This is a genomic window from Streptomyces sp. NPDC056600 (assembly GCF_042792855.1).
Lineage (GTDB): Bacteria > Actinomycetota > Actinomycetes > Streptomycetales > Streptomycetaceae > Streptomyces.
The window spans coordinates 1-57671 of sequence record NZ_JBHTVQ010000047.1 but is presented as its reverse complement, the minus strand read 5'-3'; the positions used below and the strand labels follow the sequence as shown (position 1 = coordinate 57671).

Below are 57671 nucleotides of genomic sequence, written 5' to 3'. Positions count from 1 at the left end.
CGCTCGGGGGCGGGGCGGCCGTGCTGTTCGTGCTCCTCACCGCCGGCGCCCCGGGCGGGCCCGCCCTGTGGGCCGTGCTCGCCGGGGCGCTGGCACTCGCGGTGATGGCGGTGGCCACCGCGGCGGTCGCCGCGCGCCGGGCCGCGCACTCGGTGACCGGCCGCGTCGAGGAGCTCCGCCGGCAGGTCGCCGAACAGGCGGAGGAACGGAGGGCGGCCGCCGGGGAGTCCACGGTCTCCGACCCTCCGGACGGGGCGGGGGCCCAGGCGTCCGCTCCGGCGCCGGGCGGTCCGGCCACCGACGCGTTCGGCAGGCTGGCCGAGGACCTCGAGCGAGCGCACCGCGAGACGTTGGAGGTCCTGTCCCGGCGCGCGGCGACGACGGACGGGACGACGGACGACGAGGCGCCGGCGGACGAGGGCGAGCGGGGCACGGGGGTCGAGCACCGCATCGAGGTGTTCGTGAACGTCGCCCGGCGGCTGCAGTCGCTGGCCCACCGGGAGATCGCGGTCCTGGACGAGCTGGAGCGGGAGATCGAGGACCCCGACCTGCTCAGGGGCCTCTTCCACGTCGACCACCTGGCCACCCGGGTCCGGCGGCACGCCGAGAACCTGGCCGTCCTGGGCGGCGCGGTCTCCCGTCGGCAGTGGAGCGAGCCGGTCGCCCTCGAGGAGGTGCTGCGCTCCGCCGTCGCGGAGGTCGAGCAGTACGCACGGGTGCGGGTCGTTCCGCCGGTGGAGGGCACGCTGCGGGGGCACGCCGTCGCGGACGTGATCCATCTGCTCGCCGAACTGGTCGAGAACGCGACGGTGTTCTCCCCGCCGCACACCCAGGTGGCGATCCGCGCCGACGCCGTCGCGGCCGGGCTGGCGGTGGAGGTGGAGGACCGCGGTCTCGGGATGCCCTCCGAGGAGCAGGAGCGGATGAACGCGCTGCTCGCCGACCCCGGCTCGGTCGATGTCGCGGGACTCCTGGCGGACGGGCGGATCGGGCTGTACGTGGTGTCCCAGCTGGCCCGCCGGCACGGCGTCCGGGTCCGCCTCGGCGGCAACATCTACGGCGGCGTGCAGGCGGTGCTGGTGCTGCCGCAGACGCTGCTGGGACCGCCGTCGGCGGAACTGCCCCCGGCCGCCGAGGACGCCCCGGCGGACCTGTCCACGGCGGGTGACCCGGCCGGCACGGGGGAGTGGCGGCTTCCCGGACACGCGGCGCGGCACGGGGGGCGGCCGGACTCCGCCGCCGACGCGGACGCACCCGGCGCCCCCGCGTGGCACGGGGCCCGGCCTGAGACCGTGAGCACCGGCCCGGTGCCCGTGGTGTCCGGCCGCGGCGAGTGCGGCCCGTTGCCTGTCGTCGAGCCGGAGCCCGGGCCCGGGCCCGCCGAGGCCGTGCTCTTCGCTCCCCGGCCCGCGCCCGCACCTGTTCTCTCGGTCGACCTGCCGCCGCGGGAGGAGACCCCGTGGGGTGGTGACTGTGCCCCGGGCGAGCGCCTCGCCCCGTCCGCTCCGGAGCGCGAGGCCGAGCTGGGTGCGCCCGGTGCGGATGCGGTCCGACCGACGCCCCCGGCGGACCAGCCGTGGGACCGTGAAGCGGAGGGAGCGGTCGGACCTGCGGCGTCCTCGAGCGGTGCGGACGCGCGGCGCCCGGACGCAGGACCGGACGGGCCGGTGACCATGCGGTACCCGTCGGCCGAGCAGTCGTTTCCCGCGGACGCGCCGTGGAGTCGGACCCCCGACCCGCTCGGGTCGGCCGAGCACGCCGCTCCGGTGGCGCCGGACCGCTTCGCCGAGGTGTCCGGGACGCCGCCGCACGGTATTGACCCGTGGCGCTCCGCGGGGGACGCCCCGGCGGACCGCCCCGGTGCCGCACCCATCGGCCCGCCGACGCCGCCCTACGAGGAGGTGGCGGAACACCTGGACCTGAGAGCGGCCTGGCCGGAGCCGGAGCCGTCACCGGAACGCGCGGCTGCCGTCGAGGCCCCCGTCGTGCAAGGGCCGAGCCGGAGCGACGTCGCCGGGCGGCCGGGAGAAGAGGACGCCTGGCCCGTGCCGGTCGAGGCGTCAGCCCCGCAGGCCCGGGGCGAGGACTCCGCGGCGCGGTCGGACCGGCCCGCCTCCGACGCCCTGCCCGAGGCGTGGTGGCAGGCGACGCGCGCACCGGAGGAGGCGACGCAACTGGTGCCGTCGCCGCGGCACGGCGAGCACGCCGCCCCGCGGGCCGGGTCCCGGGGGCCGTTGCCCGTGCGGGAGCGGGACGGACGGGCGACGCCCGCGGGCGCGCTGCCCGGGATGCGGCCCGCCGCGCCGCCCGGTACCCCCACCGCACCCGGAGCCCTGACGGCCCAGGAGCCTTCCGTCGCCGTCCCGCCCCCACTGCCCCGCCGCCGGGCGCAGTCGCACCTCGCCCCGCAACTGCGGTCCCGGCCGACTCCCCGCGCCGACGCGGAGGCCATCGAGGAGGAGGCCGGACACGACCCCCACCTGATGGCCGCCTTCCGGCGCGGGGTCGGTCTGGCCGAGGCGTACGACGCGGAGTTCCCCGGCCCGGACGCCGGCGCGGCCACAGGTCACAGCGCCGGGACCACCGCCACCACTGCCCTTGGCGCCTCCGGAGCGACCGACGGCCGGGACACCCCCACCGGCCTCTGAGCAGCCCTGCCCGCCCCGGATCACCCCAACCCGTTCCCCCAGCCTTCCCGGACCCCCACCCCCACCCCCACCCCCAAGGAGTCGACCCGCCATGGCCCCCGATACGCACACCACCGCTCACACCGCCCCCCGTCCCGACCGCCCCGCCGACCTCGACTGGCTGCTGGCCGGCCTGGTCCGGCGCGTGCCGCACACCAGGAGCGCCGTGCTCCTCTCCTGCGACGGACTGGTCCGCTCCGCGTACGGCCTGGACCAGGAGGGCGCCGACCACATGGCCGCCCTCGCCTCCGGCCTGCACTCCCTCGGCCGCAGCGCCGGACTCACCTTCGACGACGGCGGCGACGTCCGCCAGGTGGTCGTCGAGCTGACCTCCGCCCTGCTGTTCGTCACCACCGCCGGCTCCGGCACCTGCCTCGCGGTGACGGCCGACAGCGCCACCGACGCCGCCGTCCTGGGCTACGAGATGGCCATGCTCGTCAAGAGCGTGCGCCCCTACCTGGCGACGGCCCCCCGGCACGCCGCCGCCCGCCCGCCCGTACCGGAGGCGACCGCGCCCGAGCCCGCGGTGACCCGGCGTTGATCACGGCGGCGGCCGACGACGGGCCCTGGCTCGACGAGCAGGCAGGCCGGCTCGTGCGGCCCTACACGGTGAGCAACGGCCGCACCCGGCCCACCGCCGACCTCGACCTGCTGACCCACGTGAGCGCGACCGGCCACCCGGCGACCGGCCATCCCGGCCCCGAGCACGGCCGTGCCCTGAGAATCGCCCGCACCCCGGTGACCGTCGCCGAACTCGCCGCGCGGCTCGGGCTGCCGGTGGCCGTCGCCAAGGTCGTGGTCTCCGACCTCGTCGAGGCCGGACTGGTCCTCGCCGAGGCACCGTCCTTCCGGCACACCCCCGCGGACCCCGCCGTGCTACGGCACGTCCGCGACGAGCTACGGCGACGCCTCTGAAGGCGCGTCAGGCCGCCGCCGTGCGGACACCCGGGCGGCGTCTGAAGGAATCCTGAGGCCGAGGTTAAGAAAACCTCGATGGACCCGGACGCCTCCCGTGCGGCATGTTCTAGAGGTAACCCAACCTCTTCCCCGTGCCCGGGCTGCTTCGCCATGCCCGGGCACGGGAACGCACGCACAGGAGCCGCATCGGTGAAGGCGCTGGTCAAGGAGAAGGCGGAGCCGGGTCTGTGGCTCACGGACGTCCCGGAGCCCACGATCGGCCCCGGCGACGTGCTGATCAAGGTGCTGCGCACCGGCATCTGCGGCACCGACCTGCACATCCGCGCCTGGGACGGCTGGGCCCAGCAGGCCATCACCACCCCGCTGGTCGTCGGACACGAGTTCGTCGGCGAGGTCGTCGAGACCGGCCGTGACGTCGCCGAGATCAAGCCCGGCGACCGGGTCAGCGGCGAGGGCCACCTGGTCTGCGGCCGCTGCCGCAACTGCCTGGCCGGACGCCGGCACCTGTGCCGCGCCACCGTCGGCCTCGGCGTCGGCCGCGACGGCGCCTTCGCCGAGTACGTCGCCCTGCCCGCGACCAACGTCTGGGTGCACCGCGTCCCCGTCGACCTCGACGTCGCCGCGATCTTCGACCCGTTCGGCAACGCCGTGCACACGGCGCTGTCCTTCCCGCTGGTCAACGAGGACGTCCTGATCACGGGCGCCGGCCCGATCGGCCTGATGGCCGCCGCCGTCGCCAAGCACGCCGGCGCGCGCAACGTCGTCGTCACCGACGTCAGCGACGAACGCCTCGACCTGGCCCGGAAGATCGGCGCCGACCTCGCCCTCAACGTGGCGCGGACGACGATCGCCGACGGCCAGCGCGAACTCGGCCTGCGCGAGGGCTTCGACATCGGCCTGGAGATGTCCGGCCAGGCCGCCGCGATGCGCGAGATGATCGCCAACATGACGCACGGCGGCAGGATCGCCATGCTCGGCCTGCCCTCCGAGGAGTTCCCGGTCGACTGGTCCCGGATCGTCACCTCCATGCTCACCGTCAAGGGCATCTACGGCCGCGAGATGTTCGAGACCTGGTACGCCATGTCCGTGCTCCTGGAGAACGGTCTCGACCTCTCCCCGGTGATCACCGGCCGCTACGACCACCGCGACTTCGAGGCGGCCTTCGCCGACGCCGCGGCCGGCAAGGGCGGCAAGGTCATCCTCGACTGGACCGTCTGACCCGCGGCCCCGGCCGTTCGCCGCCCCGCAACCACCCTCTGGAGCCTGGAGCCCAAGATGTTCGACTCCGTGCGCGACGACATCCGCGCCACCCTCGACGAGATCCGCGCCGCCGGCCTGCACAAGCCCGAGCGCGTCATCGGCACCCCGCAGTCCGCCAAGGTCGACGTCACCGCCGGCGGCCGCCCCGGCGAGGTGCTCAACTTCTGCGCCAACAACTACCTCGGCCTCGCCGACCACCCCGAGATCGTCGCCGCCGCCCACACGGCGCTCGACCGCTGGGGCTACGGCATGGCCTCCGTCCGCTTCATCTGCGGCACCCAGGAGGTGCACAAGGAGCTCGAGGCGCGCCTCTCCGCGTTCCTCGGCCAGGAGGACACCATCCTCTACTCCTCCTGCTTCGACGCCAACGGAGGCGTCTTCGAGACGCTGCTCGGGGCCGAGGACGCGGTGATCTCCGACGCCCTCAACCACGCGTCGATCATCGACGGCATCCGCCTCTCCAAGGCGCAGCGCTTCCGCTACGCCAACCGCGACATGGCCGATCTGGAGGCCCAGCTCAAGGCCGCCTCCGGGGCGCGCCGCAAGCTGATCGTCACCGACGGCGTCTTCTCCATGGACGGCTACCTCGCGCCGCTCGACGAGATCTGCGACCTCGCCGACCGGTACGACGCCATGGTGATGGTCGACGACTCCCACGCCGTGGGCTTCGTCGGGCCGGGCGGGCGGGGCACGCCCGAGCTCTTCGGCGTCATGGACCGCGTCGACGTCCTCACCGGCACCCTGGGCAAGGCGCTGGGCGGCGCCTCCGGCGGCTACGTCGCCGCGCGGGCCGAGATCGTCGCCCTGCTGCGGCAGCGGTCCCGCCCCTACCTGTTCTCCAACACCCTCGCCCCGGTGATCGCGGCCGCCTCGCTGAAGGTCCTGGACCTGCTGGAGTCCGCGGGCGAGCTGCGCACCCGCCTGGCGGAGAACACCGAGCTGTTCCGCCGCCGGATGACCGAGGAGGGCTTCGACGTCCTCGCCGGCGAGCACGCGATCGCGCCGGTGATGTTCGGGGACGCCTCGGTCGCCGGCCGGATGGCGGAGCTGCTGCTGGAGCGCGGCGTCTACGTGATCGGCTTCTCCTACCCGGTCGTCCCGCAGGGGCAGGCCCGCATCCGGGTGCAGCTGTCGGCGGCCCATTCCACCGAGGACGTGGAGACCGCGATCGCCGCGTTCGTCTCGGCCCGCGCCGAACTGGAGGGCTGACCGCCCCGGGGCGGACGTGTGCCCGGTGCCGGGCACGGTGCCGGGACACCCGCCGTGAGCTGAGACAATGGCAGCGTGATCGAAGCGCGGCGGCTGCACATCCTGCGGGCGGTGGCGGACCACCGGACGGTGACCGCGGCCGCGGCCGCGCTCTACCTCACCCCCTCCGCGGTCTCCCAGCAGCTCACCGCGCTCGAGCAGGAGACCGGGCACCGTCTGGTGGAGCGCGGCGCGCGCGGGGTGCGGCTCACCCCGGCGGGGGAGATCCTGCTCGGGCACACCAACGCGGTGCTCGCGCAGCTGGAGCGGGCCGAGGCCGAGTTGGCCGCCTACGGCTCCGGGGAGGCCGGCACCGTCACCGTCGCCGCCTTCGCCACCGGCATCGGCCTGGTCGTCGCGCCCGCGCTGACCGCCCTGGCCCGCAGCCGCCCCGGCATCCGGGTGCGGGTGCGGGACGCCGAGGGCGACGCCAGTCTGCCGATGGTCCTCGACCGGCAGGTGGACGTGGCGGTCGCCGTCGAGTACCGCGGAGCCCCGGCGGCCGGTGACGCCCGCCTCACCCATGTGCCGCTGTACGCCGAGCCGTTCGACGCGGTCGTGCCGACCGCCCACCGTCTCGCCGAGGCGGACCGGGTCCCGCTGGCCGACCTCGCCAAGGACCCCTGGATCGGCCCCTACCCGGGCAACCCGTGCCACGACGTGGTGGTCCTGGCCTGCGAGAGCGCCGGCTTCCAGCCGGACTTCGACCACTCCTCCGACGACTTCAGGGCCGTCGTCGCCCTCGCCTCCGCCGGCGCGGGAGTGGCCCTGGTGCCCCGCTCCGCCCTGCGCGGCACGGACCTGACCGGCGTGGCGGTGCGCCCGGTGGAGGGCGTGGCTCCCACCCGCCGGGTCTTCGCCGCCGTGCGCCGCGGCTCCGAGGCCCACCCGCTGATCAGCCCCGTCCTGGACGCGCTGGGCGAGGCGGCGCGCGGAGACTGGTGAGCGCGGGGCCGCCGACGCGCCGCCCGCCCGCCGTTGTCGGTGCCCGCCGCTACCCTGCGGGCATGCCGGACGCGCACGACGTACGCCGAATCGCCCTGTCCCTGCCGGACACCACCGAGAAGACGGCCTGGAGCATGCCCACCTTCCGGGTCGCGGGGAAGATGTTCGCCACCCTGCCGGAGGACGAGTCCTCCTGCGCGGTGCGCTGCCCCAAGGAGGAGCGGGACGAACTGGTCCTGGCCGAACCCGGGAAGTTCTGGATCGCCGACCACGAGAGCGCCTTCGCCTGGATCCGGGTCCGGCTCGCCGCGCTGGAGGACGAGGGCGAACTCCGCGACATCCTCGCCGACTCCTGGCGCCAGGCCGCCCCCACCGCCCTGCGCGACTCCCACCCGGAACTCGGAGTACCCGCAGGGGAATGAACCCGCCCTGCTCGCCGTCCCGGCCGTCCGCAACCTGCCGTGCGCCGACCGCCCCGCCGTACGCGGCGGCCCGGCCGCCCCGGTGCCGGAGACGGCGCCCCCGGCCCGCCCCGGGAGCTCCGGCGGGCAGCCCCGGGCGCCCCCGCCCAGGGACGCGTGGGGAAACCCGCGCGCGACCACCGTCCGGAGTACGGTATGGTTGCCATGCACGTTCGGCCGGGGGAAACCCCAGGTCAGACGGCAAACGGGACGTGGCGCAGCTTGGTAGCGCACTTGACTGGGGGTCAAGGGGTCGCAGGTTCAAATCCTGTCGTCCCGACTCGAAGGAGTCGTTGATCAGGGGCCGGTACCGGAGCAATCCGGTACCGGCCCCTGATCGTCGTGCGGGCACGGACGACCGTCCTCCCGACCCACGCCCTCACCCCGACTCGCTCCCCTCCTCGGGCGCCCGCCCACCCCGGTCGGGGAGGACGGGCGCGATGCGGCGGGCGGGTGCACGGCCGCCACGGGCGGAGAACGAGGACGACCAGGTCAGCTGACGCAGCCGATGTGGGCCATGGCCTGCTTGAGCAGCACACCGTGGCCGCCGGGCATCTCGTTCTGGACCAGCGGGGAGGCGGCCTCCTGCGGGCTGAACCAGACCAGGTCCAGCGCGTCCTGCCGGGGTCTGCAGTCGCCGGCCACCGGAACGATGTAGGCGAGCGAGACCGCGTGCTGCCGCGGGTCGTGGAACGGCGTGACGCCCAGCGTGGGGAAGTACTCGGCGACGGTGAACGGCTGCAGCGAGGCCGGCACGCGGGGGAGCGCCACCGGGCCGAGGTCCTTCTCCAGATGACGCAGCAAGGCGTCCCGGACCCGTTCGTGGTGGAGGACGCGGCCGGAGACGAGGGAGCGGGTCACCGCCCCGTCCGGGCCGATCCGCAGCAGCAGTCCGACGCCGGTGACCTCACCGTTGTCGTCGACGCGCACGGGCACGGCCTCGACGTACAGGATCGGCATCCGGGCGCGGGCGAGTTCGAGTTCGTCGGTGGTCAGCCAACCGGGCGTGGTTTCGGTCATGTCAGACACGCTGGCGATCATACTTTCCTTGGTCGGTCGGTGGGCATGGCGCAGCCGAGGACCCCCGCACGGGGGACGGACCGTGACCGGCGTCGTCCCGCCTTCCCCCGAGGGCGAGGTGGGAACAAAATTGTTGACAATGCTGTCGCGCGAGCCTTACGTTCGACAGGCACTCAGGGAGGGCAGATGGATCCGAGCGTTCGGCCGGGTACCGGGGAGCAGGCCAAGCAGCATGCGCTGAAGCTGCTGCGGGACGCGATCCTGCAGGGCGAGATGGCGCCGGCGCAGCGGCTGGTGGAGAACGAGCTCGCCGAGCAGTTCGGTGTCACCCGGGCGAGCATCCGGGCGGCCCTCATCGATCTGGCGGCCGAAGGACTGGTCGAGCGGATCCGCAACCGTGGTTCGCGGGTGCGGGTGGTGAGCGTCGAGGAGGCGGTCGCCATCACCGAGTGCCGCATGGTCCTGGAAGGACTGTGCGCGGCCAAGGCTGCCCTGGAGGCCACCGAGGAGCAGCTCGACCGGCTCCGCCGGCTGGGCGCCGCGATGTCCGAGGCGGTCGCGGCGGGCGAGTCGATGACCTACTCGCAGCTCAACCGCGAGCTGCACGCGCTCCTGCGGGAGTACTCCGGCCAGAGCGTCGCCGACGAACTGCTGGAGCGCCTCAACGCCCAGCTGGTGCGGCACCGCTTCCAGCTGGCGCTGCGGCCGGGGCGGCCGCAGCAGTCCCTGCCCGAGCACCTGGCCATCATCGACGCGGTGACGGCCAGGGACCCGAAGGCGGCCGACCAGGCCGTCCGCGCCCATCTGACGAGTGTGATCGCCGCCCTGCGGGAGTGATCGGCACCCGGGGACGGGCGTGCGGAACCTGTCCCCAGGAGGCTGGACCATGACCCGCCGGTACGACGAGGTGCGCTGCATGCTGATGCGCGGCGGCACCTCCAAGGGCGCCTACTTCCTCGCCGAGGATCTCCCCGCCGACCCCGCCCAGCGGGACGTGCTGCTGCTGCGCGTCATGGGCAGCCCGGACCCCCGGCAGATCGACGGACTCGGCGGCGGGCACCCGCTGACCAGCAAGGTCGCCGTGGTCTCGCCCTCCGCCGACCCGCGGGCGGACGTCGACTACCTGTTCCTGCAGGTCGGGGTGGACGCCGCCGAGGTCTCCGACCGCCAGAACTGCGGGAACATCCTGGCGGGCATCGGCCCCTTCGCCGTCGAACGCGGGCTGGTGCCGGCGCTCGACGGCGAGACCCCCGTCCGCATCCGCATGGTCAACAGCGGCGACCTGGCCATGGCCCTCGTGCCCACCCCCGGCGGCCGGGTCGCGTACGACGGGGACGCCGAGATATCCGGCGTGCCCGGCGCCGCCGCCCCCGTGGTCGTCGAGTTCCCGCCCGGCGGCGGCCCCCTGCTGCCCACCGGCCAGGTCCGCGACGTCGTCGCCGGCGTCCAGGTCACCTGCGTGGACAACGGGATGCCCACGGTGCTGATGGCCGCCGCGGACCTCGGGGTGAGCGGCTACGAGAGCCCCGCCGAGCTGGAGGCCGACCAGGAACTCGCCGCCCGGCTGCGCGGAATCCGGCTGGCGGCGGGCCGGTTGATGGGTCTCGGCGACGTCGAACACACCACCGTGCCCAAGATGACCCTGCTCGCGGCGCCCCGCTCGGAGACGGGCGCGGTCACCACTCGCACCTTCATCCCGGTGCGCTGCCACACCTCCATCGGCGTCCTCGGCGCCGCGGGCGTGGCCGCCGGCATCCGCCTGCGCGGATCCGTCGGCGAGGGCCTCGCCCGGCTTCCCGGACACGGCGACCGGGTGCGCATCGAGCACCCCACCGGCTTCTTCGATCTCGAGGCCGCCGTCGAGCAGGGCGCCGGCGACGCCCCGCCGGCCGCGCGCCGCACCGCGGTGATCCGCACCGCACGCAAGATCTTCGACGGCACGGTCTTCCCCCGTCCCGCCGCGACCACCGCACCTCACGCGTAAGGAGACGCACCATGACCCCGCCGCTGGGAGACATCGCCCACCTCGGGCACGTCGAACTGCTCACCCCCGACGTCGACAGCAGCGTCCGGTTCTTCACGGAGATCCTCGGCCTCACCGAGAACGGCCGCTCCGGAGACTCCGTCTACCTGCGCACCTTCGACGACTACGAACACCACAGCCTGGTGCTCACCGCCGCCGACAGGCCGGGCCTTCGCCGCACCTCGCTGCGCGCCTCCAGCGAGGAGGCGCTGCGGCGCCGGGTCGCCGCCAGTGAGGAGGCCGGCCTGGAGGGCCGCTGGGTCGAGGACGAGCCGGGCATCGGCCCGATGTACCTCACCACCGACCGGGACGACCACGAGCTCGCCCTCTACTACGAGACCGAGTGGTACCAGGCGCCGCCGGAGCTGCGGCCCGGTCTCAAGAACCAGCCGCAGGCCAAGCCGCGCCAGGGCGTGGGCGTGCGCCGCCTGGACCACGTCAACTTCCTCGCCCGCGACGTGGCCGCCAACGCCGACCACGTGCAGCACGTGCTCGGCGCGCGTCCGACCGAGCAGATCCAGCTGGACGACGGCACCATCGGCGCCAAGTGGCTGACGTTCACCAACAAGTCCTACGACCTCGTCTACACCTCGGACTGGACCGGCTCCCGGGGGCGGTTGCACCACATCGCCTTCGCCACGGACACCCGCGAGGACATCCTGCGGGCGGCCGACCTCTGTCTCGACAACGACGTCTTCATCGAGACCGGCCCGCACAAGCACGCGATCCAGCAGACGTTCTTCCTCTACGTCTACGAACCCGGCGGCAACCGGATCGAGCTCTGCAACCCGCTCACCCGCCTGGTGCTCGCCCCCGACTGGCCGCTGATCACCTGGACCGAGGCGGAGCGCTCCAAGGGCCAGGCATGGGGCCTGAAGACCATCGAGTCCTTCCACACCCACGGAACTCCGCCGGTGGAGTGAGACCGGGGTTACAGACCGATCGGTCTGTCGCTGACACCGTCGTCATGTCGATTCTCGAGGAAGCGGCAGGGGGAGCGTCTCGACGCGCCCACCTGCCGTTTTCGCGTTCACCGGCCGTTGCTTTTTTGTCACCAAGATTGTCAACAGAACCGTTGACGAACAATGCGACCCCTCCCTACCGTCATGGGCACAGAGCCGCCGTGACGACAGGACAGTGACAACGATGTCTTCAACCTCTTCGCCCGCCCGCGCCCACCGGATGGCCTTCCTGGCCGTCTGTCTGTGCTGGCTGGTCGTCTTCTTCGACGGCCTCGACATGTTCATCTACGGCGCCGTGCTGCCCCACATGCTGGAGCACAAGGCGCTCGGCATCGACGGGGCGCTGGCCGGCGACCTCGGCAGCTACGCCACCTTCGGCATGCTGGTCGGCGCCCTGTGCTCCGGCACGGTGACCGACTGGATCGGCCGCAAGAAGGTCGTCCTCGCGAGCACCGCGCTGTTCTCGCTGGCCTCCGCGCTCTGCGCCGTCGCGCCCTCCGTCGGCGTCTTCGGCCTCGGCCGCTTCCTGGCCGGCGTCGGCCTCGGCGGACTGCTGCCCACCGCGCTCACCCTGGTGTCGGAGTACGCCCCCCGCGGCCGCCGGGCGCTGATGGTCGGCACCCTGATGACCGCCCACCAGGCGGGAGGCATCCTGGCCGGCTTCGTCGGCATGTGGACCGGCGGCGAGAACGGCTGGCGCACCGCGTTCTGGATCTGTGTCCTGCCCCTGGTCGTCGGCGTCCCGCTGGCCGCCAAGTACCTGCCCGAGTCCACCAGCTTCCTGATCGCCAAGGGGCGCGGCGAGGAGGCCCGCCGACTGGCCGCCCGCTACGACGTCGACCTCCCGGTCGCCAAGGCCGGCACGCCGGCCGACGGCAGCCGCTGGGCCGCGCTCGCCAGCCTCTTCAAGGGCGGCCTGTGGACCAGCACGCTGCTGTACTGGCTGGCCTCCTTCGGCGGCCTGGTCCTGGTCTACGGCGTCAGCAACTGGCTCCCCAGCATGATGCGCAGCGCCGGCTACGACCTCGGCCCCGCGCTCGCCTTCATGGTCGTCATCAACGTCGGCGGCATCGTCGGTCACCTGGCGGCCGGCAGGCTCTCCGACCGGTTCAGCGCCCCGCGCATCGTGACCCTGTGGTTCCTGATCACCGCGGTCACCGTCTTCCTGCTCGGCGTCCACATGCCGCTGGCGCTGACCTACGTGGTCGTCTTCCTGGCCGGCGCGTTCCTCTTCAGCGCCCAGTCGATGCTCTACGCCGCCGTCGCCGCCAACTCCGACGACGGCAACCGCGCCACCGCCATGGGCTGGACCACCGGCATGGGCCGCTTCGGCGCCGTCCTCGGCCCGTGGATCGGCGGCCAGCTCGCCGCGGCCCACAACGAGAGCCTGGGCTTCACGGTCTTCGCCGTGGCCGGTTTCGCCTCCATGGTCTTCATGCTGCTGAGCCAGGTCCCGGGCCTGCGTGCCCCGCGCAGGGCCGCGGACGACGCCGGCGACGACGCGAACACGGCCGGGCGGCCGGTCGCCGCCTGACCCGTACCGCCCTGGCGGTCCACGGTCCGCACCGCACCGCGTCCCGCGCCGCCCGTGCCCAGGTCCCCTTCGCGCCGTCGCGAGTCGCGCAGGACGGGACCGGGCACGGGCGGCGCGGCACCGCGGCGGTGCGGTGCGGGGTCCGCCGGACGGCTGCGGCGTCGCGCCGATCTTCCCCGGCGGCCCCGTGAGCGGGCAGGATCACCCCGGGCCACCGGACGTCCCACCGGGGCGTCGGACCGGGCCCCGCAGAAAGGAGAGCCGATGCCCGAGGAAACGATCGCCGTCGTCGGCGCCGGCATCGTCGGCCTCGCCACCGCCCGCGAGATCGCCGCACGGCGCCCCGGCGCCCAGGTCGTCGTCCTGGACAAGGAGCGGGGCGTCGCCGCCCACCAGACCGGCCACAACTCCGGCGTGGTGCACGCCGGGATCTACTACCGGCCCGGCAGCCTCAAGGCGACCCTCTGCGCCCGCGGCGTCGCCCTGCTGCGCGAGTACTGCCAGGACCGGGGCCTGCCCTACGAGGAGTGCGGCAAGCTCGTCGTGGCCGTCACCGCGGAGGAGGTCCCGCGTCTGGAGGCGCTGTACGCGAACGCCCTGGAGAACGGGGTGCCCGGGGTCCGCAAGGTCGCGGGGGAGGGCATCCGGGAGATCGAGCCGCACGCCGCGGGGCTCGCGGCCGTCCACTCCCCGCACACCGCGATCACCGACTACCCGGCCGTCGCGCGCTCCTTCGCCGCGGACGTCGAGGCGGCCGGCGGGGAGATCCGCCGGGGCTTCACCGTCGGACGGATCCGCCGGTCCGCCGACGGCGTCGAGGTCATCTCCCGGGACGGCAAGTCCCTGGTCCACGCGGACCGCCTGGTGATCTGCGCGGGCCTCCACAGCGACCGGGTGGCCCGGCTCGCGGGGGCCACGGCCGACCCGCGCATCGTCCCGTTCCGCGGCGAGTACATGTCGGTCCGGCCCGAGAAGGCCGGCATGGTGCGCGGCCTCGTCTATCCGGTGCCCGACCCCCGCTACCCGTTCCTCGGCGTCCACTTCACCCGGCGCGTCGACGGCACCGTGGAGGTCGGCCCGAACGCCGTCCTCGCCTTCTCCCGGGAGGGCTACCGCCTGAGCGACGTCGACCCGCGCGAGCTGGCCCGCGTCGCCGCCTTCCCCGGCGCGTGGCGGCTGGCCCGCCGGCACTGGCGCACCGGGGCCAGGGAACTGCGCGGCTCGCTCTCCGTGCGGGCCTACATGAAGGCCGCCGAGGCCTACGTCCCCGGCATCGGCCCGGCCGACGTGGTCCGCGCCGGGTCGGGCGTACGGGCGCAGGCCCTCGCCCGCGACGGGTCGCTGCTCGACGACTTCGTCGTCCAGCACCTCGGCCCCGTCACCGCCGTGCGCAACGCGCCCTCGCCCGCGGCCACCTCGTCCATGGCCATCGCCGAGCACATCGCCGACGCCGTACTCACCCGGACCCCCTCCGCCTGACCTCCCGGCCCGCCCGCGAGGAGCGTTTCCGCCTGGCCCGCGTGCCGCCCGCGGCCCGTAGGACCGGCCGACGGAACGTGGGAGCGCCCACGCGGCCGCACCGCGCGGGGCGCGCGACAGCGCGATGCTGCTGGGAGCTGGGAGCTGGGAGCTGGGAGCTGGAGGCGGGCAGTTGGCGCCGGGGTGCCTTGGGTTGCGGCGCTGGGCGGCGGGGGGCCGGTTGGCGGGGTTCCGCGCGATGGAAGCGGGGGTGGCGGGAGCCGCGGTGCCGTGCGACGGGGAGGCCGGCGGACCGGGTCTCGCGCCGGGCGCGGCTCCGGCGTGCTCGGGACCGGGGTCGTGGCAACACAGGCGGCCCGCGCGGCACCCCCGTGCGGCAGCGGCCCGCATCCCGGGTCAGCTGTGCGCCCGTCGGGACGCCCGCACAGCGGACTCCGTCCAGCACCGTGTGCGGGAGATGCCGGTCCGGGTCGCGGGCCGGGCGGGTTCATCTGGCGCGGATCCGGCGTGCTCGGACCTGAGTCGTGACGGCGGGGGCGGACCCGTACGGCACCCCCGTGCGGCAGCGGTCCGCCGTACGGGTCAGCCCGCCGGGACGACCGCGCGGCGGACGTCACCCAGCACCGTGCGGGCCGCGATGGGGCCGCCCGGGGCCTCCCAGGCCGAGCCGTCGACCACGGCCACGCGGTGCTCCTCGTCCGCCTCCGCGAGACGCGCCAGGCCGGGCCGGGAACGCGCCGACGCGAAGGTCTCCACCGCCTCCCCGCGCCCGGCTCCGCGCACGCCGAAGAAGACCCAGTCGCCGTCCGTGCCCTCGCCCGGAGCGCGGCGCAGACCCAACGAGCCCAGCGTGGAACGGACATGGTCGGCGGCCGCCGGCGGCGTGAGCTCGCCGTCCGCCCACCTCACCACGCCCACCGACCGCCGGGTGCCGGCCAGACGGGGCCTCACCGCCCGCGTCGCCTCGGCGAGTTCGGCGCCGTACTGGCCCAGCACCTGCCGTCCGGCCGCCGCCAGGTTCAGGGCGTGCGCCGTGGCCGTGAAGGCACGCTTCCAGTCGTCCTCGCCGGTGGAGGTCACCACCGTCGGCGCCACGGCCTGCAGCGCCTCCAGTTCGTCGACCGCGCGGGTGGACTCGTCGAGCAGGATCAGGTCCGGCTCCAATGCCTCCAGCCGCTTCACCCCGACCCGGCCGTCCCGCGCCACCACCCGGGCGGGCACCGCCCGGTCGGCCAGGTAGGACGGCGGCCGGTCGCCGTCCGCCGAGAACACCGCCGTGCCGTACGGCTCGACACCCAGGGCCAGGGCTGCGTCCAGGGTCGCGCGGCTCAGCGTCACCACCCGCCGCGGGCCCAGCGGCACCTCCACCGTCCGCCCCCGCGCGTCCACGATCCGGCGCGTGCCCACCGGGCCCGCCGTCTCGGCGTCCTCCGCCCCGTCCGCGGGACCGAGGTCCTCGCCGGTGCACCCCGTGAGCAGCAGGGCTCCCGAGACGGCGACGGCCACGGAGACGAGGACGGCCCGGCGAACGGCCCGGCTCCCGGGCCGGGTACGGATCGGCGGCATCGGCATGCAGACGCTCCTTGCGAGGTGTGTGATCGGCACGGTACCGGCAGTGAGGCGTCCGTTTCGAGGCGGGCGCGTCCCGGACGCCGCCCGGGGCGCCGGTCACGGGCCGAACGCGGTGTCCCACGGAGATCGATTCGCCTAGCATCGACCTCCGCATGGACACGATGACACTCTGGAACATCACTCCCTGGGGTTTCGCCGCGCTCGCCGCCGCGGCCTTCCTCGTCGGCTTCTCCAAGACCTCCGTCAGCGGCGCCAACACGGTGAGTCTGGCCGTCTTCGCGGCCGTCCTCCCCGCCCGGGACTCCGTCGGCATCCTGCTCCCGGTGCTGATCGCCGGCGACGTGCTCGCCGTGCTGGCCTACCGGCGGCACGCCCACTGGCCGACCCTGTGGAAACTCTTCCCCGCGGTCGCGGTGGGCGTCGTCCTCGGCACGTTCTTCCTGATGTGGGCCGACGACGGGGCGGTGCGCGTCTCCATCGCCGTCACCCTGCTGGTGATGACCGGCATCACCGTGTGGCGGACCCGCAGCAGCCGCCCCGACGACGCACCCGACGCGGTGGTCACCCGCGCCGGGCGGATCAAGGCCCGCTCCTACGGCGTGCTGGGCGGCTTCACGACCATGGTCGCCAACGCCGGCGGCCCGGTGATGTCCATGTACCTGCTGTCCTCCGGCTTCAGGAAAATGGGCTTCCTGGGCACCTCGTCGTTCTTCTTCCTGATCGTCAACGTCGGCAAGGTGCCGTTCAGCGTCGGGCTCGGCCTCATCGACACCCGGGCGCTGCTGCTGGACGCCGCCCTGGTGCCGTTCGTGCTTCCCGGTTCCCTGCTCGGCAGGTGGGCGGTCACCCGGATCAACCAGCGGCTGTTCGAGCAACTCGTGATCGGGGCGACCGTGTTGGGGGCGGTGCAACTGCTACTGCGCTGACGCCGCCGCTCACCGGGCGCCGGGCCGCCCGCCCCGCAGCCGCGGGGCGCGGGCGCACGGGTCCAGCGGGTCGCGAGCCGTCTCGACGTCGTCCGCCAGCGCCCTCGCCCACGCCACCACCGACGTCAGGTCCATGCCGTGGACCGCGTCCCGCCCGGCGGCGCGACACCAGGCCTCCACATGACCGGCCCCCCGCCGCAGCAGCCGCGCCCCGCCCGTGAGGTTGCCGCGCGCCGCGTGGGTGAGGCCCACCGCCGTCTGGGCCAGCCCGCGCCACAGGTCGCGTTCCTGCTCCGGGCCCGCCTTCCAGGCGTCCTCGAACACCTCGTGCGCGTGGAACGGCCGCCCGGCGTCCAGCAGCGCCTGCGCCTCGGCCACCGTCTCCGCGGGGGTGCGCACGACGCCCTCCGGCTGGCGGTCGACCCCCTCCGCCCCGTACGGCAGCGGCCGGCCGAGGCCGTCCCGCGGCCGCGCGTTGCGCGCCCGTCCCTCGTCGTCCCGGTCCCTCGGTCCCCGCGAAGAGCTGCTCATCGGCCCATTGTCCCGCGCGGCCTCCCCGCCCCCTTCGAGCAGGCCCCCGACGTGCGCTAAAGTACTCCTGAACGTGATCGCGCGGCCCGCCGCGGGAGAGCGATCGGGACGTGGCGCAGCTTGGTAGCGCACTTGACTGGGGGTCAAGGGGTCGCAGGTTCAAATCCTGTCGTCCCGACTGGAGACAGTCGCAGGTCAGGGCCGGTTTCGGAGACATTCGAGACCGGCCCTTGATCATTCCTGGGGACCAGTTGGGGACCGGGTCCCTTGACCGGGGTCAGCGGGTCACGACGATCGGGCTCGGCAGCGAGCGTGGGGCGCGGAGCACGCTGAGGTGTGCGGAGAGCGCCGCCCCGGCGGCGGTGATCTTGTGCACGTCCGGGTGCAGGTAGCGCTGTGTGGTGATCAGCGATCCGTGGCCGGCGATCCTGCGGAGGACGTGCACGGGTACTCCGGCGTCGGCGAATCAGGTGAGTCCGGTGTGCCGGAGGTCGTGGCGGCGCAGGTGCTCGTAGCCGAGCCTGGTGACGACCTTGTCCCAGTGCGTGGCGTCGCGCAGGACGGTGGTGGAGATGCGTCCGCCGCGCGGTCCGGTGAACAGGCGGGCGTCAGGATCGGGGCCGGCGGAGAGGATGCGCTGGGCGACGAGGGGGCGGATCTCCTCGATGATGGGGACCTTGCGGGCCCGCTTGCCCTTCGTGCCCTTGTCCGTGAGCCCTCCGGGTGCGGGCGTGGTCTGGCGTCGTACGGTCCAGATCCACTCGGTGGTGTCGATGTCTCCGACGCGGCAGCCCGAGACCTCGCCGATGCGTGCGGCGGTGCACGCGGCGAAGACGACCACATCTCCCCAGCCCCGGTACTGGTCGTGGGACGCGGCCACGAGTGCGTCGGCCAACGTGACGACGGTCTCCCAGCCCGGGCAGAGCCGGCGCGCGTGGGTCGAGGAGTTCGTCCTCCGTCTGTTTGTAGAGCTTCTGCCGGCCCGTCACCCGGGCCGGGTTGACCCTTGACGATGCCGTCACGGACTGCTCGGCGGCCTTCGTCGGCCGGACGGCGGACGTGCGCCGGTCGACCAGCGTGGCCATCGCGCCCGCGTCACGCGCGGTCCGCCACTCGATGATGTGGGAGTGGTAGAGCCTCTCCCGGCGCAGGATCGCACCCTTCTCCCCGTTCGGGGCGGCGTCGCACTCCGCGACGATCCGCAGCTTGTACTCCGCGGTGAACGACCGCCGCTTCGGACGCGGCGCCGAATCCGGCTCCGCGGTGCCGGGTGTGTTCTTGCTGGTCATACCGGGTAGTGCTCCCTGTCTCGCCCGTCCAGGCCAAACCGGAACCCTGGGTGCCTCAGCCAAGGCTGTCAAGGAGGGAGGACGGCCCGCTCAGTGTGGATGACCTTGCGGCACGCAGCGGAGCCCTGCCACAGCCGCTGAGCCGGCTCATCCGGACGCTCACCATGCGCGGCCTGTTCCGCACGGACGGGGAGCTCGTCGAGGTGGCCCAGGAGGCTGAGGATCTCGACGGGGTTGTCGTCGGCGTTGCCGAACCAGCGGCGGTGCGCGTGCCGAATTCGGTTGCTTCACCGGGTCCCGTGACCAGCTCGGTGTCGCCCAGGACCAGGCGCTCAACCGGCTGTCCGCCCGCGCGCCGAGGGCCTTCGAGGCGCCGGAGGGAGAGCGTCCGAAGACCGCAGGTCCCAGAGCCGGGCCCGCCCCGCACCTGCAACCTCGCCGGCAGCCGGCGGTGGGCCTCCTGGAGGTCGGCCTCCTTGACCGGCTGCGGGACGACCTCCGCGCGCCGGGCGCCGAACCGGTACCCGGGTCCTGCGAGGGGCAGCTCGGCCGGTTCCTTCAACTTCCTTCAACTGCTGCTTCGCCAGCTCGCGTTCGAGCCGTGCCTGCTGCCGCGGCCGGCAGCCGGCAGACCACCACCCGGGTCGGCGGTTTCGGCAGCAGCTGCTGGACGGCCCCGCACTCGGCGAGGACCTCATCGGCTGTCTCGAACGGTATGGATCTGCGTCAACTCACCCAGATGACCGGGCGCGAAGACTCCTTCGGCCACCGCTGTCCCGCCGGGCGGCCGTTCGATACACCCGTCTCCCCTTGCAGCCCACGGAAACGGCCTGACTTCATGGCCTTGCCCGAAAGGGGCGCGGGGTGTCAGCCCTGCGCCCCTTCCGGGGTCCTGGAGGCGCCGGTCAGTCGGCGATGACCGGTACGTGCGGGTCGTCCGAAGCTCCCGTGCCGGCCTCCTCCGTGGAGCTGGGCGCGTCCGGAGCGCCCGCACCCGGGCGACCGATGGTGATGAAGACGAACGCGATCACCGAGGCGGCGGCGAGAATCCCGAAGGCTGCCCAGAACCCGTTGACGTACCCGTGCACGAGGCCCTGCGACTGAAGCAGCTGCCCATCCGACCCGCTGGCCGCGGCGTGCGCCGCGAGGTACGACGTGGTCGCGGTGGCCGCGATCGTGTTCAGCAGTGCCGTGCCGATCGCGCCGCCGAGTTGCTGGGACACGTTCGCCATCGCCGAGGCGACACCCGCGTCCTGCGCCTCCACACCGTGCGTGGCCAGCACGATGGCCGGCGTGAACGCCATACCTATGCCCACGCCGACCAGCGCGCTCCCCGGGAGCAGGAGCCCCGCGTACGAGGACTCGTTGGTCATCTGCGTGAGCAGCAGCATGCCGATCGCGGCGAGCAGGAAGCCGGGACCCAGCAGCAGCCGCGGTGCGACGCGGGGCATCAGCCGGGCGCCGATCTGGGTGGATCCCACGATGATGCCAAGGATCGCGGGCAGGAACGCGAAGCCCGTCTTGACCGGCGAGTAGCCCCTCACGATCTGGAGGTAGAAGGTCAGGAAGAGGAAGAGGCCGAACAACCCGATGACCGCAAGACCCAGGGAGAGGAAGACACCACCGCGGTTGCGGTCGGTGACCACACGCAGCGGCAGCAGCGGCGCCTTCACCTTCGCCTCGGTGACGACGAACGCCACGAGCAGCACGACCGACGCGACGAACAGGCCGATCGTCGTGGCGTCGGACCATCCGCTGGACTCGGCGTGCGCGAAGCCGTACACCAGGGACACCAGACCGAGGGTGGCCAGCACCACGCCGGGGATGTCCAGCGGGGAGTGGTTGCGCCCTCCCGCCGGCTCACGGATCACCAGGATCGCGCCCAGCCCGGCCACGATGGCGAACGGGACGTTCACGAAGAAGGTGTAGCGCCAGTTCAGGTACTCGGTGAGGAACCCGCCGAGGATCAGGCCCACGGCACCGCCGCCGCCGGTGATCGCACCGTAGATGCCGAACGCCTTGGCACGCTCCTTGCCGTCGGTGAACATCACCGCGAGCAGGGAGAGCGCCGCGGGCGCGAGGAGTGCGCCGAACACGCCCTGGAGCGCGCGGGCGCCGAGCAACGTGGCCTCGTTCTGTGCGGCGCCGCCCACCGCCGAGGCCAGGGCGAAGCCGATGAGGCCGATGGTGAAGGCACGCTTGCGCCCCCACAGGTCGCCGACGCGCCCGCCGAACAGCAGCAGGCCGCCGAAGGCGAGCCCGTAGGCGGTGATCACCCACTGCCGGTTGCCGTCGGATATGCCCAGGTCGTGCTGCGCGGCCGGCAGCGCGATGTTCACGATCGTCGCGTCGAGGGCGACCATGAGCTGGGCCAGGGAGATGAAGAAGAGTGCGCGCCAGCGGCGATTGTCAGAGCTCGCCTGCTGAGGGTCTCGTCCTTCGGAGAGGACGGTTTCGGACATGGAAGTACCCCATTTCGATAGGCCGCAAGATCGTGGCGGTGTGGGAAAAGCGAGGTTGGCTGAGGGTTGAGTGACGTGAGTGAGAGGTGCGACCGCTGCGTCGCGGACCTCAGCACTGACGCTGCCGATGGGACCGGACGGGCACGGCGCGCCGGGACCGTTCCGGTGGGAGACGCCAGGGCGCCGCGCTGCGCCGGGACGGAGGTGGGACACCGGCCAGGACCAGCCGGTTCTGTCAAGCCGGCCCGTGGAGACCGGCTTGGGTGCTGCCGGCCCGTGGGGACCGACGGCGATCGAGCTGCGAGCGCCACCCGCCTCCATAAGTGATGCACAGACGTGTCAGTTATGTCAAAAGCTGGTACTTGAGTGCTACTGTGTACTCTGAGGGGCGGAACGGGAGGTGCCATGACCGCGGACACGAAGCGCAAGCGCGTGCGGGCGGATGCCGAGCGAAGTTCGGCCCGGATCATCGAGGCGGCGGAACGGGTGCTGGCGGTCGACCAGAACGCGACGCTTGAGCAGATCGCCGACGAGGCGGGTCTCGCCCGCATCACCGTGCACCGACGGTTCGCCTCCCGGCAGGCATTGCTCGAGGCGTTGAACGAGCGGTTCAATGAGCGGTATCTGCTGGCATTGGAGGAGGCCCGAGTAGCGACCGCCCCGCCTCTGGTTGCTCTGCACCGCCTTACGGAGATCATCTTCGATTTCAAGCTCAGCCATCGCTCTGCGCTGGTGCGCTTCGCCGATCCGCAGACCGGTGGTGCGGTGCTCGCTCAGGGCGTGGTCGACGGTCTCGACCTGCTGTTCTCACGACTCCGGGCCGCCGACTCGATCACCGCTGCCGATCCGTCCTGGTGCCGTCAGGTGTATATGGCGCTACTGTGCGAGGTCGAACGGCTGCCTCCGCAGGCGCCGATCGAGGAAGGCGGTGCGGCGGATGTGGCAGTGAGGACGGACCTGTTGACCCGGACCGTTCTCGGTGCGCTCGGAGGAGACTGCGAAGCACTTCATCGGTAGCGGCGGGAGCGGAGCGGGGCACGGCCCGGACGAGCCGGGCCTGTCGCGCCGGGTTGATTCTGTCGGGGAACTGGACGATCCCGCGTTCCACCGCAGCGTGCGGCCTCGGGTCGGAGACGGGACCTGCTCACCGGAACGGGGGGGGCGAGAGCTGACACCTCGACAACTGCATGGTGGTCAGTTGGGCCCGAGTGCGCCCATTGATCAAGCGGGCACACCGGGAAACTCCGAGATCCCTGGGAGCCGCCGGAAAGTAAGACCCTGGCGAGCAAGCCGTCTGACCTGCGGAGTCAAGAGCCGGAATCCGCGAGTTGTTTTCCGGGGGTTCCCTGAAAGAGCCGAGCTCAGGGCAGGACACCGGCGGGGGTACGCACGGCCTGACGCAGGCGGGCGGCGTCCTGGCTGGGCGGCGCGCCGAACTGGCGGCGGTACTCCCGGCTGAACTGCGAGGGGTTGTCGTAGCCGACGCGGTGGCCGACTCCGGTGACGTCCTCGGGGTGGGTGGCGAGCAGCAGCCGGGCCTCCTGGAGCCGGATCTGCTTCTGGAACTGGATGGGGCTCATCGCGGTCACCGCGCGGAAGTTGCGGTAGAAGGCGGAGACGCCCATGCCGGACTGCCGCGCCACGTCCTCGACCCGGAAGGGCTGCGCGTAGTGCTCGCGGATCCAGCGCACGGCCCGCGAGATGTGGCTGAGGCTGCTGTCGGCCAGGCCGAGCTGGCGAACCGTCGCACCCTGCTCGCCGGTGATCAGACGCCACAGGATCTCGCGCTTGACCAACGGGGCCAGCACGGCCCGGTCGCCGGGCTCGTCGAGGAGGCGCAGTAGCCGGACCACCGCGTCCAGCAGCGCGGCCGGAGCGTCACTGACGGCGATCGCCGACGGCGCGCCCCCTCTGCTCCGGGGGGCGTCTCCGGGCCCGGCCTCGAGATGAACGGATTCGCATGGAACTCGGCCCTCGGCGACCTCACCGACGCCGAGGTGTCCGAGTACATCTCGCCGGCGCTGGCCGAGGACCTCTCGGGTCTGCCGACCACGTACATCGACACCGGCTCCACCGAAGTCTTCCGAGACGAGGACACCGCCTACGCCACCCGCATCTGGGCGGCCGGCGGCCAGGCCGAACTCCACGTCTGGGCAGGCGGCTTCCACGGATTCGACGCCCTCTACCCGCAGGCGCACGTCTCGGCCACAGCCCGCCGAACCCGCACCGACTGGCTCGCCCGGCTCCTCGAACCGCGCCGCACAGCGCCGCTGACTCCAACCGACGGTGATCGGCCATAGCTTTCACCGCTACGCGGTCAGACCCATTGCCGAGAATCGCCATCAACCTGCAGAACCAGGGCGTCGGAGCTCCTGAAATCAGATGACCGGTGCGTGGGTTCCCGGCTGCTCCCCTCCAGGAGACGTCGCGTTCCACGAGTCGGGTGTCCGGCGCGGACACCTCGACGTGCCTGCAGCCCCAGCCCCAGCCCGCGCGTGGACGGATGGCGTCCCGCCCGGTGGTGTAGCCGATCAAGTCTCCTGAATGCGCAGGTCACCGCCGCGTCGACTCGGTCGGGGGCCTACCCGTGGAGGTGACGGCAGGTCAGCCGGGCGGGACGCGGGAGCTGTGTGCCCGAGGCGTCGCGGGCAAGCGGTTCACCGGGACGTGTCGAGCAAGGTCGCCTACACCACGAGGCGGGTCACGACCCGTGGAGCACACCCGGCGGCCGTTCTTTTGTACTTCGTGACTCGACACCTCGGAGCGTGGATTCCGACTTCGGCGCGTCAGGGTGAACTGTCCGGATCTGCCTGACGGGCGTGTCGCGACGGCGTTATTTGATGGTGTGTGAGGTATGCGGACCGGGGCGGGCTGACCGCCGCGGGACGGGTGCGCCGGGAGTCAGTGCGGGTGCAGGCGACCGTGCTGCTCGAGCAGGGGGTCAAGCCGCCGGAGGTGGCCCGGCGTCTGCGGGTGAGCCCGAAGTCGGGTCACCAGTGGCACAAGTTGTGGCGCGAGGGCGGGGTCGAGGCGCTGGCATCGCGCGGCCCGGGCGGGTCGCGGTGCCGCTTGTCCCCGGGCTGCCTGGACAAGCTCGCCGTGTACCTGGACCGGGGCCGGCCGCGCACGGCTGGGTGGAGGACCAGGTATGGACCGCTTCCCGGGTGGCCACGCTGATCGGGCGGAAGTTCCACGTCTCGTACAGCGTCTCGGGCGCCACCAGGTTGATGCACCGGCTCGGTTTCAGCCCGTAGGTCCCCGCCCGGCGGGTGGCCGAGCGCGACGAGCAGGCCGTCACCGCGTGGAAAGAGGTGACCTGGGCGGAGGTAAAAGCGCCCGGGCGGCCTGCGGGGGATACATCTGCGTGGGCCGGGCCGAAGCCAGCCTGTAAGGCCGACAGGCCCGAACCATCGCCGGTCGGCCTCAGTCGTTGACGTACTTCGCCGCGTCCTTGGTTTCCGCAGCCTCCTCGGCGGTCAGACCACCGACGTTGGCGAGGAGCTCACCGAGCTCCTCGTGATCAATGGTGGCGTGGCCCTCCTTGTCCAGCCCCCGCGCCGAAGCCAGCATCTCGTCGTTAGCGGCGGCGGTCGTGTCGTCTGCCATGTGGTGCTCCTATCAGGATGATGCGGCGACCATCGCCGCTCCTGAAGCCTGAATACAGCCGTCGCGAGACGCCCGTCAGGCAGATCCGGACAGTTCACCCTGGCGCGCCGCAGTCAGTAACGGCCGCCCCCGCCGTCCTGGAAGAACCGCGGATCAGCAGGTCGCGTGACAAGCAAGGTTGAACGCCGAGCTCAGGCGAGCTCGAGCAGGAGATCGGTCAGTTCGACCGGCATGGTGATCATGCGATCGTGGCCGGTGGGCAGCTCCCACACTCGGGCAGGGGCTGAGTCGGGCTGCGCGGTTGGGCGACTCCGGCTGTCCTGCGGCGCGTCTCCCGTGCAGTGGATGTGCGTACGCAGGATGCCGGCGGTGAGGCCGTCGAGCCGGACGGGCTGTTGGAGACAGAGCACCGACTCGTCCGACAGGATCGTGCGCAGCCAGGCTCGGTCTGCGGGGTCTGTGACACCGAACAGCTCCTCGGGCTGCTCCGGAAGCGGTGGGAGCCGCCACGGCTCATCGGCTTCCGCGGCCTGGTCGATCAGCGACTGGGCCGCAGGGATGATGTCGACCGCGCTCTCGCCGTCATGGGGATCCATGGCGTCCAGGTGGGCTAAGTGACCTACCCGCTCGGGCAGTTCGGCCGCGACCGAGGAGATGACCAGACCTGCGTAGCTGTGCCCGACCAGTATCACGTCGGACAAGTCCTCATCGGTGATCAGCCGCACGATGTCGTCGACGTGCGTGTACAGCCCTACCTCCGGCCCGAGTAGGTGTGCGCGATCCCCGTGGCCGGTCAGCGACGGCGCGAGCACCCGGTGCCCCGCGCCGGTGATCAGCGGGGCCACACGTTCCCAGACCTTGCCACTGTGCCAGGCGCCGTGGATCAACAGTTAGGTGGACATTTTCTTCCTCTCGGCGGAAACCTCGGCGATCCGTTGGCCGGATCTCCCTGGTGCTCCGTCTGCGCACCCCGCGGAGCACGTGAACACCAGACCGACGCAACAGCGCACCGCTTGGCGCATCGTGGGCCTGTCCCGTTCGTGGTCGGCCAGTGGTGTGGTGCAGGCGGACGCTTCGGTGGTTGGTGAGGCAGGGGCGACGAAGACCCACCCCCTGCCTCTTGAGGGTCAGCGGCGCCGCAGCGACGAGTCGAGCAGCGCAGGCGGAGTGCCGTCCCCCCCCCGGCGCGTGGCGACCTGACGGACGAGCAGTGGGCGGTGCTCGAGCCGTTGCTGCCGAGGGGCAGGAAGCCCCGACCGGCCACCCGTGTGGACCCGGCGGCAGCTGATCAACGGCATACGCTTCCGGGTCCCTACCCGCATCCGTGGCGGGACCTGCCCGAACAGTACGGGCCGGTATCAGCCGACCAGGAGGGGGCCTCCCGCCCCCGTCGCAACGAGGCCGTGGTTCTCGATGGTGAGGTAGGGCGTGGTCTGGGCGTGCCGGGCGCCGACGTTGAGGTCCCGCCAGAAGCGCTGCAGCGGGTTGTCGAGGGCGAACGCGCTGGAGCCGTGCAGGTCCAGCAGCAGGTCGACGGCGTGCAGGAACTGCCGCAGGATGGAGACCACCTCCATCCGCATACGCGACAGCTGCACGGCGGTGACGTCGTCGCCGGGCAGCTGCTCGGTGAGGCGGCCCGCCAGGCTGATCAACCGGTCGTAACCGCTGCTCACCAGGTGCTCGGCCTCGGCGAATACGTGCCGGGCCGACGGTGACTCGGCGAGATTCTTGTACTGCGTCATCGGAGGCCTGCGCGTTTCGACAACGGCTTTCACGACGTCCAGCGCGCCGAGCGCGGCGCCGGCCAGAGTCGCCGTGATGGCGACCGTCTGAGAGGGAATACTCAGTGGTTCACCAAGGGTGGTGTCGGGCGTCCCACCGGGGCCCAGGGGGAACTCGAACACCCGTTCCGTCGGAACGAAGACACCGTCAGCGGCAAGGGTGTGACTGCCCGTGCCCTGCAGTCCGGCCACCCGCCAGGTACGCTCTACGGTCAGCTCGGACGCCGGCACGAGCGCACCTGCCACCCGAGGCGAACCGTCGTCCCCCGTGGTCACTACTACCAGGAACGCCCAGTGGGCATCCTCGGCTCCCGAGGCGTAGGCCCACCGCCCGGTGACCTTGAATCCGTCGGGAACCACGACGGCTTGGCCGGGCGGCGAGCCTGCAATACACCACCGCACATCGGGATGGGGGTAAACCTCAGCGAGGACCTTCTCCGGGAACAGCTTGGAGAAAATGGATTTCGCCCCCGATGAGATGGCCACTACCCACGCCGAGGACGGGCAGGCCCGCCCCAACTCGGAGAGCACCCGCACCCGGGTGACCAGATCCGCGTCCGTACCGCCGAACTCGACCGGCGTGCCCAGCGCGAACATGCCGGCCTCGCGCAACGCCTCAAGGCTCTCCGGGGCCATGTGCCCCCGCTGGTCGGTGGCGTCCGCATGCGCGGCCAGCACAGGCGCGGCCGCACGTGCTCTCGCGACCAGCGCTTCGGCTGTCGCCGGATGGCTTCGAGTGGCCTTTGTCATGTGATGTTCCTTTTGCTTGAAGGGCTCGCCGTTCCCCTTCGCAGGGTTGCCGGGCTGAACGACGTTTTTGCGAAGGTGAGCCCTGCCTTGCGCTGACCATGCAGGCGCGCCTACTGGCGTGACGCGCCCAAGCGTCACCTCCCGAGCCGCATGGGCCGACCGGGAGGTGGCATCCGTGGGAGATAGAACGGTCGTTACACGGGTAGACTAGTAGCAGCGCGAGACGGTGGTCAAGGCAGCACCGTTACGGCCCGGCGCGGCTGACATCGGGTGAAGGCCGGGTCGTGCCCCTTGGCGTGGTGTCGCGGTCGTGTGCCAACAGTCATGGAATCAGCGGGAGTTCGGGGTCTGCTCGGCCGGGCCTGGTGTGACGAATCGCTGGGTGCTCGCGCAGCTCGGCGCAGTGATCGCGGCGGGGAGATCGTCCGTCACTCCGTGACGGGTGGCCTTCCCGGATCTCCTGCAAGCTGCGTACTGGTCTCCCCACCCTGCGGGCGGGGCCGCGCCGGCCGGCCGCGAACGAGGCTCCGGCGCTGCACGGTCAGCTGCCCTGCCGCCGGCGAGGTTGATCCGGCGATCGCCGTCGCCCCTTTGCCCTGGGGGCCAGATGGGGGTACGGTGCGCGCGCCCCTGAGCGACATGCACGCGGCACGCGTCATCCGCGGTAGTTTTGCCTGAAATATGCAGGTGATTCCAGCACCCCTCACTCCTGGAGGTCAAGGGGTCGCAGGTTCAAATCCTGTCGTCCCGACTGAGAAGTCGTGGAAAAGGCCGCTCCGGAGAACTCCGGGGCGGCCTTTGCCGTACCGGAACGGTTCCGCGGCAGGCCACACGATCGGTGGCGGGTTCACCTTCTGTTCGCCGGGTCGGCGCAACGGCGTTCGTGCCTTCGAAAAGCGAACGGGAGGTCTTGACAGTGTCCCTACAGCCTGCGAACTATGGGAGCGCTCCCACAGGTATCAGCGTCATCTCGTCACCTTCCGTCCCCCACGGGCCGACAGGCCCCCCGGAAAGGAATGCACCCGCATGCAGCTCCTCAGGAGACACCGGCCTCGCCTGCGCGGCCCAGCCGTCGCGCTGGCCGCCTTACTGGCGTTACCCCTCACGATCTCCAACCTGTCCGCCGCGCCCGCCCACGCGGCCGCGGTGCAGTGCAGCGTGGACTACAAGACCAACGACTGGGGCTCCGGCTTCACCGCCGAGCTCACCCTGACCAACCGGGGAACCGCCGCACTCGACGGCTGGAAGCTGACCTACGACTACGCCGGCAACCAGAAGCTGAGCAACGGCTGGAACGGTGTCTGGTCGCAGTCCGGCAAGACGGTCACCGTCACCAACACGAGTTGGAACAAGACGCTCGCCGCAGGCGCCGCCACCTCGGCCGGCGCCCAGTTCAGCTACAGCGGGACCAACGCCGCCCCGACCTCCTTCGCCGTCAACGGCACCACCTGCACCGGCGCCCACCAGCCCCCGGTGGCCGTCCTGACCAGCCCGGCGCCCGGAGCCTCCTACTCCGTGGGCACCGAGGTGCCGCTGGCCGCCACCGCCGCGGCGGCCGACAACGCGACCATCAGCAAGGTCGAGTTCTACAGCGACACCGCGCTGCTCGGCACGGACACCACCTCACCGTTCGAGCTGAAGACCACCAGCCTGGCGGCCGGTGACCACTCGCTCTACGCCCGCGCCTACGACTCGCAGGGCGCGACCGGGGAGTCCTCGCCGGTCGGCGTCAAGATCGTCTCCGGACCGTCCGTGACGGCCAACCCGACCCAGCTGGGCGTCCGGCAGGGCGAGAGCGGCACCTACGAGATCACGCTCTCGAAGCAGCCCTCGGCCAACGTCACGGTCACCACGGCGCGCGAGTCGGGCAACACCGGACTCACCGTCAGCGGCGGGGCCAGCCTGACGTTCACCCCGTCGAACTGGAACGTCGCGCAGAAGGTGACCGTCGCGGCCTCCGCGTCGGGTTCCGGGTCCGCGGTCTTCGCGTCCTCCGCCAGTGGCCACACGGCCGCCAAGGTGACGGTGAGCCAGCTCTCCGCGGGCGGCACCTACGACGCCAAGTTCCTGGACCTGTACGGGAAGATCACCGACCCGGCCAACGGCTACTTCTCGCCCGAGGGCATCCCCTACCACTCGGTGGAGACGCTCATCGTCGAGGCGCCGGACCACGGGCACGAGACCACGTCGGAGGCGTACAGCTATCTGATCTGGCTCCAGGCCCAGTACGGCAGGGTCACCGGTGACTGGACGCGCTTCAACAACGCGTGGGAGACCATGGAGAAGTACATGATCCCCACCAAGGCCGACCAGCCCACCAACTCGTACTACAAGCCGGCCGAGCCGGCCACCTACGCTCCCGAGTACGACCTGCCCTCGCAGTACCCGGCGAAGCTCGACTCGACGGCCAAGTCCGGCGCCGACCCGATCGCGGCCGAGCTGAAGAGCGCGTACGGCACGGACGACATCTACGGCATGCACTGGATCCAGGACGTCGACAACACCTACGGCTTCGGCAACGAGCCCGGCAAGTGCGAGGCCGGACCCACCGCCACCGGCCCGTCCTACATCAACACCTTCCAGCGCGGTCCGCAGGAGTCGGTCTGGGAGACCGTCACCCACCCGACCTGCGACAAGTTCGTCTACGGCGGCAAGAACGGCTACCTGGACCTGTTCACCGGCGACTCCTCGTACGCCAAGCAGTGGAAGTTCACCAACGCCCCCGACGCGGACGCCCGCGCCGTGCAGGCGGCCTACTGGGCCGACGTCTGGGCCAAGGAGCAGGGCAAGGGCTCCGAGGTCTCCACGACCGTCGGCAAGGCCGCCAAGATGGGTGACTACCTGCGCTACGCCCTCTTCGACAAGTACTTCAAGAAGGTCGGCAACTGCGTCGGGCCCACCGCCTGCCCCGCGGGCAGCGGCAAGAACAGCGCCCACTACCTGCTGAGCTGGTACTACGCCTGGGGTGGCGCGACCGACACCTCGGCCGGCTGGGCCTGGCGCATCGGCTCCAGCCACGCGCACGGCGGCTACCAGAACCCGATGGCCGCCTGGGCGCTCAGCAACTACGCCCCGCTGGCCCCGAAGTCCTCGACCGGCAAGTCCGACTGGTCCACCAGCCTGACCCGGCAGATCGAGTTCTACACCTGGCTCCAGTCCAGCGAGGGAGCCATCGCGGGTGGCGCCACCAACAGTTGGCAGGGCGCCTACGCCCAGCCGCCGTCCGGGACGCCCACCTTCTACGGCATGGCCTACGACGAGAAGCCGGTCTACCACGACCCGCCGTCCAACCAGTGGTTCGGCTTCCAGGCGTGGTCCATGGAGCGCGTCGCCGAGTACTACCACCAGACCGGTGACGCCAAGGCCGGAGCGGTCCTGAAGAAGTGGGTCGACTGGGCGGTCTCCAAGACCACGATCAACCCGGACGGCACCTTCCAGTTCCCCTCCACCCTCCAGTGGTCGGGCGCCCCGGCCACCTGGAACGCCTCCTCGCCGGCCGCCAACACCAACCTCCACGTCACCGTCGCCGACTACACCAACGACGTCGGCGTGGCGGGCTCCTACGCCAAGGTCCTGACCTACTACGCGGCCAAGTCCGGTGACACCAAGGCCAAGTCCACCGCCAAGGCGCTGCTCGACGGCATGTTGAGCAAGCACTCGGACGCGCTGGGCGTCTCCGTCCAGGAGACCCGTGCCGACTACAACCGGTTCGACGACCCGGTGTACGTGCCCTCCGGCTGGACCGGCAAGATGCCCAACGGCGACACGGTCGACTCGTCGTCGACCTTCCTGTCGATCCGCAGCTTCTACAAGAACGACCCGGCCTGGTCGAAGATCGAGGCCTACCTGAAGGGCGGCTCCGCGCCGGTCTTCACCTACCACCGGTTCTGGGCGCAGGCGGACGTCGCCACCGCGCTCGGCGCCTACGCCGAACTGCTCGAGTAGCACGGGACGAGCGGTGAGCGGAACTGCCCCGGGGCGAGGTGCCCCGGGGCAGTTCCGTGTGCCGGTGCCGGTGCCGGTGCCGGTGCCCGGGTCAGCGGCCGCGGGCGTTGAGCCGGGCGGCCTGACGCGTCAGGTGGTCGCGCTCGGCCACGGAGGAGGCGGCGTGGGCCGCCTCCGCGTAGAGCCGCGCCGCCGTGTCCGGGTCGCCGTCGCGCTCGTGCAGGTAGGCGGCCGCCGCGGTGCGGCGGGGGAGCGCGGCGTCCAGCTCGGCCAGTGCCGCCAGCCCCGCGCGCGGTCCGTCCGCCTCGCCGACCGCCACCGCCCGGTTCAGCCGGGCCACCGGACTGCCGGTGAGGTCCACGAGCTCGTCGTACCACTCCACGATCTGCGGCCAGTCGGTCTCCTCGGCGCGCGGCGCGTCCGCGTGCAGCGCCGCCACCGCCGCCTGCGCCTGGTACTCGCCCAGCCGGTCCCGGGCCAGCGCCGCCTGCAGGATGTCCACGCCCTCGGCGATCGCCCGGGTGTCCCACAGCCCCCGGTCCTGCTCGGCCAGCGGCACCAGACTCCCGTCCGGCGCCGTGCGGGCCGCCCGCCGGGCATGGTGCAGCAGCATCAGGGCGAGCAGCCCCGACACCTCCGGATGGTCGATCACCCGGGCCAGCTGCCGGGTCAGCCGGATCGCCTCCGCGGCCAGGTCCACATCGCCCGAGTAGCCCTCGTTGAAGACCAGGTAGAGCACGCGCAGCACGGTCGCGACGTCACCCGGCCGGTCGAGGCGGACCTCCGAGACGGTGCGCTTGGCGCGGCTGATGCGCTGCGCCATGGTCGCCTCGGGCACCAGGTACGCCCGGGCGATCTGCCGGGTGCTGAGCCCGCCGACGGCACGCAGCGTGAGCGCCACCGCCGACGACGGCGTCAGCGACGGATGCGCGCACAGGAAGTACAGCCGGAGCGTGTCGTCCACCCCGGACACCGGGCCGGGCGCCGGCTCCTCCTCGACGAGGTCCTCCCTGCGGCGCCGCGCCGCCTCCGCGCGCCGGCCGTCGAGGAACCGGCGCCAGGCGACGGTGATCAGCCACCCCTTCGCGTCGCGCGGGGGGTCCCGCGGCCACACGCGCACCGCCTCCAGCAGCGCGTCCTGGACGGCGTCCTCGGCCGCCGCGAAATCGGCTCCGCGGCGGACGAGGACGGCGAGCACGCCGGGCGTGAGGCTCCGCAGGAGGACCTCGTCCATCGGCGCCGTCACTCCGTGACGGTGGGCGGGGCGCCGAGGAAGGGGCGCAGCTCGAGCCACTCGTGGATCGGCTTCCCGCCCGCCCCGGGGGCGGCCGACAGCTCGCCGGCCAGCTCCAGCGCGCGCTCGTAGCTGTCGACGTCGATGACCATCCAGCCGGCGATCAGGTCCTTGGTCTCCGCGAACGGCCCGTCGGTGACCGGGGGGCGGCCCTCCCCGTCGTACCGGACGAAGGTGCCCTCGGGCGCCAGCGCCTGCCCGTCCACGAACTCGCCGGTCTTCTCCAGCCGGGCCGCGAAGTCGTTCATGTACGCGATGTGGTCCTCGACCTCCTGCGGGGTCCACCTGTCCATCGGGACGTCGTTCACCGCCGCCGGGGCACCCCGGTAGTGCTTGAGGAGCAGGTACTTCGCCATGGTGTTCTCCCAGGTCTCGTCGTGACCATTGTGATCACTTCCACCCCGGGGACGGAGCCGGCCGACGGTTCTCGACATCGGCGGACGAGTTTTTCCCCACTTTTTCTCCCCGCCCCGCATTCTTTCGTCCCTCCGGAGAACCCGCGAGGCCGCGGGCCCTGCCGCGAGGCTCCCCGGCCGGGCTCCCCGCCCGCGCCGCTCAGCCGTTCGGGTCAGTCCGGGGAGTCACCGGGCCGGGCCGACGGCAGACTCGGAAGGCCAGACACCGTCCGTGAGACCCGGAGGTCGCCACCATGGTCCGCACCGTCGTCGCCGGACTCGACGGGTCACCCGAAAGCCGCGCCGCGATCGACTGGGCCGCCCGCGAGGCCCGGATGAGCGGAGCGCCGCTGAAGATCGTGCACGTCCACGAGCCCACCCCCTCGCGACTGGCGCAGGCCCCCTTCCTCGCCGAGGAGACCCGGCAGGACTGGAGCCGCCGGGTCCCCCCGCAGGTCGCCGACGCGGTGCGCCGCGAGCAGCCCGGCCTCGAGGTCACCGTCGAGGGCGTCGAGGGCCGCGCGGCCGTGGCACTCGCCGAGCAGGCAGGGCCCGACAGCCTGCTCGTGCTCGGCTCCCGGGGCCTCGGCAGCCTCGGCGGCTTCATCGCGGGCTCCGTCGGCCTCGGCGTCATCGCCCACGCGGAGTTCCCGGTCGTCATGGTCCGCGCGGGCGAATCCGCGGCCGACGAACACCTCACGGACGCCGAGGGACACCACGGCGACACCCTGGCCTACCGGCCCGTGGTCGTCGGGATCGACCCCGAGGGCACACCCGACGCGGTCCTGCGGTTCGCCTTCGAGGAGGCGGCACACCGCTCGACCGCCCTGCGCGCCGTGCAGGCGTACAACCTCCCCGCCTTCTACGAATGGACCGGCTCCGTGGAGGGGGAGGAGTTCGGGCAGATGCGCCGGCAGCACGCCGAACTGCTGGACGAGGCTCTCGAGCCGTGGCGGAAGAGATTCCCGGAGGTGCAGGTGCGGCAGGAGACCGAGCCCGCGAAGGCCTCCCTGCTGCTCGCCCAGGCGTCCCACGACGCCTCCCTGCTGGTCGTCGGCCACGGCATGCGCCGGCACGCCTTCGGCCTGCGCATCGGCGCCGTCGCCCACGCCGTCCTGCACCACGCCGTCGCCCCCGTGGCCGTGGTGCCGCACCGCTGACGGCCCCCGCCGACCGCCACGAACCGCCGACCGACCGCGCCACGCGCCCCCGCCGACCGCGCCACGAGCCGTCCGCACCGCGTGCCGCCCGCGCAACCCGGTTCCGCACGCCGACCGATGGAGTCGCCCGATGACCACGGCCCCGCACAAGGACGTCCTGCCCGACGAGGAACTGCGCACCCTGCTCGCGCACTGGCGGGCCGCCAACTACCTGTCGGCCGGGCAGATCTACCTGCTGGCCAACCCGCTGCTGACGGAGCCGCTGCGCCCCGAGCACATCAAGCCCCGGCTGCTGGGCCACTGGGGCACCTCACCGGGCCTCAACCTGGTCTACACCCACATGAACCGGGTCATCCGCAAGCGCGACCTGGACGCCCTGGTCATCTGGGGGCCGGGGCACGGCGGCCCGTCGGTCGTCGCCAACTCCTGGCTCGAGGGCAGCTACAGCGAGACCTACCCCGACATCTCCCTCGACGTGGAGGGCATGGAGCGCCTGTTCCGGCAGTTCTCGTTCCCCGGCGGCGTGCCCAGCCACGTCGCCCCCGAGACACCCGGCTCCATCCACGAGGGCGGCGAGCTCGGCTACTCCCTGGCCCACGCGTACGGCGCCGCGTTCGACAACCCGGGCCTGCTGGTCGCCTGCGTGATCGGCGACGGCGAGGCGGAGACCGGTCCGCTGGCCGCCTCCTGGCACTCCGACAAGTTCCTCGACCCCGTCCACGACGGCGCGGTGCTCCCGATCCTGCACCTCAACGGCTACAAGATCGCCAACCCCACGGTCCTCTCCCGCCTGCCCGAGCACGAACTCGACGCCATGCTGCGGGGCTTCGGCCACGACCCGGTCCACGTCGGCGGCGACGACCCGGAGCAGGTCCACCGGGACATGGCGGCCGCCCTCGACCAGGTCCTCGACCGCATCGCGGTGATCCAGCGCACCGCGCGCGAGGAGGGCGTCACCGAGCGGCCCCGCTGGCCCATGATCGTGCTGCGCACCCCCAAGGGCTGGACCGGCCCCGCCGAGGTCGACGGCGTCCCCGTCGAGGGCACCTGGCGCGCCCACCAGGTCCCGCTGGCCGGCGTGCGCGACAACCCGGAGCACCTGGCGATGCTGGAGCAGTGGCTGCGCTCCTACCGCCCCGAGGAGCTCTTCGACGCCGACGGCGCACCGGTCGCCGAGGTCCTCGCCAGCGTGCCCGAAGGCGTCAAACGGCTCGGCTCCAGCCCGTACGCCAACGGCGGCGTGCTCACCCGCCAGCTGCCCGTGCCGCCGCTGGAGGACTTCGCGGTCCCCGTCGAACGGCCGGGCGCGGGAACGCACGAGCCCACCCGGGTGCTCGGCGCCCTGCTCGAGCAGGTCATGAAGAACACCGCCTCCCGCCGCGACTTCCGCCTCGTGGGACCCGACGAGACCGACTCCAACCGGCTCTCCGCGGTCTTCGGCGCCACCGGCAAGGCCTGGCAGGCCGAGACCCTCCCGAGCGACGTCAACCTCGACCGGCACGGCCGGGTCATGGAGATCCTCTCCGAGCACCTGTGTCAGGGCTGGCTGGAGGGCTACACCCTCACCGGCCGGCACGGCCTGTTCTCCTGCTACGAGGCCTTCGTCCACATCGTCGACTCGATGGTCAACCAGCACATCAAGTGGCTGAAGACCTCCCGCGCGCTGTCCTGGCGGGCGCCGGTGCCCTCCCTGAACTACCTGCTGACCTCACACGTGTGGCGGCAGGACCACAACGGCTTCTCCCACCAGGACCCCGGCTTCGTCGACCATGTCCTCAACAAGAGCCCCGACGTGGTCCGCGTCTACCTGCCGCCGGACGCCAACACCCTGCTGTCGGTGGCCGACCACGCGCTGCGCAGCAAGGACTACGTCAACGTGATCGTCGCGGGCAAGCAACCCTGCTTCGACTGGCTGTCCATGGACGAGGCCAGGGTGCACTGCGCGCGCGGCGCGGGCATCTGGGACTGGGCCGGCAACGAACAGGGCCGCGAACCCGACGTGATCCTCGGCTGCGCCGGCGACGTGCCCACCCAGGAGGTCCTGGCCGCCGCCAAGCTGCTGCGGCAGCACCTGCCCGACCTCGCCTTCCGGGTCGTCAACGTCGTCGACATGACCCGGCTGCTGCCCAAGGAGGAACACCCGCACGGACTGGCCGAGGCCGAGTTCGACGGTCTGTTCACCTCCGACAAGCCGGTCATCTTCGCCTACCACGGCTACCCGTGGCTGATCCACCGGCTCGCCTACCGGCGCCGCGGACACGCCAACATGCACGTCCGCGGCTACAAGGAGGCCGGCACCACCACCACACCGTTCGACATGGTCGTGCAGAACGACCTCGACCGGTACCGGCTGGTGATGGACGTCATCGACCGGGTGCCCGGCCTCGCCGTGCGGGCCGCCGCCGTACGCCAGGCGATGGCCGACGTGCGGGCCCGCCACCACCTGCACATCCGCGCCACCGGCGTGGACCTGCCGGAGGTCGCGGAGTGGACCTGGAACGACTGACCCGCGCCGCCGGACCGCACAGCGCACCACCGTCGCGAGGAGACGCCATGGACGAGTGGACCTGGGAGTACGAGGGGTACGACCCGACGTCGGAGAAGCTGCGCGAGTCGCTGTGCACCCTCGGCAACGGATACTTCGCCACCCGCGGCGCCGTCCCCGAGTGCGCGCGGGACCGGGTCCACTACCCCGGCACCTACGCGGCCGGATGCTACAACCGGCTGGTCTCCGACATCGCCGGGCGGCACATCGACAACGAGGACGTCGTCAACCTGCCCAACTGGCTGCCGCTGCGCTTCCGCACCGACACCGGCCACTGGTTCACCCCCGACACCCACACCGTCGAGGACTACCGGCAGAGCCTGGACCTGCGCCGCGGCGTCCTGGAACGCACCATGCGCTACCTGGACAACGACGGCCGCGCCGTCCGGGTCCGGCAGCTGCGCGTCGTCCACATGGCCGACCCGCACCTGGCCCTGCTGCGCACCGAACTCACCCCCGAGGGCTGGTCGGGGGCGATCGAGGTCGAGTCCGCGCTCGACGCCGGCGTCACCAACGGCAACGTCGACCGCTACAAGGACCTCGCCTCCCACCACCTCACCCACATCCAGCCCGGCATCACCGAGGAGGGCGTCGTCTGGGTGCGCTGCCGCACCATCACCAGCGACATCCGCGTCGCCCTCGCCGCCCGCACCGAGGTCGACGCCCCCGCGGAGATCCTCACCGAGCAGGAGGAGACCGCCATCGCCCGGCTGATCCGCGTCTCCGTCGCCGACGGCCACACCGTCACCGTCGACAAGACGGTCGCCCTGCACACCTCCCGCGACCCCGCCATCAGCGACCCACTGCACGCCGCCCTCGACCGGGTCGGCCGGGCCGGCGGCTTCGAGACGCTGCTGGACACGCACGAGGGGGCCTGGGAACAGCTGTGGCGCGCCGCCGAGATCGACGTCCCCGGGGAGGCCGGCCCGGTGCTGCGGGTCCACCTCTTCCACGTGCTGCAGGTCCTCTCCCCGCACACCGCCGAACTCGACGTCGGCGTGCCCGCCCGCGGCCTGCACGGCGAGGCGTACCGCGGACACGTCTTCTGGGACGAGCTGTTCGTGCTGCCCTTCCTCAACCTGCACTTTCCCGAGGTCTCCCGCGCCCTGCTGACCTACCGCCACCGGCGCCTGGAGCGCGCCCGGTTCAACGCGACCGACGCCGGCTACCGCGGCGCACTGTACCCCTGGCAGAGCGGCAGCGACGGCCGGGAGGAGACCCAGCGGCTGCACCTCAACCCGCGCTCCGGCCGCTGGCTGCCCGACCACAGCCACCTCCAGTACCACGTCGGCTCCGCCGTCGCCTACAACGTCTGGCGCTACGCCGAGGCCACCGGCGACACCGGCTTCCTGCACGGCAAGGGCGCCGACATGCTCCTGCAGATCGCGCGCTTCTGGGCCGACTACGCCACCTTCGACAAGGACCTCGGGCGCTACCGCATCCGTGGGGTCGTCGGCCCCGACGAGTACCACGAGGCCTATCCCGACGCCACCCGCCCCGGGCTCGACGACAACGCCTACACCAACGTCACCGCCTCCTGGGTGATCTGCCGCGCCCTCGACGTGCTCGCCCAGCTCCCCGAACCGCTGCGCCGCGACATCACCGAACGCACCGGCCTCGACGACGCCGAACTCGAGCGCTGGGACGACGTCTCGCGCCGGCTCCACGTGCCCTTCCACTCCGGGGTCATCAGCCAGTTCGCCGGCTACGGCGAGCTCCAGGAACTCGACTGGCGCGGCTACCGTGCCAAGTACGGCGACATCCGCAGGCTGGACCGGATCATGGAGGCCGAGGGGGACACCGTCAACCACTACCAGGCGTCCAAGCAGGCGGACGTCCTGATGCTCGGCTACCTCTTCGCGCCCGGCGAGCTGCGCGCCCAGTTCCGGCGGCTCGGCCACGACCTCGACGAGGAGACCTGGCTGCGCACGGTCGACCACTACCTGGCCCGCACCAGCCACGGCTCCACCCTGAGCAGCCTGGTCCACGGCTGGGTGCTGGCCCGGGCCCGGCGCGGCCAGGCGTGGGAGTTCGTCCAGGAGGCGCTGGCCGGCGACATCGCCGACGTCCAGGGCGGGACCACGGGCGAGGGCATCCACCTGGGCGCCATGACCGGCACCCTCGACCTGGTCCAGCGCTGCCTGCCCGGCCTTGAGACCGGCGCGGGCGCGCTGCGCTTCGACCCGGTGCCGCTGCCGCAGATGTCCGACTACCGGTTCTGCCTGCGCTACCGCGGGCACTGGGGGGTCAAGGTCCGGCTGCGCGGACAGGAGCTGGAGATCTCCGTCGCCGCGGCCGCCCAGGACCCGGTCACGGTCCACCTGGGGGAGTGGACCGAGTCCCTGGCCCCCGGGGAGACCCGCACGGTGTCGCTGCGGGAACGCGGAGGGTGACACGGCGGTGCACGACCACGCGCACACGTACGGTAGGCTTGATCCGCACGATCACGCAGGGCAACCTCCGGGGAACCCCTGCTGAGAAGGCATCGGGACGTGGCGCAGCTTGGTAGCGCACTTGACTGGGGGTCAAGGGGTCGCAGGTTCAAATCCTGTCGTCCCGACACAGTGCACAGCACAGCAGGGGCCGGTTCGGGATCATTCCCGGGCCGGCCCCTGGTGCGTTTCCGGAGCCGCCCGCCGTCCCGTTCCTGAATGTCAGGCGCATGCCAATTTGGGGGTCCGCAGTCCGTGCCACAACCGGCGACGTCCGGACATGCGCCGACGAGGAGGTACAAGCCGATCCGGGGCCGCCGGCCCTGGGAGGCCGGGCCTGTCCCCGGTTCTTCGAAATGTTTCGGAGACTGACCCCGAAGGGCCCCTGCGAATTTCGGAAAACTTTCGGAAACATAGTCATTGACTGCCGCTCTTCAGCGCGCGCATACTCACGACCGTTCGAAACCTCCCCGTTGCGGAGACGACTCCGCACGGTCCGTACCCGTCCACCCGGCACGTCCACCGCGTATGTCCGTAGCCCGCCAGCAGGGGGCGCCGCGATCGTTGCGACTGGGCCACGTGCCCGAACCTCATCATGGCCACGGTCGGCCTGCCACCGGAAATGCCCGAATCGGAGCACGCGCACCGTTTTGGGCGTCCAGCAGGCGATTACTTCACGTTCATTATTCACACGCACCTGTGCCGGTGACGACAAATCAGGGAGTTTCCAAGATGGCGAGGAAAATGCGCAGCATCAAGGCTGTTGCGATCGGCGTGGGCATCGTTCTCGCGGCCACCGCTTGCGCAGGCAACGGCGAGACCGACGACAACGCCGAGTCCGGCGGCAAGGTCACGCTGACCGTGTGGGAGAACGCTTCCCCCGGCCCGGGCGCGGAGTACTGGAAGGGCGCCGTCAAGGAGTACATGGCGGCCAACCCGAAGGTCACGATCAAGCTGCAGCAGGTCCAGAACGAGGACTTCGACGGCAAGCTGCAGACCGCGCTGAACTCGAACTCCGCGCCGGACATCTTCCTGCAGCGTGGTGGCGGCAAGATGAAGGCCATGGTCGACGCCGGTCAGCTCCAGGAGCTGCCCTTCGACGACCAGGACAAGGCGAACGCGGGCGCTCAGGTCGCCGGCGCGACGATCGACGGCAAGGTCTACGCCGTCCCGCTGTCCACCAACCCCGAGGGCATCTACTACAGCAAGGACCTCTTCGAGAAGGCCGGCATCAAGTCGACGCCGACCACGATGGCCGAGCTCGAGGACGCCATCGCCAAGCTGAAGAAGATCGACGTCGCCCCGATCGCGGTCGGCGCCAAGGACGCCTGGCCCGCCGCGCACTGGTACTACAACTTCGCCCTGCGTCACTGCAGCGAGGACGCGCTGAACAAGGCCGGCGCCGAACTCAAGTTCGACGACCCGTGTTGGACCACGGCCGGCAAGGACCTGCAGAAGTTCCTCAAGAAGGAGCCGTTCCAGAAGGGCTACCTGACGACCCCCGCCCAGCAGGGCGCCGGCTCGTCGGCGGGCATGCTCGCCAACCACAAGGCCGGCATGGAGCTCATGGGCAACTGGAACCCGGGCGTGATCGCGGGTCTCACCCCGGACAAGAAGCCGCTCCCCGACCTCGGCTGGTTCCCCTTCCCCGCTGTCGACGGCGGTCAGGGTGACCCCACCGCGATGATGGGCGGCAGCGACGGCTACTCGGTCTCCAAGGCCGCGCCGAAGGAGGCCTTCGAGTTCCTCCGCTGGCTCGCCACGAAGGAGCAGCAGGAGAAGTACGCCAAGGGCTTCAGCACCCTCCCGGTGAACAAGGAGGCCCAGAGCGTCGTCACCGACGAGTACAACAAGTCGACGCTGGAGGCCTTCAACAAGGCGGCCTACTCCGTCATGTTCCTCGACACCCAGTACGGCCAGAACGTCGGCAACGCGATGAACACCGCCGTCGTGAACCTGATGGCCGGCAAGGGCACGCCCGAGGACATCGTCAAGAACACCAACGCGGCTGCCGCGAAGGGCTGAGTAAGGAACCATGAGCGACACCCTGGGCACTGACACGGCCCCCGGCCGTCAGTCGCAGGGCACGCCAGAAGCCGGGGACGCGGCCAAGTCCGCGTCCCCGGCCTCGCCGCGAGCGGCTGGACGCCGCCGCAGTGGCCGTGCCCGGATGCGACTCGAGATCGCGATCCTGTCCGGACCGGCGATCCTTGTCTTCCTGGCCTTCGTGATCTTCCCCGTGGCGCTTGCCGCGTACTACGGCTTCTACCGGTGGAAGGGTTACGGAGACCCGACCGACTGGGTGGGGCTGGACAACTACAAGCTGATCCTCGGCGACCCCGCGTTCCAGGAGGTGCTGCAGCACAACCTGTTCATCGTGGTGCTCTCCCTGCTGATCCAGGGACCGCTGGCGATCGGCCTGGCGCTGCTGCTCAACCAGAAGATCCGCGGACGCTCGATCATCCGCATCCTGATCTTCGTGCCGTACGTCATCTCCGAGATCATCGTCGGCACCGGCTGGAGCCTGCTGCTGCAGTCCAACGGCGCGCTCAACGACCTCCTGGGCAAGATCGGACTGGAGTCCTGGCAGCAGGACTGGCTGTCCGACCCGGACCTGGCCCTGTGGACGCTGATGGGCATCATCACCTGGAAGTACATCGGCTTCGCGGTGATCCTGATGCTCGCCGGCCTGCAGTCCATACCCGACGAGCTCTTCGAGGCCGCGGAGATCGACGGCGCCTCCTACTGGCAGATCCAGCGCCGCATCACGCTGCCGCTGCTCGGCCCGACGATCCGCATCTGGGGCTTCCTGTCGATCATCGGATCGCTCCAGCTGTTCGACCTGGTCTTCATCATCTGGGGCCCGTACATCGCGGGCACCGCCGGAACGTCGACGATGGCGATCTACATGGTCGCCGAGGGCCGCAACGCGGCCAACTTCGGCTACGGCAGCGCCATCGCGGTCGTGATGTTCGTGATCTCGATGATCGTCGCGCTGTTCTACCAGCGCTTCGTCCTGCGCCGTGACCTGCAGGGCGCCGTCACCGAGGGAGGCGCGAAGTGAGCGCGACGACCGCCAAGTCCGCGAACCTCACGGGGATCGCACGCCGCAGGCGCGCCGACAAGCGCCGCGACCAGGGTGCCAAGCAGAAGTGGGGCAACCCCTTCACCTACATCGTGGCGCTGCTCTTCATCGCGGCGTGCATCGCGCCCGTGCTGTTCATCGTGCTCGGCGGGTTCCGCACCAACTCGCAGTTCACCACCGACCCGTCGGGGCTGCCGAGCCCGTGGTCCTTCACCAACTACACCGACGTCCTCGCGACCCAGACGTTCTGGGGACAGTTCGGCAACTCGGTCATCGTCGGTCTGGCGAGCACCGCGGGCATCGTGATGCTCGGCCTGATGGTCAGCTTCGTGATCGCGCGATACGAGTTCAAGTTCAAAGGCGCGATGTACTCGCTGTTCGCCGCGGGTCTGATGTTCCCCCTGGTCATCGCCATCACGCCGCTGTACATCATGATCAAGAACCTGGGCCTGATCGACAACCTGCTGGGCATCATCATCCCGCAGATCGCGTTCGGCCTGCCGACGACCGTCATCATCCTGGTGCCGTTCCTCAAGGCGATCCCGAAGGAGCTCGAGGAGGCCGCGTCGATCGACGGTACGAGCCGGCTCGGCTTCTTCTTCCGCATGGTGCTCCCGCTGTCCACCCCCGGCGTGGTCACCGTCAGCATCCTGGGCTTCCTCGGCAGCTGGAACAACTACCTCCTGCCGTTGTACGTCCTGAACTCCGAGGCCAACTACACCCTGCCTCTCGGCGTCCAGGCGCTCTCCGCCTCGCAGTACTCGCAGGACACCGCGAAGATCCTCGCGTTCACCTCGCTGGCGATGCTGCCCGCCCTGATCTTCTTCTCGATCTTCGAGAAGAAGATCGTCGGCGGCCTGACCGGTGCCGTGAAGGGCTGACCCACGCCCCGTCCGCACCGGACCGTTCCACGCCTGCCCCCGCCGCCCCCGCGTCGGGGGCAGGCCCGTTGACCGTGGCGGCGCTCCCAGCACACCGGGCGCCGCGCCAGGAAGGACCACCTCCATGCCTCGCGCCCACATCGCGCTCGACCGCAAGGCCGTCGTCGCCCCCGTCCGGCGCCGCACCTTCGGATCGTTCGTCGAGCACCTCGGCCGCTGCGTCTACACCGGTATCTACGAGCCCGGGCACCCCAGCGCCAACGAGGACGGCTTCCGTATGGACGTCGTCGACCTCGTCAGGGAACTCGGCAGCACCACCGTGCGCTACCCGGGCGGCAACTTCGTCTCCGGCTTCCGCTGGGAGGACTCCGTCGGCCCCCGCGAGCAGCGGCCGGTGCGCCGCGACCTCGCCTGGCGCTCGCTCGAGTCGAACCAGGTGGGCCTCGACGAGTTCGCCAGGTGGCTCAAGCTCACCGACTCCGAGCTGATGCTCGCGGTCAACGTCGCCACCCGGGGCATCCTGCCGGCCCTCGACCTGCTCGAGTACGCCAACCACCCCTCCGGCACCACGCTGTCCGACCTGCGCATCGCCAACGGCACCCCGGAGCCGCACGACGTGCGGATGTGGTGCCTCGGCAACGAGATGGACGGCCCCTGGCAGACCGGCTACATGACGGCGGACGACTACGGCAAGATCGCCGCCCGGACCGCCGCCGCGATGAGGATGGCCGACAAGGACCTCGAACTGGTCGTCTGCGGCTCCTCCGGGTCCGGCATGCCGACCTTCGGCGACTGGGAGCGCACGGTGCTCGAGCACACCTACGAGCACGTCGACTACGTCTCCTGCCACGCCTACTACCAGGAGCTCGACGGCGACCTCGGCTCCTTCCTCGCCTCCGCGACCGACATGGACTTCTTCATCGACACCGTCGTCGCCACCGCCGACCACGTGGGCGGCAAGAAGCGCTCGAAGAAGAAGATCGACGTCTCCTTCGACGAGTGGAACGTCTGGTACCTCAAGGAGCACCAGGAGCAGGAAGCCCGGGAGACCGACCTGGAGTGGCGCCACGCCCCGCGCAAGCTCGAGGACGTCTACACCGTGGCGGACGCCGTGGTGGTCGGCAACCTGCTGATGACGCTGCTCAAGCGCAGCGACCGCGTCACCTCGGCGTCGCTCGCGCAGCTGGTCAACGTGATCGCGCCGATCATGACCGAGCCCGGCGGACCGGCCTGGCGGCAGACGACCTTCCACCCCTTCTCGATCACCAGCCGGCTCGCCTCCGGAGAGGTCATCCGGCCCGTGATCGAGGCGCCGGTGTACGAGACGGCGCGCTACGGCGAGGCGTGCCTCGTCGACGCCGTCGCGACCGTCGACGAGGACCGGGCCGCGGTGTTCCTGGTCAACCGCGACCAGCGGGAGACGGCCCAGGTCACGATCGACGTGCGCGGCCTCGGGTGCTCACGCGTCGTGGAGGCGCTCACGCTCGCCGACGCGGACGTGTACGCGAAGAACACGCTCGCCGAGCCGGACCGGGTGACGCCCGCCGCCAACGCGACCGCGGCCCTCGCCGACGGCACGGTCACCGTCGAACTCCCGCCGGTGTCCTGGACGGCGATCGCCCTGCGCTGACCGAGCGGGCGCCTTTCGGCGGACATTCGGCATTTTCGACGACACACGGTGAAGGAGCCCGACGATGGGCCGAGCCCTGGCCGGCGCGGCGTCCGGGGTGAGGCCCGCGGCGATCGCAGCTCTCGGCGCACTGATGGCCGCGACGTTCTGCGTCTCGACCACGGAGAACCTCCCGGCCGGACTGCTGCCGGAGATCTCCGCCGGCCTGGGCGTCTCCCTGTCCGCGGCCGGCCAGCTGGTCACCGGGTACGCCGTGGTCGTGGCGGTGTTGAGCGTCCCGCTGACGTACGCCACGCGCCGGGTCCCGCGCCGTCCGCTGCTGCTGGGCCTGATGGCGCTGTTCGTGGCCGCCTCCCTGGCGTCCGCCGCCGCGCCCACCTTCGGCCTGCTGCTCGCCTCGCGTGCCGTGACGGCACTGGTCCACGCCGTCTTCTGGGCGGTCGTCACGGTCACCGCGACCGGCCTCTTCCCGGTCGCGGTGCGGGGGCGGGTCGTCGCCATGGTCTTCGGAGCCACCTCGCTGGCCACCGTGCTGGGCGTGCCCGCCGGAAGCTGGATCGGGCAGCAGGCGGGCTGGCGCGTCGCGTTCCTGGTGCTGGGCGGGATCGGCCTGGCGGCCCTCCTCACCGTGGTCCTGTGCCTGCCGTCCACCGACGGCGCGCAGGCGTCCGCCGCCGAGGACCGCGCGCCGGACCGGGCGCGCTACGTCGTGCTGGTGCTGACGATCGTGCTGGTCATGACCGGCCTCGGCGCGGCGTTCACCTACACGGTGCCGTTCCTGCTGGAGGTGAGCGGTTTCTCCACCGAGGCGATCAGCCCGCTGCTGCTGGTCCGGGGCGCGGCGGGTGTGGCGGTGCTCTTCCTGGCCGGCCGCCTCGCCGACCGTCACCCCCGGCCGGCCACGGTGGCGCCGGTGGCCCTGCTGGCCCTCTCGCTGCTCGGCCTGTACGGGTGGGGCGCCGAGCCCGTGGTCGCCGCGGTGCTCACAGCGAGCTCCGGCATGGCCCTGTTCGCCATGATCACCACACTGACCAGTGAACTCCTCGCGGTGGCGCCCGGCGACCTGTTCGTCGCCTCGGCCGTCGGGAACGCGGCGTTCAACGCGGGCACGGCCGTCGGGGCGGCGGCCGGCGGCATGGTGCTGTCCGCCTCCGGCATCCGCGCCGTGATGCTGATGGGCGGCGCACTGACGGCGGCGGCGCTGGCCGTGCTCATGGTCGACCAACTGGTGCGGGCCACGCCGCGGGCGCCGCGCCCGCCGGTCGGCGGACCGTCGGCGGGGGCGGACGTGGAACCGGTCACCGAGCGGTCGTAGCGGCGGGACGGTAAGCCGGTCACCGGGCCGTCAGCAGGAGCCGGGGAACCGCGTCACCGGTTCGAGCGGGTGAGTTCGAAGAGGTCCCCCGCGTCCTCGTCCCCGACGTGGACGTACAGGAGCGGGTGCTCCTCGTTCCCGCCCACGTGCCACTCCTGGGTGGCGCAGCCCGGCACCCGGACGGTGACGCGCTGGGCCCAGGCGTCGTCACCCGGGTCGAGCGTCCAGGAGCCCCGTCCGTCACAGGGGTCCGCGCGCGTCCCGTCGTCCTCGAACCGGGCCAGCCCGGTGGCCGTCGCGGTGCCGTCCGCGTGGAGCACCAGGACGTCGGGATCGCCGTTGGCCCAGGAGCCGGCGAGCGTCCTCGCGGTCAGGGACGGCGGCTCGTAGGCGTCCACGACACCGGTCGCCAGGGCCAGCGCCCCGAGCACGGCGGCGCCCAGCACCGAACCGGCGCCCCAGAGCGCCACCCGGCCGACCGGACGCCAGCTCCGCCGAGGTCCGCGGAGCCGGGCCAGCAGCACCGCGGGCAGCGAGAAGGCCGCGACCGCCGCCCACGACGCGAGCCTCACCGGCACCGGCACGGCACCGGCGCCGCGGACGAACAGGAACGAGGCGGGCAGGGCGAGCAGCGCCACGGCCGGCAACACCCACCACCAGGCCGTCGGGCGGTGGAACAGCCGCGCCAGAGCGTCGCCCAGCCAGACGGCCGGCATGACCACGACGTGGGAGAACAGGACCCCGAACAGCACGCCCGCGACGGCGAGCAGCGGCAGGAGGACCAGGGTCAGGGTGCCCGGGACCCTGCCCGGGGACTCCGTCGTGGCGAGCACCACCATGACGGCCACCAGACCCAGCATCGCCTCCACCCCCAGCACCAGCATGGACATCACCAGCATCCACGCGTAGTTCCGGCCTCGACGGGCCATCTTCCCTCCCCGTTTCACGACATGGTCACGGCATGCCGAAGAACGCGGTCCGCGCGGATGCGGCCGCCGGGATCATCCTGCCATGCTTTTGAACGCGTTCAACTCGGAGGGAGGGGGGAAACGACGCTGCCGCCCGCGTGAGGTTCACGCGGGCGGCAGGGCTCCGGTCGTCGGGGGACTCAGGCGGTCGTGTCCGCGCCCGGCCCCGCCTGCTGCACCACCTCGAACGACCACAGCGTGGAGCCGCTCGCGGCCGGCTTCGGCCGCTCGCCGCCCTCGCCCTGACCGCCGCCCTGGTGGGCGGACTTCATCGGCCCCTCCATCCAGGCCTGGAACGCGGCCTCGTCGCGCCACCGCGTGTACACGAGATAGGTGTCGGTCCCCTCGACGGGGCGGAGCAGCTCGAACCATTCGAAGCCGTCGGAGTTCTCCACGGCGTGCGCCCGCGAGGCGAAGCGCTTCTCCAGGACCTCCCGCTGCTCGGCGGGCACGGACAGTACGTTGATCTTCACGACGCTCATGCCCTCATCCTGCCGCACCGTCCCGGAGTGCCGCCGGAGGCCTCGCGCAGCACGTGTTTCTCGGGCATGGTGACCCCAGGGCGGCCGTCCCGGTGAGCGGGTCGCGCACCCGTGGGGAGGGCGCATGGCGGAGCCGTTGAGAGGCTGGATATGGGCCCAGAACGCCCTGCCCTTCCTCCAGTTGCTGTCCCACTACGCCGGTTACGCCTTCGACGGCACCGACTGGGAGACCGTCGAGGCGGGCATCGGGGACACCGACGACGACCGGGCGGACGGCTGGTACACCTATCCGCTGGTCGGCACCCGGGCCGAGCTGGAAGTCGCGCTGGCCCTCGCCACCGGCTCCGACGTCCTCGCGGTCACCGTCACCGGCCTCGACGACCCCGAACTCCGCCTGCGCGCCGACACGTTGATCTCCGCCTTCGCCAGCATGTGAGCCCACGCCCAGCCCGGCGGACACGCGGGAAGCCGCCTATGCTCCCCGTCATGACGACGACGAACGGGCCGACCGACGCCGAGGTGGCGCTCGCCGCCGCGCGGGCCGGGGCCGCCGTGGTGCGGGCCCTGTACGGCAGCGCGCCCGAGCGGCACGACAAGGGGAACGGCGACTTCGCCACCGCGGCGGACCTGGCGGCCGAGGAGGCGATCCTGCACGTCCTGCGCGCCTCCCGGCCGGGTGACGCCGTGACCGGTGAGGAGGCCGGAGCCACCGGGCCGGCGGACGCCGGACGCAGGTGGCTGGTCGACCCTCTCTGCGGCACCCTCAACTACGCCGTGGACACCATGCTCGCCGGGGTCAACGTCGCCCTGCGGGACGGTGGGCGGGTGACGGCCGCCGCCACGGCCGACCCGTTCAGCCGCGAGGTGTACCTGACCGACGGGACGGGCGCCCAACTCCTGGGTCCCCACGGTCCCGACGGCACGCGGACGGACCTGACCCCCTCGCCCGCGTCCTGCCTGGTCGACCTCAACCTCGACCCGCCGTTCCCCAACGCCCCCGCCTTCCGGGCCGCCCGGCTGCTCGCCGACCCGGCGTTCACCGCGCGCTTCCGGCCCCGCGTCGTCTCCACGACCCTGGCCGTCGCCTGGGTCGCGGCGGGCCGGCGGGCCGCGTACGTCACGGACGGGGACCTGCGCGACAGCGTGCACTTCGCCTCCGGCATCGCCCTGTGCCAGGCCGCCGGATGCGTCGTCACAGGCATCGACGGCCGGCCCCCGTACACCGGCGCCAACGGTCTGATCGCCGCGGCCGATCCGGACACGCACGAGGCGCTGCTCACCATGGCGCGGGCCGGGGCCCGCGCGGAGCGTTGAGCACCGCTCACCCGGATCCGGGAGCCAGCACCTCCTCGCAGTCGACCCAGGCGTGCTCGCTCAGCAGCGGGCGCAGACGGGTGAACAGGGCGAGCAGGCCGGAGCCCCACCGCTGCCGGAAGTCCGGGTCCACGCGGGCGATGTCCAGCTCGTTGACCGCCGTCAGCTCGGCGAAGTCGCGCAACTGCCGGTCGGTGGGGGCGAACTCCCGGCCGGTGAAACGGTCGTGGAACACCGGGGAGGACCCGCCCAGGCCGGGGTAGGTGGCCGACCGGCCGCAGGAGGCGTAGAGGCGGACGATCGCCTCGGCCTCGTCACCGATCACCGCGACCAGCTCCCCACGCCGCTCCAGCGGCAGCAGGGCCGTGGCGAACCCGTCCGTGCCGTAGAAGGCATGACACAGCCCCGCCAGCCGCAGGGCCGGGCGGGCCTCCCAGTTCCCCAGCCGGGAGTACACCCGCGTCAGATGCGCGAGGAGGGTGCCGCCGGGGTGCGGAACGTCTCCCGCGCCGGAACGGAGCAGCAGCTCCTCGGCGAGCGTCGCGGAGGAGGAGTCGAGCACGGTCATCGGTCCTTTCCGGTGGGCGGGCGCCGGGCGCGGCGGTTCGACGCGAGTCGATCGGGCCGGCCCGGCGATTCCGTGCCCTGCGATTCCGGGCCCGTCGATCTTCACCGTGGGCCGGACCCCAGGTCAATCCTGGGGATCACTCACCACCCCCGAGTCATCTCTGGGGTGCCAGGGCGCATTCCGGAGGCGGCGCGCCGATCGGCCGGACGGAGGAAGCGGACGGGGCCCCCGTGCGGCGGCGGTGCCAGACTCGGTCCTTCGGACGCTGGAGGTGCGCGGTGGATCTCGACGCTGTCGCTCAGGAGCTGTACGGCACGCCCCCCGAGGAGTTCACCAGGATGCGCGACCAGCGCGCCGCCCGGGCCCGCGAGGACGGCGACCGGGAACTGGCGAAGCGGATCAAGGCCCTGCGCAGACCCACGCTGTCGGCCTGGGCCTGCAACCTGCTGGTCCGGGAGCGCAAGGAGGAGACCGAACCGCTGCTGCGGCTGGGAGAGGCGCTGCGGCAGGCCCACCTCGACCTGGACGGCGGCGCGCTGCGCGACCTCTCGCGGCAGCAGCACCTGCTGGTGTCCGCGCTGGCCCGGCAGGCCGTGGAATTGAGCGCGGCGGCAGGGCACCGGGTGGGGGAGGGGGCCCGGGAGGAGATCGAGGGCACCCTCCGCGCCGTGCTGGCCGACCCGGAGGCGGCCGAGGCCTGGGCCGGGGGCCGGCTGACCAGACCGCTCACCGCGGCGCCGGGCTTCGGGGCCGCGCTGGGCGGCGGGACGTCGCCCGACCTGCGGCTGGTGCCCACGTCGGAGGCGGGGGACGAGGAACCGGAGGCGGGCCCGGGTGGCGGCAGCTCCGCGCGCCGGGGCACGGGCGGCGCGCCGGACGCGGGCGGCGGCACGCGGCGGGGGACCGCCGCCGAGGAGGAACGCCGCACCCGGGAGCGGGAAGCGGCCGAACGCGAGGCGGCCGGACACGAGGCGGCCGAACGCGAGGCGGCCGAACGCGAGGCCGCGGAACAGGAGCGGCGGTGCGAGCTGGAGGAGGCACGCGCGCAGGCGGAGGAGGCCGCACGGGCGCTCGGCGAGGCGGAGGAGGAGTCGGCCGGCGCCGACCGCGCCGCACAGGACGCGGCGGACCGCGTCGCGGCTCTCGGGGAGCGGGTCCTGGGCCTGGAGGAGGAGCTGCACGTCGCCCGGGAGGAGACCCGCGAGGCACGGGCCGGGGAACGCGCGGCCCGCGACCGGGCCCGGGCCGCCGCCCGCACCCTCCGCGACGCCCGCCGCCGCGCCACCACCGCCCAGACCCGCGCCGCCCGCCTCGCCGACGACGCGTGACACCGCTCCGGACGCCGGTACCGGCCGCCCCTCCCGTGTAGTGCGGACGGCGGCGCCCTCACGGACCCGCGCCGCACCCCCGGGGCGCCGCGGTGGAGCTCCGGCCGCTCCCAAGGCCCCAGGCCGCTCCCCAAGCCTGACGCCGCTCCCAAGGCTGCGAGGCCTCAGGCCGCTCCGAAGGCCGTGAACGTCCACCCCGTCGCCCGGTGGACCGCGTCGTCCGGCAGGGCCGCCCGGGCATCGCGCAGCGCCTCGGCGAGGGTCAGGCGGCAGGCGAGGCCCTTGTGCAGGGCCAGCATCAGCGGCACCACCGCCGCGTCGTTGACCGGCGCGCTGCTCGCCACCACCCCCGCCGTGCCGAGCGGCAGTAAGGCCGTGACCAGGCCCAGCAGTTCGTCCGAGCCGACCGGCGCCAGCCGCGCCGTGTCGCAGCTGGACAGGATGAGCCGGTACGGGCTGCTCTCCAGCCGCTCGAAGTCGTGCACGGTCAACGGCCCGTCGGCCATCCGCAGCGAGGAGAACAACGGGTTGTCGGCCCGGAAGGCGCCGTGCGCCGCGATGTGGGCCAGCGACGCGCCGTCCAGCGCCCGCAGCACCTCACCGGCCCGTGCGTCGTCCCCCTCCAGCAGGGTCGGCCGTCCGTAGTGGTCGACCAGTTCCGGCACCTCCGCGCCGCCCGTCGCCAGCCCGGGCCCGCGCACCAGGACGTGCCGGCCGCCCGCCGGCGGCGCCGTCTCCCGGGCGCGCAGCCAGGCGCCCGCCGACGGCGACACGTTCACCACCCGCTCCCGCAGCGACGGCAGCAGCGCCCACGGCACCCGGTGCAGCCGCCCCGGCGGCACCACCACGACCGGCCCGGGACCGAGCCGCGCGGCCGCCTCGCCGAGCAGCGCCTCCTCCAGACGGCGCCCGGCCGCCTCCAGCAGGGGAAGCCGCGCCGCGCCGCCGGGGTGCGCCAGCCGCCGCAGCCCGGCCTGCACCAGCTCCGCCTCCGCCTCCGCCCGCGACAGCCGGCCGCCGGTGAACACCCGCACCCGGCCGCCGCCGCACAGCAGCACCCGCACCCGGTCGTCCAGCACCACCAGCTCGACCAGCTGAGCGCCGTCCCGGCCCAGGCGCTCCAGCAGCCTCGCCGGGTCGAACCGGCGGCCGTCACCGCCCGCCCCCGCGCCCCGGGCCCGCAGCGTCCGGGAGCGGATCTCCCGCTCCAGGCGCCGCTGCTCACGCTCCAGCACCGGCACCGGACGGCCGTCCCGGCGCGCCTCCTCGGCCCGGGACGCGATCTCCCGGAACGACGCCAGGTCCGCCAGCAGCCCCGGATCGGCGGGCGGCCGGGCGGCCGGCGCGGCCAGCGCCGCCGCCCGCCACCGCTCGCTCCACTCCAGCAGCCGCCGGGCGCCGCCGGAGGCCAGCGCGGCCTCCTGGGCCAGCGCGGCCAGCTCCTCGCCCTGCTCGGTGACCCGGGCCCGCAACTCCGGCGCGCCCAGCGTGGTGCGGTGCCCGTCCAGGACGTCCAGCCCGTGCCGGCAGGCCCGCAGCACACCGCGCCGCGACCCGGCGGCCCGGGCCCGCAGCGCCTGCGCCACCCAGCCCGTCACACGCGCCTGCGGCGCACCGCCGTGCCGGGCCCGGGCGGCCAGGGCCAGATGGACCTCCGCCTCCGCGGGCCGGTCCAGCGCCAGGGCGATCCGTCCCGCCAGCAGCGCGGCCTGCGGCGCCGACGGCGAGCCGAAGGAGGCCAGCCGCCCGGCGAGGGCCGCCGCGTCCGAGACCATCCGGCCGGTGCGCCGCCCCACCGCGAACCGGGCCTCGGCCAGCACCAGCCGGGCGTGCGCCTCGCCCCAGGGCCGGCGCTGCCGGGCGAACAGCCGCACCGCGGCCGCCGCCCGGTCCACCGCCGTGTCCGGTGCGCCCGCCGCACCGGCCGCCTGCGCCGCCACCAGCAGCAGCTCCGCCTTGCGGGTGCGCTGCCCGCCGATCCGGTCCAGCGCCGCGATCGCCGCGTCCGCCTCGGCCAGCGCCTCGGCCGCCAGGCCCGCCGCCCGCAGCACCTCGCAGCGCCGGATGCTCAGCATGAACGTCGGCGTGCCCAGGGCGTCGTAGCGCCCGGCGGCCTCGTCGAAGAGGCGCAGCGCCGCGGGGATGTCACCGGCGCGGAAGGCGGTCAGGGCCCGCGACTCCACCACGTCCGCCTTGTCGTGCTCCTGGCCGGTCGTCCCCCACAGCTCCTCCGCCGACGCGAAGTCCGCCTCCGCGCGGTCCACCGCGCCCAGCGCCAGGTGGACCGTCGCCCGCAGGGTCAGCGAACGCGCCACCCAGATCACGTCCCCGGCCTGCCGCAGCACCGGCACCGCGCGCCGGACGTCGTCCAGCGCCTCGCCGTGGCGGCCCAGCACCCAGAACGAGTACGCCCTGCGGTACAGCACCCGGGCCCGGGTGTGCGCCGAGCCCCGGCCCACGCCCCGCTCGAGGGCCGCCAGGCCCTGCCGGGTCCGCCCCGCGTGCACCAGCGCCACCCCGAGCGTGGCCAGCACGTCGGCCTCCCGGTCCGCGGAGCCCGCACGGGCCGCCAGGTCCCGGGCGCGCCGCAGATGCCGCAGCGCCACGTCGAGATCGCCGAAGTCGCGCTGCCAGATCCCGATCACCTGATGGGCCACCGACGCGTGCCCCGGCGGGGGGCCGGACTCGAGGAGCCGCTCCGCCCTGCGCAGGGCCACGTCGGGCCTGGCGAAGACCATCGGCAGCAGTTCGAGGACGGTTCCGTTTCCCGCTGTCACCTGCCGCATCGTAGTGCCCTGGCCAGGGGTTTCGGCACGGGCGGTGTGAAGGCGGTGTATCAACCGCGATGCGGCAGACTCCTTCTGACGACGTAGCACCCGAGGGGGAGGAAGCCCTATGCCGGCCCGGCGGTTCCACGAGCAGTGCGAGCAGGTCCGACGTTCCATGCCCGACGTACCGCTGGCCGTGGACGAGGGGGCGGGATTCCTCTACGAGCGCGGCCACCTGCTGGTGCGCGACGGGGAGGACGCCCGGCTGGTCGCCGACGCCCTGCGCGAGCGGCGCGCCGACATCCCCGGCGCGGCCGGCCGCGAGCGGATAGCCCCCGCCGGACCCGGCAACCGTTCCGGCGTGACGCGGATCAGGGTCGCCGAGCCGGCCGAGGGGGCCCGCGCGGCCGGCGCCGCGGACCCCGCGGTGGACGGGGCGCTGCGCGCGGTGCGCGCCCTCGAGGACCGCGCCGGACGCCGCATGGTCTCCCGCAACCACGTCATCACGGTCGCGGTGAACGCCTGCCCCGGTGACGAGCCGGTGCCCGCCGCACCGGGCGAGGGACCCAACCCGGCGCCCGCCGGCCGCGACCACGAGCCGGACTCCGGCGTCGGCGTGCTGGTGGTGGACACCGGCCTCACCTCCGACCACGCCCGCTGTCCCGAACTCGCCCGCGTGCGCGGCGACCTGGAGACCTCCGAGCGCGACGCCGACGGAGTGCTGCGGCAGTACGCGGGACACGGCACCTTCATCGCCGGCCTGCTGGCCGCCGTCGCCCCGCACGCCGACATCACGGTCTCCAACGCGCTCAACGACGCCGGCGCCGTCCTGGAGTCCGAGTTCGGACCGCTCCTCCTGGACGCCGCCGAGAGCGCCGGCTGGCCGGCCCTGATCAGCCTCTCCGCGGGCACCGCCACCGGCGACGACCAGGGCCTCCTGGGACTCGAGCACTTCATGGCGGAACTGCTGAAGCACCCCGGCACCCTGCTGGTCGCCGCAGCCGGCAACAACGGCTCCGACACCCCGTTCTTCCCGGCCGCCTACGCCGCCCGGCCCAAGTACCGCAAGGCGGTGTTCTCCGTGGGCGCCCTGCGCGGCGACGGCGAGGCCCACGCCTGCTTCAGCAACCACGGCCGGTGGGTGGACGCCTACGCGCCCGGCGAGCGCCTCACGGCCCCGCTGACCGGCTTCGACGCCCCCGTCCCGTACGTCTACCAGCACTCCAGCTACGACGAGTGCCGGCACGGCGGCGACTACTCCTGCACCTGCCGCTTCCCGGTCCGCACCGGGCTGCTCAGCGCGGACGGCGAGGACGCGCCCGGCGAGCCGGAGCGTGTCGAGTTCAGCGGCTACGCGCGCTGGAGCGGCACCTCCTTCGCCACCCCGGTGGCCGCCGCCATGGTCGCCGCGCACATGGCCGCCCACAAGGAGAGCGACCCGCGCCGCGCCCGCCGGGACCTGCTCGCCTCCCTGAAGGACACCGCCGAGGTGCACGGAGCGCGGGCGGCCGCGCTGCGTCCCCCGAGCTGGCGGCCCGTCAGCGGACCGGGGACGGGCGAACGTTGACCCCGTCCTTGAGTCTCACCCGTACGGCGTACGATGGCGTGCCGTACACGAGGGGTGGGGGAGTGGAACGAGCGACAGTCGGCGCCTTGCTGAAGTCCGCGGTCGAGGGCGACCAGGACGCCTGGCGGGGCCTGGTGGACGGGCTCAGCCCGTTGGTGTGGTCCGTGGTCCGCGGGCACCGGCTCTCCGAGGCGGACGCCCACGAGGTCTACCAGATCGCCTGGTTCCGCTTCGCGCAGAACCTCGGGCGGATCCGCGAGCCGGAGAAGGCGGGTTCCTGGCTCGCCGCCACCGCCCGCCACGAGTGCCTGAAGGTGCTGCGGGCGCAGCGCCGGTGGACGCCCACCGACGACCCGCAGGTGCTGGACCGCCCCTGCGACAGCTGCTCGCCCGAGCAGAAGGTCCTCGAGTCCGAGGAGGAGGCCGAACGGGCCGACCGGCACCGCACGGTGTGGGAGGAGTTCGACGCGCTCGGCGACCGCTGCCGGCAGCTGCTGCGCCTGATCATCGCCGAGCCGCCGCCCAGCTACCGCGAGGTGTCCGTCGCCCTGGGCATCGCGGTGGGCTCCATCGGACCTATTCGACAGCGGTGCCTGCGCCGGCTGCGCAAGCGCCTGACCGACCGGGGGGTTCTGTGAACGGCCCGCACGCCTTCGACGACAGCGACGACGCCGACGACTTCGACGAGCAGCCCTTCGACGACCTGAAGCTCCTGGAGGTCGAGGGACTGCTGAGGGAGGCGGCCGAGGTCTGCGACCCGGTGCCCACCGCGCTGCGCGAGGCGGCGCTGGCCGCCTTCGCGCTGCACGACCTGGACGCCCGCCTCGCCGAGCTCACCTTCGACTCCTTGCTGGACGCCGCCCCCGTCAGGGGCGCCGAGGACGGCCCGCGCATGCTCACCTTCGCGGCCGGCGACCTCACCGTCGACGTCGAGGTGGGCGAGGACGGGCTGCTGGGCCAGCTCCTGCCGCCCCAGGCGGCGGGCGTGGAGGTGCTGACCCGGCCCGCCCCGGAGGCGGCGGCGCGGTGCGACGCCGACGAGACGGGCGGATTCTCCTGCGCGGTCGACGTCACCGGCCCGTTCGCCCTGCGGGTCCGGGCCGGCGACGAGGTGGTCGTCACGGAGTGGCTGCGGGTCTGACCGCGGCGGGGCGGCCGCCCCGCCGCGGGCGGCCGCCCGCTCACCAGGCGACCGGGAGCGCCTCGGGCCCGCGGATCATGGTGCGCCGCCGCCACGGCACCTCCCGCTCGGCTACCGCGAGCCTGAGCGCGGGCAGCCGCTCCAGCAGCGTGGTCACCAGCAGCTCGGTCTGCAGCCGGGCCAGGACCGCCCCCGTGCAGAAGTGCGGACCGTTGCCGAAGGCCAGGTGCGGGTTGGGGTCACGGGCCAGGTCGATCCCGTCCGGATCGGTGAAGACCTCCGGATCCCGGTTGGCGGCCAGGTAGGAGACGTACACCGGCTCGCCCGCCGTGATCGTCCGCCCCGCGAGCTCGACGTCCTCCAGCGCGATCCGGGCCAGGCCCACCGTGCTGCGGTGCGGGATCCAGCGCAGCAGCTCCTCCAGGGCGGCGTCCAGCGCGGCCGGACGGTCCAGCACCTCGCGCATCCGGGCCATCAGGTCCGGCCGGGTGAGCAGCAGGAAGAGCATCTGCCCGCAGTTGTGCGTGACCGCCTCGCCGCCGATCTGCAGCGGCCCCGCCACCCCGATCGCCTCCTCCTCGGTCAGCTCCCCCCGGCCCACCGCGGCTCCCAGCATCGACAGGACGCCGCCGCCCTGCCCGCCGTCGCCGTCGCCGGGGGAGCCCGCGCGGCGGTCACGGATCGTCCGCGTGATCCAGCCGTACAGGCCCGCCTTGGCCTCCTCGGCCGCCTCCGCACCACCGGAGGTGGAGATGATCTGCCGGGTCCAGGCACGCACCCGGTCCCGGTCGGCCTCCGGGACGCCCATCACCTCGCCCACCACGGCCAGCGGGTACGGCTCGAGCACCGTCGCGATCAGATCGGCCGGCGGCCCCTGGGCCAGCAGGCCGTCGACCAGCGGGTCGAGCAGCGCCTGGGCGCGCGGGCGCAGGCGCCGCATCGCGCCGACGGTGAAGGCGCCCGCGAAGGCGCGGCGCAGCCGGTTGTGGTCGGGCTGGTCGGCGAAGGCCAGTGACCCCGGGCGGGGCTTGAAGTGCGGGGCCAGCCGGGTGACCTGGCGGCGGGTCACCTCCGCGCGCCCGAACCGGGGGTCGTTGGTGACGGCCCGGACGTCCTCGTGACGGGTGGCGAGCCAGGCCCAGCCCTCACCGTGCGGCAGACGGATCCTGGTCAGCGGGCCCTCGCGCATCAGCTCGGCCAGCAACGGGTCGAAGCCGGGGCCGTCGATCTCCGGCGGCACCCAGTCCCGGACGGGCGGAGGAGGTGGTGCGGTCATCTCCTGAGTCATGGAACCACCCTGGGGCGGCCCGGCGCGTCTGTCGCGCCCGGCTGCTCCGTGCGGTCCCCGCACCGGCCGTCGCGGGCCGGAAACGGGCTCCGCCCCGCCCGGTGGGCCGGG

45 protein-coding genes, 3 tRNA genes and 3 pseudogenes (1 of these 51 running past the window's edge) are annotated in these 57671 nt (G+C 72.7%); 35 read left to right on the top strand and 16 right to left on the bottom strand.

What is annotated here, in order from left to right; translation table 11 throughout:
* From ACFRAV_RS22500 to ACFRAV_RS22465, 8 genes are all read left to right on the top strand, one after another.
* A protein-coding gene (locus tag ACFRAV_RS22500; protein WP_382558052.1) for an ATP-binding protein crosses the window boundary here: on the top strand, positions 1–2648 show its 3' portion. It extends 37 nt beyond the left edge of the window; the window shows 2648 of its 2685 coding nt (coding positions 38–2685); the start codon falls outside the window, past its left edge; its stop codon occupies positions 2646–2648.
* 91 nt (positions 2649–2739) lie between these two features.
* Complete coding sequence (locus tag ACFRAV_RS22495) at positions 2740–3228, top strand: roadblock/LC7 domain-containing protein (protein WP_382558051.1); 489 nt, start codon at positions 2740–2742, stop codon at positions 3226–3228.
* Positions 3225–3602 (top strand): DUF742 domain-containing protein, encoded by a 378-nt coding sequence (locus tag ACFRAV_RS22490; protein ID WP_382558050.1) that lies wholly within the window; start codon positions 3225–3227, stop codon positions 3600–3602. The genes ACFRAV_RS22495 and ACFRAV_RS22490 overlap by 4 nt, the downstream gene beginning before the upstream one ends.
* Positions 3603–3794: 192 nt before the next feature.
* Positions 3795–4823, top strand: coding sequence for an L-threonine 3-dehydrogenase (tdh, locus tag ACFRAV_RS22485; RefSeq protein ID WP_382558049.1), 1029 nt, complete (start codon positions 3795–3797; stop codon positions 4821–4823).
* A gap of 57 nt (positions 4824–4880) precedes the next feature.
* Positions 4881–6074: a glycine C-acetyltransferase gene (locus ACFRAV_RS22480; RefSeq protein ID WP_382558048.1), complete on the top strand. Its 1194-nt coding sequence runs from the start codon at positions 4881–4883 to the stop codon at positions 6072–6074.
* A gap of 75 nt (positions 6075–6149) precedes the next feature.
* Complete coding sequence (locus ACFRAV_RS22475; protein ID WP_351115123.1) at positions 6150–7058, top strand: LysR family transcriptional regulator; 909 nt, start codon at positions 6150–6152, stop codon at positions 7056–7058.
* Between the two features lie 62 nt (positions 7059–7120).
* Complete coding sequence (locus ACFRAV_RS22470) at positions 7121–7480, top strand: MmcQ/YjbR family DNA-binding protein (RefSeq protein ID WP_382558047.1); 360 nt, start codon at positions 7121–7123, stop codon at positions 7478–7480.
* A gap of 245 nt (positions 7481–7725) precedes the next feature.
* Positions 7726–7799: transfer RNA gene (locus ACFRAV_RS22465), tRNA-Pro, on the top strand.
* Between the two features lie 212 nt (positions 7800–8011).
* Here ACFRAV_RS22465 and ACFRAV_RS22460 read toward each other — a convergent pair.
* Positions 8012–8539 (bottom strand): NUDIX hydrolase family protein, encoded by a 528-nt coding sequence (locus ACFRAV_RS22460; protein ID WP_382558056.1) that lies wholly within the window; start codon positions 8537–8539, stop codon positions 8012–8014.
* Between the two features lie 186 nt (positions 8540–8725).
* On the opposite strand from ACFRAV_RS22460, the gene ACFRAV_RS22455 reads away from it, so the two are divergent.
* From ACFRAV_RS22455 to lhgO, 5 genes are all read left to right on the top strand, one after another.
* Entirely contained in the window at positions 8726–9376 is a 651-nt protein-coding gene (locus tag ACFRAV_RS22455; RefSeq protein ID WP_382558046.1) for a GntR family transcriptional regulator, read from the top strand.
* A 49-nt stretch (positions 9377–9425) separates the two neighbouring features.
* Positions 9426–10523, top strand: coding sequence for a 4-oxalomesaconate tautomerase (locus ACFRAV_RS22450; protein WP_382558045.1), 1098 nt, complete (start codon positions 9426–9428; stop codon positions 10521–10523).
* 11 nt (positions 10524–10534) lie between these two features.
* Positions 10535–11485, top strand: coding sequence for a catechol 2,3-dioxygenase (locus ACFRAV_RS22445; protein ID WP_382558044.1), 951 nt, complete (start codon positions 10535–10537; stop codon positions 11483–11485).
* 223 nt (positions 11486–11708) lie between these two features.
* A complete protein-coding gene (locus ACFRAV_RS22440; RefSeq protein WP_382558043.1) occupies positions 11709–13058 on the top strand; it encodes an MFS transporter in 1350 nt (449 codons plus the stop codon).
* Between the two features lie 264 nt (positions 13059–13322).
* Positions 13323–14537, top strand: coding sequence for an L-2-hydroxyglutarate oxidase (lhgO, locus tag ACFRAV_RS22435; RefSeq protein WP_382558042.1), 1215 nt, complete (start codon positions 13323–13325; stop codon positions 14535–14537).
* Positions 14538–15119: 582 nt separating this feature from the next.
* Here the strand turns inward: lhgO and ACFRAV_RS22430 are convergent.
* Positions 15120–16109 carry an ABC transporter substrate-binding protein gene (locus tag ACFRAV_RS22430; RefSeq protein ID WP_382558041.1) on the bottom strand — a complete coding sequence of 330 codons (990 nt, stop codon included), beginning with the start codon at positions 16107–16109 and terminating at the stop codon, positions 15120–15122.
* 152 nt (positions 16110–16261) lie between these two features.
* Here ACFRAV_RS22430 and ACFRAV_RS22425 point away from each other — a divergent pair, with 152 nt between their 5' ends.
* Complete coding sequence (locus tag ACFRAV_RS22425; RefSeq protein ID WP_382558040.1) at positions 16262–17035, top strand: sulfite exporter TauE/SafE family protein; 774 nt, start codon at positions 16262–16264, stop codon at positions 17033–17035.
* A 9-nt stretch (positions 17036–17044) separates the two neighbouring features.
* Here ACFRAV_RS22425 and ACFRAV_RS22420 read toward each other — a convergent pair whose 3' ends face one another.
* Positions 17045–17566 (bottom strand): DUF309 domain-containing protein, encoded by a 522-nt coding sequence (locus tag ACFRAV_RS22420; RefSeq protein ID WP_382558039.1) that lies wholly within the window; start codon positions 17564–17566, stop codon positions 17045–17047.
* A gap of 104 nt (positions 17567–17670) precedes the next feature.
* On the opposite strand from ACFRAV_RS22420, the gene ACFRAV_RS22415 reads away from it, so the two are divergent.
* Positions 17671–17744: transfer RNA gene (locus ACFRAV_RS22415), tRNA-Pro, on the top strand.
* Positions 17745–17843: 99 nt separating this feature from the next.
* Here ACFRAV_RS22415 and ACFRAV_RS22410 read toward each other — a convergent pair.
* Both ACFRAV_RS22410 and ACFRAV_RS22405 read right to left on the bottom strand, forming a co-directional pair.
* Positions 17844–18598, bottom strand: a pseudogene (locus tag ACFRAV_RS22410) (tyrosine-type recombinase/integrase); the annotation flags it as partial.
* Between the two features lie 1162 nt (positions 18599–19760).
* The gene (locus ACFRAV_RS22405; RefSeq protein WP_382558038.1) at positions 19761–21317 is read right to left on the bottom strand and encodes an MFS transporter; all 1557 of its coding nucleotides are present in this window, start codon (positions 21315–21317) and stop codon (positions 19761–19763) included.
* Between the two features lie 405 nt (positions 21318–21722).
* On the opposite strand from ACFRAV_RS22405, the gene ACFRAV_RS22400 reads away from it, so the two are divergent.
* Positions 21723–22334, top strand: a complete 612-nt coding sequence (locus ACFRAV_RS22400; protein ID WP_382558037.1) for a TetR/AcrR family transcriptional regulator — start codon at positions 21723–21725, stop codon at positions 22332–22334.
* 344 nt (positions 22335–22678) lie between these two features.
* Here the strand turns inward: ACFRAV_RS22400 and ACFRAV_RS22395 are convergent.
* Positions 22679–23314: pseudogene (locus ACFRAV_RS22395) on the bottom strand (helix-turn-helix domain-containing protein); the annotation flags it as partial.
* On the opposite strand from ACFRAV_RS22395, the pseudogene ACFRAV_RS22390 reads away from it, so the two are divergent.
* The 3 genes and pseudogenes from ACFRAV_RS22390 to ACFRAV_RS22380 form a co-directional block, all read left to right on the top strand.
* Positions 23246–23617 (top strand): annotated as a pseudogene (locus ACFRAV_RS22390) (alpha/beta hydrolase); the annotation flags it as partial. The pseudogenes ACFRAV_RS22395 and ACFRAV_RS22390 sit on opposite strands and share 69 nt — an antisense overlap.
* A 547-nt stretch (positions 23618–24164) precedes the next feature.
* A complete protein-coding gene (locus ACFRAV_RS22385) occupies positions 24165–24494 on the top strand; it encodes a helix-turn-helix domain-containing protein (protein WP_382558036.1) in 330 nt (109 codons plus the stop codon).
* On the top strand, positions 24452–24571 hold the full coding sequence (locus ACFRAV_RS22380) for a winged helix-turn-helix domain-containing protein (protein WP_382558035.1): 120 nt from the start codon (positions 24452–24454) through the stop codon (positions 24569–24571). Before ACFRAV_RS22385 ends, ACFRAV_RS22380 begins: the two co-directional genes overlap by 43 nt.
* 169 nt (positions 24572–24740) lie before the next feature.
* Here ACFRAV_RS22380 and ACFRAV_RS22375 read toward each other — a convergent pair whose 3' ends face one another.
* The 3 genes from ACFRAV_RS22375 to ACFRAV_RS22365 all read right to left on the bottom strand — a co-directional run bounded on the left by ACFRAV_RS22375 (position 24741) and on the right by ACFRAV_RS22365 (position 27454).
* Positions 24741–24923, bottom strand: a complete 183-nt coding sequence (locus ACFRAV_RS22375) for a hypothetical protein (RefSeq protein WP_382558034.1) — start codon at positions 24921–24923, stop codon at positions 24741–24743.
* 191 nt (positions 24924–25114) lie between these two features.
* The gene (locus ACFRAV_RS22370) at positions 25115–25813 is read right to left on the bottom strand and encodes an alpha/beta fold hydrolase (protein ID WP_382558055.1); all 699 of its coding nucleotides are present in this window, start codon (positions 25811–25813) and stop codon (positions 25115–25117) included.
* Between the two features lie 468 nt (positions 25814–26281).
* Positions 26282–27454 carry an acyl-CoA dehydrogenase family protein gene (locus ACFRAV_RS22365; protein ID WP_382558033.1) on the bottom strand — a complete coding sequence of 391 codons (1173 nt, stop codon included), beginning with the start codon at positions 27452–27454 and terminating at the stop codon, positions 26282–26284.
* Between the two features lie 1026 nt (positions 27455–28480).
* Here ACFRAV_RS22365 and ACFRAV_RS22360 point away from each other — a divergent pair.
* Positions 28481–31399, top strand: coding sequence for a glycoside hydrolase family 48 protein (locus ACFRAV_RS22360; protein WP_382558032.1), 2919 nt, complete (start codon positions 28481–28483; stop codon positions 31397–31399).
* 91 nt (positions 31400–31490) lie between these two features.
* Here ACFRAV_RS22360 and ACFRAV_RS22355 read toward each other — a convergent pair whose 3' ends face one another.
* The gene (locus ACFRAV_RS22355; protein ID WP_382558031.1) at positions 31491–32633 is read right to left on the bottom strand and encodes an RNA polymerase sigma factor; all 1143 of its coding nucleotides are present in this window, start codon (positions 32631–32633) and stop codon (positions 31491–31493) included.
* Positions 32634–32641: 8 nt separating this feature from the next.
* On the bottom strand, positions 32642–33049 hold the full coding sequence (locus tag ACFRAV_RS22350; protein ID WP_351115134.1) for a YciI family protein: 408 nt from the start codon (positions 33047–33049) through the stop codon (positions 32642–32644).
* A 293-nt stretch (positions 33050–33342) separates the two neighbouring features.
* Between ACFRAV_RS22350 and ACFRAV_RS22345 the strand changes: the two genes are divergently transcribed.
* The 9 genes from ACFRAV_RS22345 to ACFRAV_RS22305 all read left to right on the top strand — a co-directional run bounded on the left by ACFRAV_RS22345 (position 33343) and on the right by ACFRAV_RS22305 (position 46136).
* The gene (locus ACFRAV_RS22345) at positions 33343–34248 is read left to right on the top strand and encodes a universal stress protein (protein ID WP_382558030.1); all 906 of its coding nucleotides are present in this window, start codon (positions 33343–33345) and stop codon (positions 34246–34248) included.
* Positions 34249–34378: 130 nt separating this feature from the next.
* Positions 34379–36754, top strand: coding sequence for a phosphoketolase (locus tag ACFRAV_RS22340; protein ID WP_382558029.1), 2376 nt, complete (start codon positions 34379–34381; stop codon positions 36752–36754).
* A 47-nt stretch (positions 36755–36801) separates the two neighbouring features.
* Positions 36802–39186, top strand: a complete 2385-nt coding sequence (locus ACFRAV_RS22335; protein WP_382558028.1) for a glycoside hydrolase family 65 protein — start codon at positions 36802–36804, stop codon at positions 39184–39186.
* Positions 39187–39279: 93 nt separating this feature from the next.
* Positions 39280–39353, top strand: a tRNA-Pro gene (locus ACFRAV_RS22330).
* Between the two features lie 616 nt (positions 39354–39969).
* Entirely contained in the window at positions 39970–41250 is a 1281-nt protein-coding gene (locus ACFRAV_RS22325; protein WP_382558027.1) for an ABC transporter substrate-binding protein, read from the top strand.
* A gap of 145 nt (positions 41251–41395) precedes the next feature.
* Positions 41396–42289, top strand: a complete 894-nt coding sequence (locus tag ACFRAV_RS22320; protein ID WP_382558026.1) for a carbohydrate ABC transporter permease — start codon at positions 41396–41398, stop codon at positions 42287–42289.
* Complete coding sequence (locus ACFRAV_RS22315) at positions 42286–43191, top strand: carbohydrate ABC transporter permease (protein WP_382558025.1); 906 nt, start codon at positions 42286–42288, stop codon at positions 43189–43191. The genes ACFRAV_RS22320 and ACFRAV_RS22315 overlap by 4 nt, the downstream gene beginning before the upstream one ends.
* A gap of 124 nt (positions 43192–43315) precedes the next feature.
* Complete coding sequence (locus ACFRAV_RS22310) at positions 43316–44821, top strand: alpha-N-arabinofuranosidase (RefSeq protein ID WP_382558024.1); 1506 nt, start codon at positions 43316–43318, stop codon at positions 44819–44821.
* Between the two features lie 64 nt (positions 44822–44885).
* Entirely contained in the window at positions 44886–46136 is a 1251-nt protein-coding gene (locus tag ACFRAV_RS22305) for an MFS transporter (RefSeq protein WP_382558023.1), read from the top strand.
* A 53-nt stretch (positions 46137–46189) separates the two neighbouring features.
* Here ACFRAV_RS22305 and ACFRAV_RS22300 read toward each other — a convergent pair whose 3' ends face one another.
* Both ACFRAV_RS22300 and ACFRAV_RS22295 read right to left on the bottom strand, forming a co-directional pair.
* A complete protein-coding gene (locus ACFRAV_RS22300) occupies positions 46190–47065 on the bottom strand; it encodes a hypothetical protein (RefSeq protein ID WP_382558022.1) in 876 nt (291 codons plus the stop codon).
* A gap of 179 nt (positions 47066–47244) precedes the next feature.
* Positions 47245–47586 carry an antibiotic biosynthesis monooxygenase family protein gene (locus ACFRAV_RS22295; RefSeq protein WP_382558021.1) on the bottom strand — a complete coding sequence of 114 codons (342 nt, stop codon included), beginning with the start codon at positions 47584–47586 and terminating at the stop codon, positions 47245–47247.
* Positions 47587–47710: 124 nt separating this feature from the next.
* Between ACFRAV_RS22295 and ACFRAV_RS22290 the strand changes: the two genes are divergently transcribed.
* Positions 47711–48022, top strand: coding sequence for a hypothetical protein (locus tag ACFRAV_RS22290; protein ID WP_382558020.1), 312 nt, complete (start codon positions 47711–47713; stop codon positions 48020–48022).
* A gap of 50 nt (positions 48023–48072) precedes the next feature.
* Positions 48073–48900 carry an inositol monophosphatase family protein gene (locus ACFRAV_RS22285; RefSeq protein WP_382558019.1) on the top strand — a complete coding sequence of 276 codons (828 nt, stop codon included), beginning with the start codon at positions 48073–48075 and terminating at the stop codon, positions 48898–48900.
* 7 nt (positions 48901–48907) lie between these two features.
* Here ACFRAV_RS22285 and ACFRAV_RS22280 read toward each other — a convergent pair whose 3' ends face one another.
* A complete protein-coding gene (locus ACFRAV_RS22280; RefSeq protein WP_382558018.1) occupies positions 48908–49468 on the bottom strand; it encodes a DUF6817 domain-containing protein in 561 nt (186 codons plus the stop codon).
* 278 nt (positions 49469–49746) lie between these two features.
* Between ACFRAV_RS22280 and ACFRAV_RS22275 the strand changes: the two genes are divergently transcribed.
* The gene (locus ACFRAV_RS22275) at positions 49747–50796 is read left to right on the top strand and encodes a hypothetical protein (protein WP_382558017.1); all 1050 of its coding nucleotides are present in this window, start codon (positions 49747–49749) and stop codon (positions 50794–50796) included.
* 164 nt (positions 50797–50960) lie between these two features.
* On the opposite strand, the gene ACFRAV_RS22270 is transcribed toward ACFRAV_RS22275, so the two are convergent.
* Positions 50961–53582 (bottom strand): CHAT domain-containing protein, encoded by a 2622-nt coding sequence (locus ACFRAV_RS22270; protein ID WP_382558016.1) that lies wholly within the window; start codon positions 53580–53582, stop codon positions 50961–50963.
* Between the two features lie 109 nt (positions 53583–53691).
* On the opposite strand from ACFRAV_RS22270, the gene ACFRAV_RS22265 reads away from it, so the two are divergent.
* The 3 genes from ACFRAV_RS22265 (at position 53692) to ACFRAV_RS22255 (ending at position 56272) form a co-directional block, all read left to right on the top strand.
* Complete coding sequence (locus ACFRAV_RS22265; protein WP_382558015.1) at positions 53692–55131, top strand: S8/S53 family peptidase; 1440 nt, start codon at positions 53692–53694, stop codon at positions 55129–55131.
* 62 nt (positions 55132–55193) lie between these two features.
* Complete coding sequence (locus ACFRAV_RS22260) at positions 55194–55769, top strand: RNA polymerase sigma factor (protein ID WP_382558014.1); 576 nt, start codon at positions 55194–55196, stop codon at positions 55767–55769.
* On the top strand, positions 55766–56272 hold the full coding sequence (locus ACFRAV_RS22255) for a hypothetical protein (protein ID WP_382558013.1): 507 nt from the start codon (positions 55766–55768) through the stop codon (positions 56270–56272). The genes ACFRAV_RS22260 and ACFRAV_RS22255 overlap by 4 nt, the downstream gene beginning before the upstream one ends.
* 40 nt (positions 56273–56312) lie before the next feature.
* On the opposite strand, the gene ACFRAV_RS22250 is transcribed toward ACFRAV_RS22255, so the two are convergent.
* On the bottom strand, positions 56313–57560 hold the full coding sequence (locus tag ACFRAV_RS22250; RefSeq protein ID WP_382558012.1) for a cytochrome P450: 1248 nt from the start codon (positions 57558–57560) through the stop codon (positions 56313–56315).
* Positions 57561–57671 lie beyond the last annotated feature (111 nt).

Excerpts from the sequence above, each read along its gene's own strand:
- ACFRAV_RS22480 (WP_382558048.1), top strand. The coding sequence starts at position 4,881 with ATGTTCGACTCCGTGCGCGACGACATCCGCGCCACCCTCGACGAGATC.
- lhgO (WP_382558042.1), top strand. The coding sequence starts at position 13,323 with ATGCCCGAGGAAACGATCGCCGTCGTCGGCGCCGGCATCGTCGGCCTC.
- ACFRAV_RS22295 (WP_382558021.1), bottom strand. The coding sequence starts at position 47,586 with ATGAGCGTCGTGAAGATCAACGTACTGTCCGTGCCCGCCGAGCAGCGG.
- ACFRAV_RS22290 (WP_382558020.1), top strand. The coding sequence starts at position 47,711 with ATGGCGGAGCCGTTGAGAGGCTGGATATGGGCCCAGAACGCCCTGCCC.
- ACFRAV_RS22495 (WP_382558051.1), top strand. The coding sequence starts at position 2,740 with ATGGCCCCCGATACGCACACCACCGCTCACACCGCCCCCCGTCCCGAC.
- ACFRAV_RS22445 (WP_382558044.1), top strand. The coding sequence starts at position 10,535 with ATGACCCCGCCGCTGGGAGACATCGCCCACCTCGGGCACGTCGAACTG.
- ACFRAV_RS22400 (WP_382558037.1), top strand. The coding sequence starts at position 21,723 with ATGACCGCGGACACGAAGCGCAAGCGCGTGCGGGCGGATGCCGAGCGA.
- ACFRAV_RS22355 (WP_382558031.1), bottom strand. The coding sequence starts at position 32,633 with ATGGACGAGGTCCTCCTGCGGAGCCTCACGCCCGGCGTGCTCGCCGTC.
- ACFRAV_RS22325 (WP_382558027.1), top strand. The coding sequence starts at position 39,970 with ATGCGCAGCATCAAGGCTGTTGCGATCGGCGTGGGCATCGTTCTCGCG.
- ACFRAV_RS22425 (WP_382558040.1), top strand. The coding sequence starts at position 16,262 with ATGGACACGATGACACTCTGGAACATCACTCCCTGGGGTTTCGCCGCG.
- ACFRAV_RS22335 (WP_382558028.1), top strand. The coding sequence starts at position 36,802 with ATGGACGAGTGGACCTGGGAGTACGAGGGGTACGACCCGACGTCGGAG.
- ACFRAV_RS22460 (WP_382558056.1), bottom strand. The coding sequence starts at position 8,539 with ATGACCGAAACCACGCCCGGTTGGCTGACCACCGACGAACTCGAACTC.
- ACFRAV_RS22350 (WP_351115134.1), bottom strand. The coding sequence starts at position 33,049 with ATGGCGAAGTACCTGCTCCTCAAGCACTACCGGGGTGCCCCGGCGGCG.
- ACFRAV_RS22305 (WP_382558023.1), top strand. The coding sequence starts at position 44,886 with ATGGGCCGAGCCCTGGCCGGCGCGGCGTCCGGGGTGAGGCCCGCGGCG.
- ACFRAV_RS22375 (WP_382558034.1), bottom strand. The coding sequence starts at position 24,923 with ATGGCAGACGACACGACCGCCGCCGCTAACGACGAGATGCTGGCTTCG.
- ACFRAV_RS22285 (WP_382558019.1), top strand. The coding sequence starts at position 48,073 with ATGACGACGACGAACGGGCCGACCGACGCCGAGGTGGCGCTCGCCGCC.
- ACFRAV_RS22265 (WP_382558015.1), top strand. The coding sequence starts at position 53,692 with ATGCCGGCCCGGCGGTTCCACGAGCAGTGCGAGCAGGTCCGACGTTCC.
- ACFRAV_RS22455 (WP_382558046.1), top strand. The coding sequence starts at position 8,726 with ATGGATCCGAGCGTTCGGCCGGGTACCGGGGAGCAGGCCAAGCAGCAT.
- ACFRAV_RS22270 (WP_382558016.1), bottom strand. The coding sequence starts at position 53,582 with ATGCGGCAGGTGACAGCGGGAAACGGAACCGTCCTCGAACTGCTGCCG.
- ACFRAV_RS22340 (WP_382558029.1), top strand. The coding sequence starts at position 34,379 with ATGACCACGGCCCCGCACAAGGACGTCCTGCCCGACGAGGAACTGCGC.
- ACFRAV_RS22250 (WP_382558012.1), bottom strand. The coding sequence starts at position 57,560 with ATGACTCAGGAGATGACCGCACCACCTCCTCCGCCCGTCCGGGACTGG.
- ACFRAV_RS22365 (WP_382558033.1), bottom strand. The coding sequence starts at position 27,454 with ATGACAAAGGCCACTCGAAGCCATCCGGCGACAGCCGAAGCGCTGGTC.
- ACFRAV_RS22430 (WP_382558041.1), bottom strand. The coding sequence starts at position 16,109 with ATGCCGATGCCGCCGATCCGTACCCGGCCCGGGAGCCGGGCCGTTCGC.
- ACFRAV_RS22310 (WP_382558024.1), top strand. The coding sequence starts at position 43,316 with ATGCCTCGCGCCCACATCGCGCTCGACCGCAAGGCCGTCGTCGCCCCC.
- ACFRAV_RS22320 (WP_382558026.1), top strand. The coding sequence starts at position 41,396 with ATGCGACTCGAGATCGCGATCCTGTCCGGACCGGCGATCCTTGTCTTC.
- ACFRAV_RS22450 (WP_382558045.1), top strand. The coding sequence starts at position 9,426 with ATGACCCGCCGGTACGACGAGGTGCGCTGCATGCTGATGCGCGGCGGC.
- ACFRAV_RS22405 (WP_382558038.1), bottom strand. The coding sequence starts at position 21,317 with ATGTCCGAAACCGTCCTCTCCGAAGGACGAGACCCTCAGCAGGCGAGC.
- ACFRAV_RS22420 (WP_382558039.1), bottom strand. The coding sequence starts at position 17,566 with ATGAGCAGCTCTTCGCGGGGACCGAGGGACCGGGACGACGAGGGACGG.
- ACFRAV_RS22360 (WP_382558032.1), top strand. The coding sequence starts at position 28,481 with ATGCAGCTCCTCAGGAGACACCGGCCTCGCCTGCGCGGCCCAGCCGTC.
- ACFRAV_RS22280 (WP_382558018.1), bottom strand. The coding sequence starts at position 49,468 with ATGACCGTGCTCGACTCCTCCTCCGCGACGCTCGCCGAGGAGCTGCTG.
- ACFRAV_RS22470 (WP_382558047.1), top strand. The coding sequence starts at position 7,121 with ATGCCGGACGCGCACGACGTACGCCGAATCGCCCTGTCCCTGCCGGAC.
- ACFRAV_RS22345 (WP_382558030.1), top strand. The coding sequence starts at position 33,343 with ATGGTCCGCACCGTCGTCGCCGGACTCGACGGGTCACCCGAAAGCCGC.
- ACFRAV_RS22300 (WP_382558022.1), bottom strand. The coding sequence starts at position 47,065 with ATGGCCCGTCGAGGCCGGAACTACGCGTGGATGCTGGTGATGTCCATG.
- ACFRAV_RS22440 (WP_382558043.1), top strand. The coding sequence starts at position 11,709 with ATGTCTTCAACCTCTTCGCCCGCCCGCGCCCACCGGATGGCCTTCCTG.